Below are 41,755 nucleotides of genomic sequence, written 5' to 3'. Positions count from 1 at the left end.
GACACCGCTGGCACCGCAGCCCCCCGAGCAGCCCCTCGTACAGAACGACAACGGAAGCGTCGTCCAGGCCGCGCTCTACCGCGACGGCCGCCGGGTCTCGACCCCCGCCTCGCTCGCCGACACCTTCCGCCAGCTGCGCGAACACCCGGACGGCATGGCCTGGATCGGCCTGCACCGCCCGTCCGAACGCGAACTCCTCTCCCTGGCCGCCGAGTTCAACCTCCACCCGCTAGCCGTCGAGGATGCCCTGGAGGCCCATCAGCGCCCCAAGCTGGAGCGTTACGGCGACACGCTCTTCGTCGTACTGCGCGCGGCCCGCTACCTGGACGCCCAGGAGGAGGTCGACTTCGGCGAGTTGCATGTCTTCGTCGGCAAGGACTTCCTGATCACGGTCCGCCACGGCGCCGCCCCGGACCTCTCCGCCGTACGCAAGCGGATGGAGGAGACCCCGGAACTGCTCGGCCTGGGCCCGGAGGCGGCGCTGTACGCGATCCTCGACGCGGTGGTCGACGGGTACGCGCCGGTGGTGACGGGCGTACAGATCGACGTCGACGAGATCGAGACCGAGGTCTTCAGCGGCGACCCCGAGGTCTCCCGCCGTATCTACGAACTCTCCCGCGAAATGGTGGAGTTCCAGCGCGCGACCCGCCCTCTGGTGGGGATGCTGCACGCGCTGATGGCGGGCTTCGCCAAGTACGGCACGGACGAGGAACTGCAGCGCTATCTGCGCGACGTCGCCGACCACGTCACGCACACCAGCGAACGCGTGGACGGCTTCCGCCAGGCCCTCACCGAGATCCTCACGGTCAACGCCACGCTCGTCACGCAGCAGCAGAACGCGGAGATGCGGGCGCTCGCGGAGGCCGGTTTCCAGCAGAACGAGGAGATCAAGAAGATCTCGTCGTGGGCGGCCATCCTCTTCGCACCCACACTGGTGGGAACGATCTACGGCATGAACTTCGAGAGCATGCCCGAGCTGAACTGGGCGTTCGGCTACCCGTTCGCGATCGGCCTGATGGGGATCGTCTGCGTGAGTCTGTACGTCATCTTCAAACGGCGGGACTGGCTGTAGCGACGACCTTGACGACCTTGATCAATTTCACTCAAGCAAACGTTGCTCATGGTCCATTTTGACCCCTTGGGGAGAATCTGGGGAGAATGCGCGGCATGGGGGGAAAGCCAGTCATTGCCACCGACACGACTCGTTTGACGCTTCACAGGCGACTCGCCCCGCCTTCCCCTTCCACTGCAAATTGTCACCACCAGTAGCCCTCTCCCCACGGGCGACAGACCACCGAAGCTGTTGACTCGCGCCGGCGGCCCCGGGGACGGATGTGTTCGCTGCGCGTGTGCCTCAAGATCGTCACTGCCAACTCGGGCGGGACGGACCATCAGCAAGCCAGCACAGCGCAACGGGTGGCACAGCGTGCGCTGTGCCACCCGTTCTCTCAGGCGCCGGCGAGGTTCTCCGGCATGTACTCGGGAACCAGACCGAGTAGGACGTCGATAGCCGTGCGTCCCTTCCCACCCGCCTCCGGCATGAAGTGGGCGTAGTGGTCGAGGCGAAGGTATGCCGGAGAACGTGGAACCCGTCCTTGCGGGACGCCTTCCAGCGTTGCCCCTTCTCCCGCTCCGGCCCGCCCCATGGCAGTTCGACCTCGGCAGCCGGGTATTGCAGGAAGTACTCGGCCAGCTCGGCTGCGACCGGACCTGGCATGTCGACGATGCGCGTCTTCCCGCCTTTGGGCAGGGTGAAGTACAAACGGCCGCTGAGCAGCCGGACCTGCCTACGCACCCGGATAACCCCGCGCCGGAAGTCGACGTCCTGACTTCCTGCTGGTCGTCCGGGGCCTTGGGCCAGCGCACTGATTTGGCGCGCATCGGGTTGCGTACCAGGCGTCTGTCGTCGATGGCCGTTTCGAAGATGTTCGAGAGCGAGGTGAGAATCTGACGGGCGTACCGCGGCGCGCACTCGCTTTCGAGAGTGGCGATGTAGCCCCGAAGGACGGTCGCCGATTCGTCCCTCAGCGGCACAGCGCCGACGTGAGGACCCGCTCCACGGTGCGCTCCGGGGTGGAGGGCACGGTCAACGAGTTCGCCCACGGCCATGGCATGCGCCGCTGTCGCCACCGAGGGCAGAGCAAGGGCCACCTCCAGCACGTTTTGACTGCCATCGCCATCAACATCGAGCGCCTCAGCGGACTGCCGCCGACTGGGGAAGCGCCCACGCCCCGACAGCCGACCGCCTTCCAGGACTATCTCGATCAGCACAAGATCCCCCGGCCGAAGTCCTGGCGAACCCTCGGCAGTTGACCTCGCTCACTCCAAGATCCCCAACAGAGTCAAGCTCAGGTCCCATGTGATCCTGCTCGCCGGCAGTACGGGGTCACAGCCAGCGCTGCACGGAACCCGCCCAGCTCATCCCCGCGCCGACAGCGGCGTGCAGGACGGTGCTCTGCGGCTTGAGCCGCCCTTGGGACCGTGCCGCATGCAGGGCCATGGGGATCGAAGCCGCCCCCGTGTTGCCGAACGTATCGGCGGTGACCACGAGTTGCGACGTGGAGATGCCCAGCTCGGCGCCAAGGGTGCGGAGCATGCGCGGGTTGGCCTGATGCGGGATGACCAGGTCGATCTGATCCAGGTTCAGGCCGGACAGCTGAGTGAGCCTCGCGACGACCTGCGGGAAGATCTCGTGGAAGTAGGCCGTGACGGCTTTCCCGTTCATGTGCAGGTAGTGCCCGCCTTCAGTGACAGTGAGCTCGCTGGCCGGACGGGCACTGCCCCCGGCGCGGATCCCGACGATGTCGGCCAGTCCACCGTCCGTTCCCTGGGTGCTGCAGAGGATTCCCCTCCCCGCGGGCGCCGGACCCACGACGACCGCGCCGGCGCCGTCGGCGAACAGCACCCCGGTGGAGCGGTCGCCGGGGTTCTGGAACTTGGAGAACACCTCGGCGCCGATGACCAGCGCCCGGCCCCCGGGACAGGACGCCGCCAGGACGTCGTGGGCCAGCTTCAGGGCGTAGAGGAATCCCGCGCATGCTCCGCCGACATCCGTGGCCCAGGCCCGGTCCGCGCCGAGCTGGTGCTGCACCCGGCAGGCCGTGGCGACCGCGAGCTGGTCGGGTGTACTCGTGGCCAGCAGGATGACGTCGATGTCCCGGGCGGACAGCTGGGCATCCGCGAGCGCCTGCTCGGCGGCCGCCAGCGCGAGGTCGGACGTGGCCTGAGCGGGCTCCGCACAGTGGCGCTGGGTGATGCCGGTCATGCGCTCGATCCACGCGGGCTCCACCCCGTACTGCTCGGCGATCTCCGCGTTGCCGACGCAGCGGTCCGGGATGTGCACGCCCAGCCCGTGAATGCCCCATGCGGTGGGTGGCGCCTGGCCGCTCATGGGCGGACCGCCTGGACGAGCGCCTCCTCCACCGCCCGGGCACACCCCGCCACGGTGGTCTCCGGCTCGGCGAGCAGCGAATCGTCGACGGGTGCCTGGAACAGCTCCTCGGCCCGGACCGCGATCTCCACGACCTGGAGCGAGTCCAGGTCCAGGTCCTCGACGAGTCGGCTCTCGGGCGCGAGTCCGTCGACCGGGAGCTCGGCGACGGCTGCGACGATGGCGGTCACCCGGGTCAGAATGTCAGTGGCTGTGGTCATGAGGGAGTTCCTTGCTCGGGGCCGGGAGGACGTTGCCTCCGCGGCGACAGTCAGTTGTTGCCCGCGGCCGGGTGGTGCGAGCGTGTTCCGGTCGGCGGCGGTGAGGACTTCCAGGTCGGTGTAGAAGCGTCCGGACGGGCGGGGCTGGCCGAGCAGGATGCGGCGGCCGGCCTCGGCGGTCAGTGCCCCGCCGAGCGCCACGCCCGAGGCGAGCTGCGGCCAACTGCTGAGGGTGGTGCCGATCTGGGTGATGGAAGCGGTCAGTTCCGGGCTGATGCGTTCCCGGTCGACCATGGTGAGGATGACGTCGACCATCTCCTGTTGGGTGAGGTCCGCCAGGTCGGCGGAGGTGGTCCCGCCGAGCAGTCCGTGCAGGAGGGGCCTGTCGGGTTCGAGGTCGAACCGCTCGACGTCGAGCAGGCCCCGGTCGTTCGCGTCCATCACGACAGGGATGCCGAGCGCCCGGGCCCGCTCACGGGCGGCGAGCTTCACATACGGGGTGTCGCACTCCTCGACGAGGAGGTCGATGGGACCGGCACCACCGGAGAAGAACCGTTCCATCGTCTCGTCCGTCAGGCCGCCCTGGTAGATCTCGATGTCCAGCCAGGGATCGAGTTCCAGCATCTGACGGGCCGCGAGCACGCACTTGTTCAGGCCGAGATGGTGCACGCCGGCCCGCAGCCGGTTCAGGTTGGAGACGCTGAGGGAATCGAAGTCGGCGAGCTTGAAGGATCCCCCGATGCCCTCCATCGCGAAGGTCAGGGCGGCACTGCTGCCGACCGAGAGGCCGATGATGCCCACCCGGCGCCCCAGCAGCCGGCGCTGCTGGGCGCGGTCGATCCGTCCACGGTTGCGGTCGGTGCGCACCAGCCGGAACTCATCGCGCGGCAGCAGATGCACCAGTCGTCCCGACCACGGGTACCAGGCCCAAGTTCCGTACTCGTCCCGGCCGGCCCCGCCCAGCTGCTCGGCCACGGCCCGCTCCACGGCCTCCGGCGAGGAACGCAGCCGGGGCTCACGGCTGGTGACCAGTTCTTTCAGCTGGTCCCCGATGGTGTCCATGACCTCGCGCACCTCACCCGAATCGAGCAGGTCCTGCACACCGGGCCGGTCCTGCTCGCGCGCCAGGTCGAAGAGCACGGGCTGCCAGCTCTCACGGGCAGCGGCGTCACCACGCCTGGCTGCGACCCTGAGCGCAACGGCAGGAGGACGGGCACCCTCCCGCTCCGGCCGGTCCACCCTGAGGTCACTGTCGAGTCCGGCCTGCTCCGCGGAGACGGTGGCGGCCGGGAAGGCGTCCTCCAGGTGCTCGACCAGCCCGGCGTACTCGCCCGCCGGGAGGGCGGATTGATAGAGCATGATCACCACGTCCTCGGTATACCGCTCGACGTAGCGGCGCGTGCCCGGGACGGGACGGAAGCCGAACCGCTCATGGAACCGGTCCTGCCCGTCGGCAGTACCCGAGGTCCCGATCATCGCCTTGGCGCCCAGGCAGCGTGCGGCCGCGATGGCGAAGGCGTTCAGATGGATCCCCAGGCCCAGCTTGCGCGCCTGGTGCTCCACCACCAGACGGCTGTGCTCAAACGTTTTCGCAGTGCCGAGGCCGTACTCCCGCAGGCACTCCTCGTAGCGCTCCGCACCCAGGTAGGCCCGGGTCTGGAACAGCTCACCCGTCTCGGGCGTGGACAGCCTCACGTACCCCAGCGGCGGGCCTCCCGCCTCCCGATGAAGTGCCAGGCGCCGAAGTCCAGGTCCTGATCGTCGGCGTACCCGCCGTCGGACGTCCGGAAGCCGGGACGACGACCACGGTCGAACAGGATCCTCGCCCTCAGCTCACGAACCCTGCCGACCAGCTCTGCCTCAGCCGACTCCGCACCCCCGAGGCGGAACGCGGACACGTGCCACGGCACGCCCTGAGTCATCGGAACGCTCTTCATGACCAGCAACCCTCTTCGGCTAACGCACATCGCCGGGCAGTGTTCCGGCAGGGCGCATCCAGCGCCCACAAGATCACAACGAGCGCCCCCTTGATCGGTTGCGCGCCGCAATGCCAAACGGGGAGCACCCGCCTGAAGCGGCAGCACCGTGACTGCAACATGACGACAGACGAAGCCGGCGCCGCCATGGAACCAAAAATTGGGGGCCTCCGCCTGGAAGCGGAAACCCGGCATCCGCCCCGGAGACGACACCAGGAGACCTCCCCGTCTGCTCCCCCCGGCAACGGCGCAAGAGACCCCTTCTTGCGCCGAAAGGAACAATGCACGCCTACGCCTGGAGCCTCCACGCGCGGTGTGCCGAGTTGGCGACTTGTGCGCTCATAAGGTCCCGACGGACAGTTCGGCAAGCGCGGGCAAGGAGAATTCCATGGTCAAGGAGCGCACGTCCCTCGCAGACCAGACCTACTTGCGAACATGCACGCGTTTCCATCGGCTGTCGGTCGAGCTCCAGGATCGGACCGCGATCTGGTGCCGGTGGAGTCCGCGAGAACCTGCGGTATGGGATGGATTCCCGTGCCCTTCATGAAATGCGGGGAGTGGTCGCGCGGCCTCCACGACCGCTCCGGCCCCGGTGCGACAACCGTTGATCAGCCTTGGCGGCCGGGGTGTCGGCCTGGCTGATCAGGAGCAGGGTGACGTCGTCGGCGTAGGGGGCGGCGTCGGGCAGCAGCGCCTGCAGGACGCGGTCGGCCACGTGTTCCAGTTCGCGGGTGGTGGCGAAGGCGGTCCGCAGGGTGTCGGTCAGGTGCAGGAGCCGGTCGTCGAGGTCGGTGCGCGGTGTCTCGATCAGGCCATCCGTGTAGAGCGCGAGGGTCGAGCAGGTCGGCAGGGGCAGGAGGACCTGATGGTGCGCGATCTGGCCCACGCCGAGGGGGACGCTGACCGGTACTGGCAGTGTGTCGACCCTTCCGTCGGGTGTGACCAGCAGGATCGGCAGGTGGCCGGCCGAGCAGGCCGTCAGCTCGCCGCGGGCGGGGTCGAGCCGCAGGTAGGCGCAGGTGACGAGTTGCTCGGGCAAGCCGGTGGTGAACGCGTCCAGGGCCCGCATCAGTTCGCTTGGTTCCAGCCCTGCCAAGGCCAGGGCCCGGGCGGCGGAGCGCAGTTGGCCCATGACCACGGCCGCGTCCAGGCCACGTCCCATCACGTCGCCGATGATCACGCCGACCCGTCCGGCTCCCAGCGGGACCAGGTCGAACCAGTCCCCGCCCACCCCGTGGCCCCGGGTCGAGGGCAGGTAGCGGCTCGCGACGCGGGTTCCGGGAATCGCCGAGGGGGTTCTCATCAGGGCGTTCTGCAGGGTCAGTGCGATGTGCCGCTGGTCCTGGTGGAGTCCCGCGCGCAGAGCGTCCTCGCGCATGCGGTCCGCGACGTCGCGCACGATCGAGTAGGCGCCGGTGATAGTGCCGGCCCGGTTGCGGATCGGCCACACGCTCTCGTCGACGTTCAGCAGGCGTCCGTCGCTGGCCGTCCGAACGGTCTCCAGGTGCTTGATCCGCTGTCCCCGGTCGATCCGGTGCTGCAGGCCGGCCACCTCGTCCCTGCGTTCGGGCGGGGTCAGCATCGAGACATGGCGACCGATCATCTCCTGCGCGGTATAGCCGTACAGTCGCTCCGCCGCCGCGTTACAGAAGGTGATGATCCCCTGCGCGGTGCGGGTGATGATTGCGTCCTGGCAGGTCTCGACCAACAGGGCCAGTTCGCTGGTCCGGTCCTCTGCGACCGTGCGGCCACCGGGACTTCGCGGCGCGGCCTGCGAGCCGGGGCGCTCCCGGCGCGGGAGGCGCCCGATCGAGACGTCACCCGGGGAGTCAATCGGCATCCGGCACCCCGGTGTCCTGGTAGGACTCCAGGTCAGCAGGGGTAGCCAACCACTCCATCCCACTACTGCACGGTCGTACGAACACCTTCTGGGAGACGACCGAGCCGCTCTCGCGGGACCGGTACGCCAACTGGCCCCTGATCACACCGGTCTGACCGGTAGTACGGTGTCGGACCGATACGCCTGCGTAGTGGTGCTGCCGGAATTCGTCAAACATGGTGCGCGGCCTGCTTCAGGTCATGGTTCACTCCGGACCAGATCGGTGTCCTGCGCCGGTTGGCGCTTCGGTCGCCCCGACCCTATGAGGGAACCGCCCCGCCGAACACGATGCCCCCTTGGGGTCACCCGTACGAGTGCGGGTCTGAGTAGTTTCGGCCAGGTGTGACTGGAGGGCCTGGCTGGATGGATCGGGCCTGCGCGCCGGTGCTCGGTCTCGATGGCGAGGTGTCGGGCACGTACTCTGCAAAGGGGATCGCAACCAGGCGGCTACGCTTTGCTGATGCCCGGTCCTCTCTCCAATTCCGAGCAGGGCGGGCCGTCGCCGGCCATTGTGCGGTGCGGCCGGAGCTCGTCTCGGCCCTACAGTCCCAAGGCGCCTATGGGCAGCGGGCGTTGAGCCTGCTATGGGACGCCGTGCACATCCTCAACTGTCCCAGCGTGTTTCGGGCCCCTTATGAAGTGGCCCGGTGCGGGGAGAAGACTGGGGGCAGGAGCCGGCTTCGGCGTCCCCCAGCGCGTCCTTGACCTGCACGCCCGCACCTACCGAGGCGAACCCCTCAGTGCGGACGAGTACATGCTCTCCAGCGACGAGAAGACCTCGATCCAGGCCCGCTGCCGCTGCCACCCGACCCTGGCACCCGCGCCGGGCCAGGGCGATGCGCGTCAACCACGAGTACGGACGCGGCGGAGCCCTGGACTACCTGGCCGCCTACGACGTCCACCAAGCCAACTGCGGTCCACACCCCGGTCCACACCTCATGGGTGAACCAGATCGGGTCCACACCGGGTGGTGTCGCTGCTAACGAGAGAAGCCGTTGAGGACCTGCGTCTGGAGATCGGGGACCAGGTCACGGCCCGCGTGAAGTCCACGGACCTCTTCATCGACATCCCATGAACCCCAGGCCACCTCTCGTCATACCGGCTCCTTCGGCATGGGGCGGGTGGCTTCCACTGCCCCACGTAAATTTCTCAGCGTAAGTGCGAGTTGCTGCCTGAGCCTGAGATTCTCCTCGGCCAGCAGCCGGTACTCGTCGGCCAGCTGGCGAGCACATTCGTGCGCCGCCTGGACCCGTTCCCGGTCACGCGGGGAGGGAAGGAGACGGGGCTTCTGGTCCACCGACACCTCACAGCAGCAGTCGCGACCGCAACCGTCCCTCCTCGTGCGGGCACTCGGCAACTCCCTGCTCGCCATCGGCTGCCGTGCTCAGCTGTGGGGAACGACGGCCACGGGACATTGCGCGTGATGGATGACCGCGTGGGTGACCGGCCCGGTGTGCGGGCCCAGGTGCGTGGCGCGACGGCGCCGGCCCACCACCAACAGCTCCGCACCGTGCGCCGTGCGGAGCAGCTGTTCTGCAGCGTTGCCGCCGACGACCATTTCAGTGACCGGGAAGTCCGGCCACTTCTCCCGCCAGGGCTGCACCAGTTCTGCCAGTTCGCGCTGGTTGTCCGCCACCAGGTCGGCATCGGTCAAGGGCATGAACTCGGTCGAGTCGAATCCATAGGACTGTGGAATGCGGTAGGTGTGCACCACGTGCAGCACCGCTTTCCTGATCCGTGCCTCCTCGAAGGCGAACTCGATCACTTCATGGGACGAGCGGCCCAGTTCCACCCCCACGACGACTTCACGATGCGGGTCCTGTGCGGTGCCCCGGTCGACGCCGCCGGGCTCCGGGCTGCCGTCCGGCACGACGGCACGCACCAGTACGACCGGCCGCTCTGCCGTCGCCAGGACGGACTGGGCGACTGCGCCTGTGAGGAATCCGGTCAGGCCGCTGAGGCCGCGGGATCCGAGCGCGAGCAGCTCGGACGTTCGCGCCGCGTCGAGCAGTGCGGCCGTCGGTGGCTCGGGCACCTGCGTCACGGTGACGTCCAGCCCGGGATGCACCCTGTCGACGCGCTCCTGTGCTTCGCGCAGCAGTCGTCCCGCCCAGTGTCGCTCCGCTGTGTTCGCCGCAGCGGACGCCGAGGGAGGGGGCTGCCAGGGCCAGGAGTGCAGCAGGTGGAGTGGGACACCGCGCAGGTGCGCCTCTTGTGCCGCCCAGTCGAGGGCCGCCAGGCTTTCGGGGGATCCATCGACTCCCACAGTGACGGGTCGGATCATGACGTGTGCCTCTCTCACTGACGATTGGGTTCAGCCGGTCCAGGTCCAGTCGGCGACCTCGGGGAGGTCGGTGCCGTGTTCGCGGATCCAGTCGTGGTGGCGCAGGCGGGTGTCCGACAGGTCCTGGCGGATCGTGGCGGCGCGTTCGGCGAGGCCGGGGACGCGGTCGATGACGTCCATGGCCAGGCGGTAGCGGTCGAGGTCGTTGCGTACGACCATGTCGAAGGGCGTCGTCGTGGTGCCCTCCTCCTTGTAGCCGCGGACATGCAGGTGCTCGTGGCCGGTACGGCGGTAGGCGAGGCGGTGGATGAGCCACGGATAGCCGTGGTACGCGAAGACCACCGGCCGGTCAGCGGTGAACAGGGCGTCGTACTCGGCATCGGGCATGCCGTGCGGGTGCTCCGCCGAGGGCAGAAGGCGGGCCAGATCCACCACGTTCACCACACGCACCGCCAGTTCGGGCAGATGGCGGCGCAGCAGCTGGGCTGCGGCCAGCACCTCCAGCGTGGGAACGTCACCGGCGCATGCCAGGACCACGTCCGGGTCACGGATGCCGTTTTCCGTGCTCGCCCAGTCCCAGATCCCGGCGCCGCGGGCGCAGTGGCCGCGGGCCTCCTCCAGGGTCAGCCAGTCGAAGCAGGGCTGCTTGCCCGCGACGACGACATTGACGTAGTCGCGGGAGCGCAGGACGTGGTCGGCCACAGCCAGCAGGGTGTTGGCGTCTGGCGGCAGGTAGACCCGTACGACCTCGGGCGACTTGTTGAGGACGTGATCGATGAATCCCGGGTCCTGGTGCGAGAAGCCGTTGCTGTCCTGGCGCCAGACATGCGAGGTCAGCAGGTAGTTCAGGGAGGCGACAGGACGGCGCCAGGGCAGGCGGCGCGCGGTCCGAAGCCACTTGATGTGCTGGTTGACCATGGAGTCGACGATGTGGACGAACGCCTCGTAGCAGGAGAACATCCCGTGCCGGCCGGTGAGCAGATAGCCCTCCAGCCAGCCCTGGCAGGTGTGTTCGGACAGAATTTCCATGACGCGGCCGTGCGGGTCCAGGTTCTCGTCCACCGGCAGGGTCTGCGCCTGCCACGCCTTGCCGGTGGCCCGGTATACGGATTCCAGCCGGTTGGAGGCGGTCTCGTCCGGGCCCACCAGCCGGAAGTCGCGCCGCTCGGCGGTGTTCTCCAGGACGGTCTCCAGGAGATCGCCCAGTACCCGGGTGGGTTCGTGCATCGTGGCGCCGGGCTTGTCGACCTGTACCGCGTAGTGCTCCAGCGGCGGCAGCGGCAGGGCACGCACCAGGAGTCCGCCGTTCGCGTGCTCGCTCGCGCCGAGCCGCCGAACCCCTTTGGGCACGCACTCAAGTACCTGGGCAGAGGGCCTGCCGCGGTCGTCGAACAGCTCCTGCGGACGGTAGGAGCGCATCCACTGCTCCAGCTGCCGCAGGTGATCCGGATTTTCCCGTACTCCGGCCAGTGGGACCTGATGCGCGCGCCAGGTCCCTTCGACCGGGAGCCCGTCGACCTCCACGGGGCCGGTCCAGCCTTTGGGCGTACGGAGCACGATCATGGGCCAGCGACGCCGTTCGGTGACACCCTCCTCACGGGCGCCGCGCTGAATACTGCTGATCAGGTCCAGGGCCGTGTCCATGGCGTGCGCCATCGCGACGTGCACCTGGAGCGGGTCATCGCCCTCGACGTGGATCGGGTCGTGGCCCAACCCGCGCAGCAGGTCGTCGAGTTCGTACGCGGGAAGGCGGGCGAGCACGGCCGGGTTGGCGATCTTGTAGCCGTTGAGGTGCAGGATCGGCAGGACCGCACCGTCGTGGACCGGGTCGAGAAACTTGTTGGAGTGCCAGGAGGCCGCCAGCGGCCCGGTCTCGGCCTCGCCGTCGCCGATCACACAGGCGACCAGCAGTTCAGGGTTGTCGAAGGCGGCGCCATAGGCGTGCGACAGGGAGTAGCCGAGTTCGCCGCCCTCGTGGATCGAGCCCGGCGTCTGTGGGGCCACATGGCTGGGCACCCCACCGGGGAAGGAGAACTGGCGAAAGAGGCGGGCCATTCCCTCCGCATCCCTGCTCACGTCGGGATACGTCTCGGAGTACGTGCCCTCGATCCAGGAGTTGGCGAGTACCGCGGGCCCTCCATGACCGGGGCCCCAGATGCACAGAGTGTCCTTGCCGTGGTCCCTGATCACACGGTTGAGATGGGTGTGGACGAGGTTCAGCCCGGGCGAGGTCCCCCAGTGGCCGAGCAACCGGGGTTTGATGTGCTCGGGGCGCAGCGCCTCTTCGAGCAGCGGATTGGCCGTCAGATAGATCTGACCGACGGCAAGGTAGTTCGCTGCCCGCCAGTGCGCGTCGAGCGCGGCCAACTCCTGCGCGCTCAGGTAACTGGCTGATTCCTGATGGGTGTCGGGCATCACGCACTCCCTCCATAGACCGCCGAGCGGGCGTCATCGCCAGAACCGTCGCAGTGGTGTTCCCTGCGCGTTTAACAGCGCGTGTGGAGCACCCTGATCCACGGTGCCCTGCACGATGTGCCTCGCGGAGCGGAGTAAATGCCCGGCCGCTGGGGACCGGAGCCTCGTTTCCCAGCCTAGGAACCCTGCCCGAGCAAGCACAGGTGCCAGATGGCCCTATCCGTGGGGCTTGCAGGACAGGTTGGCGCGAGTTGAGCACTCTCACCCAGCGACCGTTCGGGCCCCGGCGTCCATGAGGTCTGTCCACAAGGGTCCACGGTTCCGAGCGCGCCCTTGATGTGCACCACCACGTCGCCGGAGGTTTCGTCCACAGTCGACAGGCCGGTAGCCCGCGTTCCTTCAGGCTGCCGTGTGCGGCGGTCGCTGCAGAGAGCCGAACGGCCCTACAGCGAGGGCTGACCGGGCCGCATTCAGGACTCGACCGGCCCTGTCCGGTCGCTCGGCCCGGGTCCAGGATCGAGTCGAGGACCCCTCGCTGAAGGAGCGGCCATGAGCGCACAACGTGTTGTCGTAGGAGTGGACGGGTCACCCCTGTCCTTCCTTGCGCTGGACGCCGCCGCCGAGGAGGCGCAGCTGCGTAACGCGGATCTCGAAGTGATCTACTGCGTGGCCGACCTGGACGGAGCCGGCCCCGTCCTTCGGGCCGCCGCGTCGCGGATCGCCGAGCACCACCCTGACCTCGCCGTGATCACGACTGCAGCTGTCGGCGACCCTGCCGAAGTGCTGGTGGGGCGGGGGCACGACGCGGCCCTCACCGTGGTCGGCAGTCGTGGGCTCGGCGGCTTCCTCGGGCTGATGGTGCACTCGGTGAGCCACCGGATGGCGGGCCGTACCAACGGTCCACTACTCGTATTGAGGGGTACTGGCCCCCGGGGCTCGGGTGAACGCCACGAGAGAGGCAGGGTGCTGCTCGGTCTGGACGGTGACGACGACGCGGACGCCGCGCTGTTCGCCTTCGAGGAGGCTGCACTGCGCCACGCCCGGCTGGGCATACTGCACGCCCGGACCTACCGGCACGCACCAGCAGAATTCCCGGATCCGTACCCCACCATGCCGGCGCGAGAGACGATCCCCCACCACACTCCAGCCACAGCCGCACCGCAAGGTGAGATCGTCGGCCCACGGCGCCTGACCCATCCGAGCCGTGAGGTCGGGCCCAAGTCGGTACGGTCCACACCTTGGCGCGCCCTCATCGCAGCCACCGCGGAGGCGGAATTGGTGGTGATCGCCGCCCGCCGGCGACGCCACCCAGGGGGCTTCCAACTGAGCTCGCTCACAAGGGTGCTGCTGCACCAAGCACATTGCCCGGTGGTAATCGTTCCGGTTCCGGTGGGTTAGGGCGGAGCGCCCGGCGAACGGACGAGCAGTCCCAAGGCGGCGGGCACCCGCGCTGCTCATTGTCCGACTCACAACAGGACTTTCACGCAGGGCCATTCGCCTCCACCACTCGCACCCTCGCCTCTGGGCAAATCGCACCCGCCAAGGGGGAAAGTGAAGTCCTCCCCCCCCCTTCAACCTGTACAGAGACCCTCACAGCTCGTTTCATCCCAGGGACTCTGAGCCGGCGTGACAAAGGTTTCCTCCGAGCCTCCTTGTCCCTGGCCCGGCCGGATCCCGGTGTTCCCAGTCACCTGTCGCTGTGCAAGACCGAACCCGGGGGCTACCGTGGGTTGTGCCGCCCAAGCCCCCGGCCGCGCCGCTTCCACCGCGACGTCGCACCGGCGCACTCCGCACCATCTGCCGCAGGGCCTGCATCTCGTCTCCTCTACACGGTGCCCTTCGGCAACCCGATGCGTCCTGCGGGGCATCACGTCCCCGCCCCGCCTCTCGATAGAGCATCGAAGCCTTGGCGGCACTCATGTATGTCCTGGTCCTTCCCGCTGTGCTCCCGCTGGCCCTGCTCGGGACGGTGATGGGGCTCTCCTGGTGGGAGGATCTTCTGTTCCCACCCCGCCGGCCCGAAGGAGCACCCGATCAGGCCGCCGCCCCCCTTCAGCCCCCTCCTCTCGCCGAGACGTCGGCCGATGGACACCCCGAGCTGATCGGGTCCGCAACAGGCCATCAGCCGGTCAGGCGCTCCACTTCGAAGCCACCTCGACGTGGGCGCACCCTCTCCCTCAACACAGCTCCCGCATCACCGGAGCACGCACCCGCTCCGGGAATCCGCCCGTCCGGGCGCGCTTTCGCACCCCGCCGTATCCGACAACACACCAGAGAGCAGCAGAAGTCATGAACTGTTACGACTGCCTCCAACTCGGCACCACCACCTCTGCCAGTGCCGTGTGCACGCGCTGCGGCGCCGGGACCTGCCAGGAACACACCAAGGCCGGCACCGAAGACATCCACCGCGAGGAGGGCACGGGCCTCACCACCCTCAAGGTCCCCGCCCGCCGCCTCACCTGCGTCACCTGCCACGACGCGGAGCACCAGTTCTAACCCGGCAGCGCCACCCCACCGGGCACCGGGAACAGCACGGTCCTGTGGGCCGTGCGAACGAGCGGAGGCCGCAGTGAACGCCGAGGAACCCGCACTGTCCGAGACGGTGCCACGGCTGCGCCTGGATGTACTGCTCGAAGAACTCCAGGCGCAGATCCGCGTGGTCCGCGACACCCGAGGGCGTCTCCACGGTCTGCTGGAGGCGGTCCTGTCGGTGGGACGCGAGCTCGATCTCTCGCAGGTACTGCGGCACATCACCGAGGCCGCCGTCGTGCTGGTCGATGCCCAATACGGCGCACTCGGGGTGATAGGGCCCGATCAGCGTCTCGCACAGTTCCTCACGGTGGGTGTCAGCGACGCCGAGCACGCGCAGATCGGGGCCCTGCCCGCCGGACACGGGCTGCTTGGCGAGCTGATCAGCCATCCACAACCTCTGCGGCTGAGAGAGCTGTCGGAGCACCCGGCCTCCTACGGTTTCCCCCCACACCATCCGCCGATGCGCTCCTTCCTGGGCGTGCCCGTGAGTGTGCGGGGCGTGGTGTTCGGCAATCTGTACCTCACGCAGAAGCGAGGGGGTGCGCAGTTCGACGCGGAGGACGAGGCCGTCCTGTCGACTCTGGCCGTAGCGGCCGGGGTGGCGATCGACAATGCCCGCCTGTACGCCGAGGTGCAGGTCAGGGAGCGCTGGCTGGCGGCCGGCGCCGAGCTCACCAGCGGCCTGCTGTCCGGCGCACCGGAGACGACGGTGCTGGAACTGATGCTGAACCGGGCACGGGACATCACCTCAGCTGATCTCGGCGTAGTTGACCTCCTGACCCCCGGAACGCAGGAGTTGCGCGGGGTACTTGCGCTCGGGGAGGGGGCCACGCTGCACCGTGGAGTGAGGCTGCCGCGCGAGGGGACCCTGACCGGGGCAGCCCTGGCCGCAGGACAGCTGATTGTCACCGCCGATGTGGCAAGTGACCCGCGGGTCACCTATCTTCCCGAGCGCTGGAAGGGGATGGGACCCGCGGTCGCTGTTCCTTTGAGTACCAGTGACGGCGCTCGTGGGGTACTCGTGCTCGCCCGCACCGCGGGGCGCACGCCGTTTGCGCCGGAGGAGATCGCACCGCTGCCCGGCTTCGCCGGACAGGCCGCCCTCGCGCTGGAACTCGCCGACCGGCGCAAGGCGGCCGAGCAGGTGAGCCTGCTGGAGGACCGCGACCGGATCGCGCGCGATCTCCACGACCTGGCCATCCAGCGGCTGTTCGCCACCGGAATGACCTTGCAGAGCGCCAAGCGCTTCGTCGAACATCCGGAAGCAACCGAGCGGATCAGCCGGGCGGTCGACGACCTCGACACCACCATAAAGATCATCCGCTCCACGATCTTCGGACTGCGGGCGCACGACGCGACCGCAGTCGGCCCTGGCCTGCGGGCCCACGCCTCCCAGACCGCCGAAGAAGCCATCCCCGCACTCGGTTTCACCCCGTCACTGCGCATGGAGGGACTGCTCGACACCGACGTCCCGCACACCATGGCGGACGAGGTGGTGGCCGTGCTGAGCGAGGCGCTGGCGAACGTTGCCCGTCACGCACACGCCTCGTCCGCGGAGATCGTACTCATCGTCCGCAAGGAGCGCCTCACTTTGACGATCACCGACGACGGCGTCGGGATCGGCGCGGGCGGACCTCGCAGCGGGCTGCGCAATCTCAGCGAACGCGCGCAGAACCTGGACGGTGACCTCACCCTGGCCGTACCGGCCGAGGGCGGGACTCTCCTCCGCTGGGCGGTACCGCTTCCCGATCGCCGTTGACGAGGGCCGGCAGAGCAGTCAGGCGTCCTGGTGGGGCGGAGAGTCCAGCCGGACCGCCAGGACTGCAGCCTGGACCCGGCGCTCGACCCCGAGTTTCGCCAGCAGTCGCGAGATGTGGTTCTTGACGGTCTTTTCCGACAGATAGAGCCGCTTCCCGATCTGTCGATTGGTAAGCCCCTCGCCGATCAGATCGAGAATCTCGCGTTCACGCACGCTCAAGGCATCCAACTGACCTGCCACTGAGGGAGGTTGTTCAGCGGGGCCACGGAGGCTGCTCATCAGTCGCCCGGTGGTCGCCGGGTCCAGCATCGACTGCCCCGACGCCACGGTCCGTACCGCCGCGACCAGATCGGAGCCCTTGATCTGCTTCAGGACGTAGCCGGCGGCCCCGGCCATGATCGCGTCCAGCAGGGCGTCGTCATCGTCGAACGACGTCAGCATCAGGCAGGCCAACCCCGGTACGCGGTCTCGAAGTTCACGGCAGACGGTGATGCCGTCGCTGTCCGGGAGGCGTATGTCCAGGATCGCGACATCGGGGCGCAGCGCCGGGCCACGAACCAGCGCCTGCGCGCTGGTCCCCGCATCACCGACCACCGTGATGTCTTCTTCAGAGTCGAGGAGGTCGTGCACCCCGCGTCGTACGACCTCGTGATCGTCGAGCAGGAAGACCCGGATCGGTGATTCCGGCGAGAAGACGCGTTCCTGGCTCACATTGCCCTCCGGGCGGTCGGGTGCCATCAGTGCTGTGGCCCGCTGCCGGCCGGCCCGTAGAGATCCAACAGGCGGATCCTGGCGGCGTGGAGCCGGTGGGCAAGTACCTGCGCAACCCACAACCCCACTGCCGCTTCCATTTCCGGGTCGCGTCGGCACGCATCCCGGACCCCAGCGGCGTCGAACTCCGCAGCGCCCACCTGCCGCAGGGTCGTTGCTCCCAGCTGCCACACGTGTGGAGCGAACAGCCACGACCATCCCACAAGTTGACCTGGTCCCAATGTCTCGATGACTGCCGCAGGCCGCCCGGGAACATGCATGTCGAGTGCGACTGAGCCGAACCGGACGACCCAGAACCGGTCGGCGTGCTGCCCTTCGCTGAACAGGCGGGTACGAGCGGGGAAGGAGACCTCCTGGGCGAGTTCCGCCATCCGCGCACGGTACTCCGTGGGAAGCCCGCTGAGGATGCTGGTCATGACAGACATGGATCGTTCCCTTCCTTTCCTTGCTTATGGACGTCTCAGGCGCGATGAGCCCACTGGGGTTCGGTATCGGCCCAGGCCCGGTCCCACTCGGTCAGCCGACGGCGAAAGCACATACGCCCGACCGACACCCGGATACCGAGGACCGAGAGGATGACACCCGCGATCGCGGCGAAACCCGCTCCCGCGGACCGCGCCGCGACGTCGGTGGAATCAAGTGGTGCCGATGTGACTCGATCGTGCCGGTCCACCCAGATCGTGGTCACCGTCCCGCTGGGGCTGCCCGCCGCCACTATGGCGATCCCGGTCCTCTCGCTGCCCTGGGTGCTCCAGCGGACAGCGGCCTTCCCTTTCGTACCGACGGCCCCGCGCTCGGCGTGAAGGTTCGCTGCGGGAGCACTCTCGATGAGTGTCGCCTGCACCGGATGCCGGGATTCTCGTTGATTGTCGGCAGTCGCCTGCCCCCGGTGGTAGGTGGTCTGCACCGCCATCACACAGGCGAGCGGCGCGGCGAGAAGGAGGAGAAGGGCCAGCAGGAGGCCGGTCCACGCCTCGACTGTGTCCGAGGTCCTGCGCAGCGGATTGCTCCGCCAACGCCACATCACGGCTCCGGTAGCCGTCATCGCAACTGTGCCTCTGCAGCGCTCTCTTGCGCGATGCCCGTGGCCCACGCGGCGATCCGGTCGAAGTCCCGGAAGTCCCCGCCGCGTCCGGACTCGACGATCATCCGTGCCATGCGGCCGCTCGCCCCGGCTTCGAGCCGGCCGCCGAACGTGACGTGCTGCCGGGCGTCGAGGCTCGCCTGCGCCCGGCGGGCGCCGCGCACCGGCGGGATGTCCCGCTCCGCCGCAGTGCTGTCGAGTGGTCCGCTGCTGAAGAGCCACACCGCCCGGTTCAGCAGCGCGGCACGGTGCCGGCGTGCGAAGCGCACCGCGTCCCTGTGCCAGCGTCCCTCGTACAAGGCGCCGCCGAGAACCACCATGTCGTAGGGGTCCACGTCCTCGACGTCGGATGCGGGATACACCTCGGCCTCGATCCCGTTGCTGCGCAAGGTGGTTCCGATGGCCTCGGCTATCTGCCGGGTCGAACCGTTCTTCGTTCCGTACGCAACGAGTGCTTGCCGTGGCATGACCGGTCTCCTCACCCTCAGAGTTTGTGGATCCAGGCGTCCGCAACGTCCTGGAGTTGCTCTTCAACGGCTTCGCCCACGCTGTCGTCGATACGCCAGGTCAGCTCGGAGACGACATCGATGACACCATCGATCTGCTGGGCCATCCGCTGGGCGACGGTGGCCTCGATGCGCCGCTCCACCTCGCCCTTGAGCATCACCACCCCGTCCTGGACGTCGACGGAGACGGCCGTCAGCGGCAGACGCAGCGCCCCGCCCAGAACCGATTCCACGACTTCGCGGTGCAGGTCCGCGTCGGGCCGCAGGAAGAGCTGCAGGAGGTCTCGCCGGGTCACGATGCCCACCAGGCGGTCTTCATCGTCGACGACCGGCAGCCGTTCGATGCCGTGCTGCGCCATCGTCCGCGCACCGACGGCGACGGTGTCGTCGGCGTGGATCGTCACGGCCGGCCTCGACATCAACTGACCGGCCGAGTGCTCCCGGACGCTGACGTTCCTGTCCCACTGGCTGCGTCCCTTGGGCAGGAGACGCAGACGGGGCCGCAGCGACGGCTGGGGGGAAAGCGCTGTGCGTGCCTGGTCGCGCATCAAGTCGGTTCCGGACACGACCCCCATCACCCGCTCGTCGCCGTCCACGACGGGCAGGCCGCTGATCTTGTGCTCGGCGAGGAGGCGGGCGACCTCCTTGAACGGAGTGCCGAACTCGGCGCACACGACGTCGCCCGTCATGACCGAGCCGATCTTGCTGTGTCGCATGAGGGGCGCCCTCTCAGCTCAGCCAGCGGTTGTCGCGCACGATCGCCGTGCGCTCCCAGCCACGGCCCAGGCCCCAGACGTGGCCGGCATGGCCGAGTGCGAGCGCGATGAGGATCGCGGCGTACAGGACGTGATAGTCGACCAAGGGGTTGGACGACATGCTCGGCTGACCGTTCGAGAGGTGCTGGGCCGGCGGCCATTCGGCAGCCCACATCAGCGCCATCATCACGGTGCCGGCCACCGCGGCGAACCGCAGCGCCACCCCTGACATCACAGCAACCCCGATGGCCAGCAGCCCCAGCATGAACAGCCAGTTCACCCAGGCGTCCCCGGCCATGCTGTGGAAGGTGGACTGGAACGGTCCTGCGGCAACGCCGCTGAGGAAGCCCTTGGTCGGCGAACCGCCGTCGATCCAGCCCTTGCCCGAAGGAGTCGCGTAGCCCCATCCGAACGCCTTGTCGAGGAAGGCCCAGAGGAAGACGAACCCGGTCAGGATCCGCACTCCCGCGAAGACCGTGGTGAACGCGGTCGACCGGGTGGTGTCACGCTCCGCGACCGATGTGGATGAGGCTGGTGCCCTGCGGCGCGAGGGGAACCGTAGTCCCGCTCGCCCCCTCGAATGATCGTGAACTGCCATGGCGATCCCGTCCTCCCGACACTGCCACTGCGAGTGCGGTGACTCCTTCAATGTGCCGCCCCGACCGTCGCCGCGCTGTGGGCCGAAGGTCCGCGCAGGGGGCCAACCGGCCCTAAAACGTGGCGCCATCAGGTTCCGGGCAGATGCGGCTGTTGCCGCGGACACCTGGGGTGGCACCATGCAGCATCTACCGCACTCCAACAGCCCTCTGAGGAAGCAGGCGCGTTCGGATGAGCGACCGAGAGGTCCCGCAGCAGCACCATCCCGTCGTTGCTGCCCACCGGTCCAAGCGCGCGGGCGACATCCAGTTGCGCATCGCTGATGCGATCACCAAGTTCGCCGGCTCCATGGTCTTCGTCTACCTCCATGCAGTGGGCTTCGTGCTCTGGATGCTGTTCGTGGAGTCCAACCCGTGGCCCATGCTGACCCTGGTCGTCTCCCTTGAGGCGATCTTCCTGTCGACCTTCGTCATGATCGGACAGAACCGGCAAGCAGAGTTTCAGCAGGCAAAAGCCGACCACGACTTCGTCGAACAAGAACTGGAGCTCAAGACGAACACCGAACTCACGCGGGCCATCCACACCATGACCACCGAACTCCACCGCAGGTTGATGGACAATCCGGACCAGCACTGACCAGAGAATCCCTGCACGACCGCGGAACGGCAGAGCCCAAGAATCCGACGAGGTGCCCGCCGGTCGTGCCGCGAAGGTCCTGTCGATGGCGAAACGGCTCGTGCCGAGTCGATCGAGCCTGCCTTCGCGCAGGTCCAGGTCCTGCACCTTCACAAGTTTGGATCAGCCCGGCGGTACTGCCCCCAAAGTGCGGGCACCGGTCCTGGCCCGCACACCCATTCCGGCACGGATTGACCGCCGGCCTTTCCACCGCAGCCCCGGCTGCAGGAGGGCCCCTTCGCCTTGCCGGCTCTCCCCCTCGTCGCGCCGCTACCGCCCGTATGTCTTCCTCCACTTGGACCGGTGACGCTTGTCGCCCTGGCCCGCACCATTCACGTGGACCAAGGACTCGAGCGAGGCGCCGTTGTTCCACAATCCGAAGTGGTCGCGGTGGATGGCGAGGATCCCGTGCTTCACCGCGAACTCCTCGGAGGGGCGGCTGAACCGCGTAGTCGCCACGAAGATCGCCACATCACCCTCGAAGTGCACCTTGGCTCCGAGCAGATCTCGCACTTCGCGGCTGGCAATCACCGCGCTCGGCGCGTACCGCTTGCACTGCACCACCATGGCCCGTCCGTCCGGCAGCCGCCCGAGCACGTCCGCACCGTTGTCGTGCGACCCACCCACGCGCCGCACCTCGGTGCACCCGTCTCTGCGGCACAGGTCGGCAACCAGGTCTTCGAACTCGGTGCCGGTCATCACGTCGACTTCTGCAAGGGTCCGGTGGCCGGCCTTCACTGCTTCCTGCTGTCGCCAGTTCAGGTCCCGGCTTCTCACGAGCCGGTCGGTGCGCCACAGCCACCACCCCAGGGCTCCCGTCCCGGCCACCACGACGAAACACACCACGTACAACCAGACCGTCGGCCAGAACACCGCCAGCAAGACGACCAGCAGTCCCCCACCACCGACCATCACCTTCAACCGCGCCTCGCGCCGCCTACGAGCAGCGGAGCGTCGTCTGCTCCGTACAGCCATTGCGCCCCCTCCCGACATCCCCTGCCATGCAGTCTGGACAAGGGTGGCCAGACCCGAAAGAGCGCTTGCCAGCCATGACCCAAAGTGGGCGACCCGCCGCTCGACACTCGATGGGCAAACTGCTGCCCGGGTCTGCACGAACATCCGAACAGTCCCTTCCTGGAAGTCATCAGGGCCGATAGGCCAGCCACGGCCGCCAACCGAGTTCCGCTCAGTCCCCGCGCACCGGCGTCGCTGCCCACTCGGCGTCCGACATGTCGGTGGGATACCGACGCTCGCGCGCCCCGTGGTCCCTGGCGTTCCCGAACCGGTGAGCCAGACAGTCACACGCGAGAGTGGCTGAAGTGGACCCCACTCCCGCGTTGCCGTAGAAATGCGACAACAGGGCCTCCTGGACCGCACGTTGGCTTCGACACGCTTCGAGCTGCCAAGAGGCCCTGCTCTCATGCACGGCAGTCGCGTCGCTTCTCGTGATCGCTGGGACGGACAAATTCGCACTGCCATCCAGGTAGACGGTCGGCTTGGTGACGCCCCGAGGCCGCCTCGCGGGTTTGAGCCCGGTGCCGCGACTGACGAACCTGGCGAAGAGTCGTGTCCTACCGGCTCGAGGCGCGGCCAACCGCCCCCGCTACGTCCTACTTCTCCTCCGGCTCCCAGGCGCGGAGCAGGTCGAGCAGCCCTGCGTCTCCGTCAACGTGCAAGGAGTCGGCCTGGATCCGGTCGTACAGGTAGAGGACCAGCTCACTGGCCGTGCCGTGGACGGAGGCGCCGGCTGCGTCCGAGTCTTCGCCGGTCGCGGCGGTGGGCGCGGGGATGCGGGTGGTGCGTGCGCCGTCGCCGTCGACGGTGAGGCGCTAGGAGCGGCCCTCGGCGGCGTGGAAGTCGAAGGCCGTGGGCTTGTGCGGCCAGGCACTCGGCGTTGCGCAGACGGTGAACAGGAACTCCTCCACACCGTCGAGTGCCAGCTCGACCGGCAGCGGCTGCGGGGCGCGCCCGGCGAGCTGGGCGTCGTAGGTGTGCACCGCGGTCTCCTGGACCCGGTGCCGGGCGGTGCCGCCGGCGGTCTGCGGTGACTGCGACGCGGGCCACCACGTCCAGCAACCGCCCTCCGGTCCCGCCGCACGCAGGGCGCCCAGCAGGAGCTGCGTCGACGCGTCCAGCCAGGCCAGCAGGGCCTCACGCTCCTGCGGCACTTCCAGCGCGGCGCGCGCGGCGACGGCCTCGGCCGGGGGAGCGTCGGCAGACCCCGCGCCGACGATGGCGGCCCAGAAGCGGTCTCCCCCACCCAGGTGCTTCACCAGATCGAACAGCGTCCACCCGGGGCAGGTCGGCACCTGCGCGTCGAGACCGGGCGCGGCGGCGACCACGGCGCGGAAGTCGGTCGACCGTTCATCGATCAGTCGCAACAGGTCAGGGAACTCAAGATTCTTTTCCACGCCGATGTCTATCACCGTGCTCCGGTGTTCGGACAGCGATTTTCAGGAGTTCCGTACGCACCGGCTCGATCTGCGGAGGGAGAACTTCTTCGTCCGGGCTGCCATCGTCCTGGAGCCCACTGGGAGGAGGCACGAGGGCGACCCCCGCTGCCGGCCGAGGGTGTGATCGAGTGGGCTGATTCCTCCTACCGCGGTCGCGCAGGAGACCGGGGCGGATATGCCGGGCCGAGACCTCTGGGCGTACGGGGCGGGGATCGACCCAGGGCCCCCCAGCACGCCGCATCCGAGTACGCGCGCAACTACAAGAGAGCCGTCGCCTCGCGGCTCGCCGACACCGCCCGCGAAGCCGGCGATGACCGGCGACGGGTGTAGCTCTTCCAGAGCGAGATCGGCGTGGTGGGCTGTTGCTGCCACGGATCGGTTGCCGGATCGTCGTGACCGGGATTTCGGGACCGGGAGACGACAGGGGGCGGGCCCCGGACGGCAGGCCCCGCCCCGCCTTTACGCCTTCGGCCTCGCTACTGCTTCGGGCAGAACTCCGCCTCGGCGACCGCCTCGCTGTCGCCCGACCAGTCACCGTTGAAGTTGAGGGCGAGTGAGTGACGTCCGTCGGCCGTGGTCAGCGCCAGGGACGAGGAGCCGTGGATGCCGCCGTCGTGGCCCCAGACCTCGCTGCCGCAGGACAGCTCGTTGCGCATCAGGCCGAGGCCGTAACCCACGTTCGGCGCGCCCTCGATCGGCACCGTGTCCTTCATCTCCTTGAGCTGGGCGGGCGGCAGCAGCTTTCCGCGCAGGAGGGCGCTGTAGAAGTGGTTCAGATCACCGGAGTCGGAGACCAGCTCGCCGGCCGACGAGGCCAGCGACGGGTTCAGCTCGGTGACGTCGTACGTCCTGTCCGTCGGCTTCGGCTCCTGGACGAGCTTCGAGTACGCGCGTGAACTCGGCCCCGGCATCGAGGCGTCGGTGCCGGGCAGGCTGGTGGCGCGCAGGCCGAGAGGTTCGATGATGCGCCGCTCGATCTCGTCCGCGTAGCCATGGCCCGAGACCTTCTTGATGATCATTCCGGCGAGTACGTAGTTGGTGTTGGAGTAGCTCCAGGAGGTGCCCGGCTCGAAGGTGGGCCGGTGCCCCATGGCGATCCTCACCAACTGCGAGGGCGTCCAGGTGTCGTAACGGTGCCTCAGGAACTCCTTGCTGAACACCCGCTCCCCGAAGGCGTCGTCCGTGGTGTAGTCGAAGATGCCACTGGTGTGGTTGAGCAGCTGCCGGACGCTGATTCTGCTGCCGTCGTGGCCCTGGCCGTGGACGACCCCGGGCAGCCACTGCTCGACCTTGTCGTCCAGATCGAGCTTCCCCTCGGCCTCCAGCTGGAGCAGCACCGTGGAGACGAACGTTTTGGTGATGGAGCCGACCCGGTAGCGGTCGTGGGCGCTGCGCGGCTGGCCCGTCTTCAGACTGCCGACGCCCGATGTGCCGTTCCAGCGCCCGTACTTGTCGACGGACTGCCCGGCGACGCCCGGCACTCCGTCCTTCACGGCAGCGTCCATCGCAGCCTGGGTTCCGGCGTGGTCCGATCGCCCGTCCGCACTTTTGTCCGCGGCCTGCGCGGGTGCCGCGAATCCGGTCGCGGCCAGCGCGCCCGCCACCGCGATGCCGATCAGGCCGGCGCGTACTGCACGTACTGCCATATGAGATCTCCTCAGACTGATGGTGGTCAGCGGGCAGGACCACGACCTGGTACGCGAGGGTTGACCGGGACGCCGGGGTTGATCGATTTCCAGCCCTTTAGCAGCGAGACCGTGAGGTGGTAGACCTGCCGGCCGGTGTGTGCGGGACGCGGTGGGTCTGGGCTGCGCCGTGAGGGCAGCAGTCCCGGGCCCCACATGCGAGGCAAGTACGAGTGCGTCCACCGGACCCGCTACCAGCACAGATACGGCCTCCCCGCTTGATCAGCCGAGTGCCAAGGAGGTCTCCACATATACGACCCCGCATCGTTCACGGACTGTGAGAACTGGTCCGGAGGGGCCCGTTGTGGCAGCCTCCGAGAGGCATATCCGGCTTCCCCGTCTCCCTCCGCATGCAGGTCGTCCTCGTGCACGGCGCGCACCGAACCGTCCAGGCGAACGACGAATATGTACTGACCGGGGCGGAAGCAGTCTCCCGCAAAGACACCGAGGTCTGCCGGAATCGGGTCCTGTTCCGAGTGGTCCGCCCCTGGCCGGAAGGGCACCCCTATGTACGGACCGCACTCTCATCCGTCCTGCACGCCCGGACCAGCCGGGGCGCGAGATTCCGAGCGGTGTGCAGGGTCTTCGCGCGTTGGCGCACCGCCAACGCCCGCCATCCCGATGTCCTGGCCGCCCAGAGACGTGAACGCGGCGTGATCCAACAATCCGGCGGGCTAGTCCACCGGGCTCGTACAGGCGCTGGCGATCATCTGGGTGTCCCAGTAGAAGGGGTTCACTTCCGTGATGCGTCCATCCTCGACGGTGATCGTCTGCAACATCGGAAAATCGAGATTCCGACCCGTGGCGCGGGCACGTGCGTGGACCTGAGTCAGCACCACGAGAGTGCCCTCCGTAGCCAGAAACTTCTGCTCCACCATCTCGAATGACTCCCACGCCCGGCTCATGGTCACGAAGAAACGCTCCATGCCATCGTGACCACGCCACACGCCGCCATAGGGCAGCGACTCCGCTTGGTGCAACACCACATCGGCGGCGAAGAACCGCGCGAGCGGCTCAAAGGTCGCGATGCCAGGCCCGCCAGCGGCCAAATACCGGGCCTCGGCCGCATACATGCCTTCAAGTACAGCCATACCGTCTGTTCCCGATGCCGTCGTCATGACAACACCCTGACTTTCCAGGACGGCCCATGCTGGCAGGTATCGGACATGGAGGTTCGTGCTGCCGTGCTGCTCCTCAGGCCGGCATGCACAGATAAAGGCCGTCTCGCCGACCCCGTGGACCATATCGGTCAGAGAACTAGCGTCGGATAGCCGCCCCGTGGTCCGTTCCCGTCGTGCGCTCGACAAGTTTCCCCGTCGGCACGCGGAAGTGACTGGCGGCCGAATACCCACCTGCCGGGCCCTGCCCCCCCTCAACCATCCCCTTCGGCCCGCCATCCCTCCGCGCAACACAGGTTGCCGCAGCGGGCGTTGACCACACGACTCCCGCATCATCCTCGGCGCAACTTATTGCACCTTGAGTGCAACGAGGCCATACTCCTGCCGCAGCCCAGCTTTTTGCACGGCGGGTGCTGATAGTTGCCCCGTCTCGCCCTTGCTCGACTCCCCTCCCCCGTACGGCACCGAGGAAGTAAGGAAGGCGAACAGAAGCATGCTTGTGATGACAAAGAAGTCGGTCACTGCTCTGGCGGCAGCCGTCGCGGCCACCCTCACCCTGGCCCTGGCCGGGCCGGGAGCCGCATCGCCCCCACAGCGAAAGGCAGTGCCTGCCGCGCAGGCCGGTACACCGGTGTCGACCGACTGGCCGTCGTTCGGTCATGACCTCGCCAACACGCGGAGCGCCGACGAGTGGCTCCTGAGCACCGCGAACGTCGCTCGGCTCAACGAAAAATGGAGCGCGGCGGGGGCGGCGGTGACCAGTACTCCAGCCGTCGTCGACGATGTCGTCTACTACTCCGACTTCGCGGGCAACCTCACGGCACGCAAGGCCGGATCAGGTGCCACGGTGTGGCAGACGAAGCTGAATCCGGCGCAACTGCCGGGCTCACCCGCGGTGGTGGGCGACACCGTCTACATCGCCGGCTACGGCGGCATGGTCTACGCCGTGGACAAGAAGACCGGCGCCAAGAAGTGGGGAGCGGGCATCGAGTCCACGCCGAACGCCCTGGTCTGGTCCTCGCCTGTCATCGCCGGCGACACTCTCGTCATCGGCAGCGCCTCCTTCCAGGTGTTCACACCGGCCAGCCCCCCGTTCCAGGGCAGCGTGGTCGGCCTCGACATCGCGACGGGCCGCGTGAAGTGGCGAACGCCCGTCTGTACCGCGGACTGCACCGGCGTGTCGGTGTGGTCGTCGGCGGCGGTCGACACGAGCCTGGGCCTGGCCTACATCGGCACGGGGCAGTCCTACAGCGCGCCCGCCGGTCCGATGTCGGACTCGCTGGTCGCGCTCGACTACCGCACCGGGAAAATCGCCTGGCATCACCAGTACACCGCCGATGACGTCTTCTCCGACGCCTCGCCGTACGGCAAGGACGCCGACCTGGGCGCCGCGCCGAACCTGTTCAACGTCAACGGCCGCCGGGTGGTCGGCTCCGGGGACAAGGGCGGCAGCTACAAGGCGTTCGACGCCAGGACCGGCGCCCCGGTGTGGTCCAGGAACCTCGTCAAGGGGACCCAGCTCGGCGGAATCGAGCACACCACCGCCTACGCCGACGGCACGATCTACGCGGTCGGCAACACCGAGGCCACGGCGACCAGCCGCGCCGACGCCCGCCCCACCGCCGCCACGCTGTTCGCCCTGAACGCCACGACGGGAGCCACCAAGTGGCAGGCCGACCTGCCGGAGGGCGGCTTCGGCGGCGTCGCGATCGCCAACGGGGTGCTGTACTTCACCACCTGGGAAGGCACCCTGCGCGCCCACAGCGCCGCCACCGGACGGACCCTGTTCACCAAGTACATCGGCACCCCGGACGGCGCCACGGCCATCGAGAAGGGTGCGGCCGGCGGCCCCACCGTCTCGGGCGGGCGGGTGTACGTCGGCTACGGCTGGACCTGGGGAGCGATCGCCCCCGGCGGCATCCGTTCGCTCGGCCTGTACTGACTCGTCCCCCGGCTCTCCCTGCAACGGCCCGCCTCGCGGCCGGAGCCACCTGCGGAGAAGCAGGCGGCCCCGGCCTCCCTCCCCCTTGGCAAGGAGCCCACCACCTCATGACCACTGCCCGGCCCCACATCACCCCGACGGCCTTCATGTCCCTGCAGCCCTTCGCCCGCGGTTTCCACTTCCCCACCGGCATCGCCTTCGACGAGCAGGGGCGCCTGTACGTCGCCGAGTCCGGCCTCCCGTTCGCCGGCGCACCGGCCGGAGGCCGCGTCTGGCGGGTCGACGAGAGCAACCGTGAGCTGCTGGCCGACGGGCTGCGCTCTCCAGTGACAGGACTGACCTGCCACGACGGGGCCCTGTACATCTCCGAGGGCGGCCAGCCGGGGCGGATCCTGCGACTCGCTCTCGAAGGCGGCCCGGTGGAAACGGTCCTGGACGACCTGCCGGGCGGCGGAAACTACCACACCAACATGACCGTCTTCGGCCCCGACGGCCGGCTGTACTTCAGCCAGGGGGCGGCCACCAACACCTCGATCATCGGTCTGGATGCCCTCGACATCGCCTGGCTCAAGCAGATTCCGCACCCGGTCGACATCCCCGGCCACGACATCGAACTCACCGGAGTACGCGCCCGAACGGACAACCCACTGGAGGCGGGAACGACGGCGACGACCGGCCCGTTCGCCCAGTTCGGCCGCGCACACCCGGTGGGCACGCGTCTTGCCGCGCAACTTCCCTGTACCTCAGCGGTGATGAGCTGCGCACCGGACGGCAGTGATCTGCGGCTGGTGGCGTGGGGGCTGCGCAACGCCTTCGGCCTGCTGTTCCTGCCCGACGGACGGCTGCTGGCCACCGACCAGGGCGCCGACGACCGCGGCAGCCGCCCGGTCGGCGAGGTCCCCGAACTGCTCTACGAGGTGCGACAGGGTGCCTGGTACGGATGGCCCGACTACATCGGCGCCGTGCCGGTCGACGCCCCCCGCTTCGCCCCTGACGGAGGTGAGGCCCCCGCCTTCGTGCTGGCCAATCACGACGAACTCCCCGCCCCTGAGACGCCCTTGGTGGCCTTCGAGCCTCATGTGTCGGCGGTGAAGATGGACGCTTCTCCGGACGGGCGGATCGTGGTAGCCCTGTTCGGTGACGAGATACCGATGACCGCACCGCGTGGGCCGCGCGTCGGCAGGTGTTTCGCCGTCGTGGACCCGCGCGACTGGAGCACCACCACCGTCTCCTCACCCCTCAAGCGCCCCATCGACGTCAAGTTCGGCCCGGACGGTCACCTCTATGCGCTGGACTTCGGCCATTTCGAGCCGGGCAAGGGCACCATGGACGCGGCCGCGGGCAATGGCGCGGTGTGGCGGATGTCCTGGTGACCGCGGAGCTCACGGCCCGCTTCACCGTCACCTACCGCTACGGCGTGCACTTCACCACCGACGCCCTCCACCCCGACGATCCGACCCTCGCCGGGGTACTGCGCGACGGCGGCAGCCGGGTCCTCGCCGTACTGGATGCCGGGCTGCTCGCCGCACAGCCCGCCCTGCCCGACCGGCTGGCCGCCTACGGCAAACGGCACTCCGAACACCTGGAGTTCGCCGGCGAACCGATCGTCCTGCCCGCGGGTGAGCGTGCCAAGGACGGCATGTGGCACGGATCCGCGCTCCGCGGGGCCGTCGCGGAGCGTCATCTGGACCGGCATGCGTACGTATTGGCCATCGGCGGAGGCGCGATCCTGGATGCCGCGGGATTCGCCGCGGCGACCGCGCACCGCGGGATACGACTGATCCGCATGCCGAGTACGGTCCTCGCGCAGGCGGACGCCGGGATCGGGGTGAAGAACGGTGTCAACGCCTGCGGTCAGAAGAATTTCATCGGCACCTTCACCCCGCCGAGGGCCGTCATCAACGACACGAGCCTGCTGTCGACGCTCTCGGACCGGGACTGGCGCTCGGGCACGAGCGAGGCGGTGAAGATCGCCGCACTGAAGGACGCGGAGTTCTTCGACCGCATCGAGGCCGACGCGCCCGCGTTGGCCGCCCGGGACAGTGCGGCGATGCACCGGCTCATCCGGCGCTGCGCACAGCTGCATCTGGAGCACATCACCGGCGCCGGGGACCCCTTCGAGACAGGATCGGGCCGGCCACTGGACTTCGGCCACTGGGCGGCCCACAAACTGGAGCAGCTCAGCGGATTCAGGCTGCGCCACGGTGAGGCGGTCGCCCTCGGCGTCGCCATCGACACCACCTACGCCCACCGCACCGGGCTGCTGCCCAAGTCCGCCTGGCGGCGCGTGATGTCGCTGCTCGCGGCGCTCGGCTTCCAGGCGTACGTTCCCGAGCTCGCCGATCCCCGTCTCCCGGACGGACTGGGCGAGTTCGCGGAGCACATCGGCGGGCCGCTCACCCTTACCACCCTCACCGCACTCGGCCGGGGCATCGATGTGCGTGACATCGATCTCGCGGCGATGACCGCAAGCATCCACCACGTCAACCGCTGGGCCCAGGCAACACGGTGAGGCCCCATCCCCGGACCAGCGCCCGGCACGGACAGAAAGCAGGATGGGCAATGTCGATCCATCACGAGTTGAATCTGGCCCTGCTCCCCGAGGCCGCGTACGAACGACACGGAGACCACGACGCATTGGTGTACGACGGGCAGGTCCACCGGTTCGGGGAGCTGCAGGAGCGAGCCGCGAGGATCGGCGGCGCGCTGAGCCGACTCGGCATCCGGCCGGGGGACCGGGTCGTCGTACTGATGGCGAACCGGCCCGAGGTGTCCGTCGCGTACAACGCCATCTGGCGGTCCGGCGCTGTGGTCACCCCGGTGATGTTCCTGGTGACCCCGGGCGAACTCGCCCACATCCTGACCGACTCCGGAGCCCGCGCGATCATCACCGCCTCGGGCCTGCTCGCCACCGTCGCCGCGGCCGCGGCCGATGCGCCCGATCTGCAGCACCTGCTCCTGGTGGACGAGCTCCCTGAGGAGGCGGCAGCCGGCCTGCCGGGAACCCTGACCGTCTCCACCTTCACCGACCTCGAAGCCGCCGACGCCGATGCCGACGCCACGGGAATCGTCACCCGCGGGAACGAAGAGCTGGCCGCCCTGCTCTACACCGGCGGCACCACCGGCCGCGCCAAGGGGGTCATGCTCAGCCACCGCAACCTGCACACGTGCTCACTCGCCGCGTACCAGGCAGGGGAGGAACCCGGACTGACCGACACCATCAACCGCACCCTCGTCCCGCTGCCCCTGTCCCATGCTTACGGACTGATCGTGACGCTGGCCGGCTGGCAGGCCCCCAAGCCTCAACTCGCCGTACTGCAACGCTGGTTCGACCCGGCCGAATGGCTCACCCTCGCTCACGAGCACCGCATCCAGCGCACCACCCTGGTCCCCAGCATGATCCAGATGCTGCTCGGCCAGCCCCTGGAGAACGCCGACCTGTCCGAACTGCGCCTGGTCAACAGCGGCGGCGCTCCACTCCCCTACGAAACCCGGCTCGCCTGGCAGGAGCGCCTGCCCCACAGCCGCATCCTGGAGGGCTACGGCCTGACGGAATCCGGCTCGGTCGTCTCCGCCACCCGGCCCGGCCACATCCGCCCCGACTCCGTCGGCCGGCCGCTGCCCGGATACGCCGTCGAGATCCGCGACGACACGGACCGCGCCCTGCCCGCCGGCAGCGACGGCGAGATCTGCGTACGCTCCGCCGGGGTGATGAGCGGCTACTGGCACGCCCCCACCCTGACCGCCCGGACACTGCGCGACGGCTGGCTGTACACCGGCGACATCGGCCACCTCGACACCGACGGCTTCCTCTACATCGTCGACCGCAAGAAGGACCTCATCCTGCGCGGCGGCTTCAACATTTTTCCCCGCGACATCGAAGACACCCTCATCACCCACCCGAGCGTCGCCCAAGCCGGTGTGGTCGGCCGCCCCGACCCCCGCCTCGGCGAAGAGGTCGTGGCATTCGTCGCACTGCATCCCGGCTGCCGGACGGATCCCGCGGAGTTGATCGCGTACGCGCGCGACCATCTGGCGGCCCACAAATATCCGCGCGAGATCCGTGTGATCGACCGACTCCCCCTGACCAGTGTCGGAAAGCTCGACCGCAAGGCGCTCCGCGCCTACGCCGAGCAGGACCGCGCACCACAGGATGGTTCCGCCGTGCAGCAGCCTGCCGAGGGCTCGTGACGTGCCCCCGCCGTCTCGCTCAGCCACAGCGCACACCCACGATCGCCCCGAATCGTGCACCCCACCTGCCGCACGGCCACAGCATGGGAGCCGCCCCGACATGACGAAGCGACCAACCGCCCCGCACCACACGCCCCAAGACGCGGACAACAGCAAGAATCCAGCGGACGGCCGCGCGGCACGCTCCCAGCGCACCCGGCTGGCCATCATCGACGCCATTCGCGCCCTGAACGACGAGGGCGACCTGCGGCCGACCGCGCCCCGGATCGCCAAGCAGGCCGGCGTGTCCCTGCGCACCGTATGGATGCACTTCGAGGATATGGAGAGCCTGCTCGCCCACGCCGGCCGGCGGGACGTGGAGATCCTGCTGTCCCTGCTCGAACCGATCCCGCCCCAGAGCCCACTGGCCGAAAGGATCGAGGCGTTCGTCGCGCAGCGGGCACACGTGCTGGAGACCATGGCGCCGAGTTGGCGAGCCGCCCGCATTCATGAACCGTTCTCGGCGGAACTGCGGCTGATCAAGCAGGAGACGCTCGCCCTGGCCCGCGCCGATGTGGAATCGGTCTTTGACACGGAACTCGCCCGACTGCCCGCACCCGCTCGCGAAGTACTCCTGGACGCTCTGCTCGCCACCAGCGTCTGGCCGTACTGGGAGACGCTGCGCACCGACCTGCATCTGAGCGAGGAGCAGGCACGCACCACACTCGACCTCACCATCAGGGGTCTCCTCAGCCGCACCGAGCTGCACTGACCTCGACCAGGAGCGAGAGTGGGCAAGGAAGAACGCGACACCGAACCGATGGGGACGAGTCCGCAGGCATCAGGGCCGCCGGGGGTGGATCCGGTCGCTCTGCGGGCCCATCTCGACCGTGCCCTGCCGGGACACGTGGTGGGCGAGATCAGAGTCCGGCGCATCGAGGGCGGGCGGTCGAACCTCACGTATCTGCTGACCGACGACATCCACCGCTGCGTCCTGCGCCGCCCACCGCTGGGCCAACTGCCGGACACCGCACACGACATGGGACGCGAATACCGGGTGCTGTCCGCCCTGGCGGACTCGGCGGTGCCGGTCCCCACCCCAGTGCTCCTCTGCCCGGACCCGGTGGTGATCGGGGCGCCCTTCTACGTCATGGATCATGTGGACGGCACGGTCTACCGGAGCGCCGAGGACCTCGCCCCGCTCGGGGCGCGGCGCAGTGGAGCCATCGTTCGCGACCTCCTGGACCACCTGGCCCGGATCCACGCGCTCGACCCCGCCGCGGTGGGCCTGGCCGACTTCGGACGCCCCGCAGGATTTCTCGCCCGCCAACCACGCCGCTGGAAAACCCAGCTCGCGACGGCCACCGGATCACGGGCGCTGCCCGAGGCAGAGCAGCTGCACAGTCGCCTGGCCGCACAGGTACCCGCGGGTGCACCCGCCTGCCTGATCCACGGCGACTACCGGCTGGACAACGTATTGATCGACGCGGATGACCGGGTGGCAGCCGTACTCGACTGGGAACTCGCCACCGTCGGCGACCCGCTCACCGACGTGGCGCTCTTCCTCGTCTACTACGCATCGCTGAACGGCGCGATGCCCACCGACGTGGACGTACTCGCGGCACCGCATCCGGACCTTCCCACCGGAGCATCCCTGCTGGCCCGCTACCAACACCACCGACCGCTCGACCTGGACCGCCTCGACTGGTACCTCGCGCTGGCCTTCTTCAAGCTGGCCGTCCTCACCGAGCACCTGCAGGCCCAGCACCACAGCGCTATGACCGTGTCTCTCCTGCGGGCCGGACTGACCGCCCTGGCCCGCGATCCCGGCCCGACGAACATTCCACCAGGAGAAGTCGTATGACCGACACCACCGCGCCCCGAACAGCCGCCGCCGACGACGACGCTCAGGCAATCAGCGAACTGCGGCGGCTGCACGCCACACAGCGCCGGGCGTTCCTCACCGACCCGTATCCGAGCGTGAGTGAACGCAAGTCCCATCTCGCCGCCCTGGCGCACATGGTGCTCAGCCACCGGGACGAGATACGGGCGGCCATGAGCGCCGACTTCGGAGTCCATCCACCGCTGTTCACCGACCTCGTCGAGGTCCTCGGCTTCGCCGGCCGCGCGCAGTACGCGGCAAAGGAACTCGACGTGTGGATGGCCGACGGCGAACGCCACGCCGACCCCACCCTGTTCGGCACGGCGACGGCCACGGTCCGCTACCAGCCCAAGGGCGTCATCGGACTCATCGTCCCCTGGAACTTCCCCTTCGACCTGGCACTCGGCCCGCTCACCGAGATGCTCGCCGCAGGCAACCGAGTGGTGATCAAACCGTCCGAGGAGGCCCCCGCCTGCGCCGAATTGCTGCACCGCATGGTGACCGGGGCATTCGACGAGGACCGGGTGGCCGTCAGCGTCGGCGGAGTCGGGCTCGCCCGGCATTTCCCGGCCGTGGCCTGGGACCATCTGCTGTTCACCGGCAGCCCACGGATCGGGCGTGAGGTGGCGCGAGCGGCGGCCACGAACCTGACACCCCTCACCCTGGAACTCGGCGGCAAATGCCCCGCCCTGCTGGACACGGACAGCGTGGACGCGGACACCGTGCGCCAAGTGATCGGCACCAAGCTCGTCAAGAACGGCCAGATGTGCATCTCCGTCGACCACGTCCTCGTTCCTCGTACGCTCCTCGACGCGTTCGTCGCCCACGCACAGGCCCATATCGCCAAGGCGCTGCCCGACTACGCCTCCGGCCCCGACTGCACCGGGCTCATCACCGGACGCCATCTGCGGCGGATCACCGCCATGGTCGAACAGGCCCGGGACGCCGGGGCACGGATTCTCACCCTCGGCGGCCCCGGGGACCCCGCGACCAGGCGCCTTCCGCTCACCTTGGTGATCGACCCGCCTGCCGGACTGCGCCTCATGGAAGAGGAGATCTTCGGGCCCGTCCTGCCCGTCATCGGGTACGACGACCTCACCGACGCCCTGACCGAACTCAACGCCGGACCCCGACCGCTGGCCCTGTACGTCTTCAGCAAGAACCCCGCCGTGGCCGAACACGTACTGCGGCACACCACGTCCGGCGGCGCCTGCGTCAACGTCTGCGCCGTCCACGGAGCACTGCCCGCCCTCGCCTTCGGCGGCGTCGGACACAGCGGTTACGGCCGCCACCACGGCGTCGAGGGATTCCGCGAGTTCTCCAACCCGCGAGGCGTGGTGGTACGCGGCACGGGCGATCTGACGGAGGTGTTCCTGCCCCCGTACACATCCGCGGCGCAGTCCGTGGTGCAGGCCGCATTCCACCCCGCAGGACCGGAGCGGGACGCACCGGCGCCCTGACAGGACACTCGGCTCACGCGACGGTCGACAGCGCGTTCAGTTCGCGGTCGACCGCCGCCTGGTGTGCCTCGGCGTCCTCACGCGCGCCGCGCGGACTCCAGCGGCCCTTCATCACGAAGACGAAGGGCAGGAACACAATCTGTCCCCCCATGCAGACGAGCCACCAGGTGCGCCACTCCCCCGGCCCGTCCTTCGCGGCCTTCGCCACCTCTTTCCCGTGCTCCTGCAGGACCTTCAGCTGTGGCTGTGCCTTCTGTACGACCGCGAGATCGGCGAGCCCCACTTCCTGCGCCGCCCTGGCCTGGAGTTCGCCGGGAGCCTTGCCCGGCGGGTACTTGGCGAGTTCGGTGAAGAGCGGCTGGTGTGCGGAGACGACGGCCAGCGCCGGGCCGGCCGCGACCTGCGCACTCCGTACCTCATTCCCGTGCTCGGCTATCGGCGTCACCGAGGCCACCACGACCGGCAGGAACGCCGCAGAGACGGCGACGACGACACGCAGGATCCAGCCCCAGACAGCGAGTCCGGTGGCGGTCGCGGCCGGGTTGCGGCGCTCGACGGTCTCGGTGAGGCCGGCCATCCACGGCGCGTACGTCAGCCCGCTGAAGACGCCCATGCCGACGAAGAGCCACGCGAAGGTGTAGTACCCGGTGTCCCGGTGCGTGGCGAGAGCGGCGAACACCGCGGTTCCGGCCACCGATCCGACCCCGCCCACGAGCATCAGGGGCTTGCGTACCCCCAGCCGGTCGGAAAGGACACCCGCCGAGATCAGCGAGACGGCGGTCGCCGCCCAGTACCAGTTGGCCAGGGCATTGGCACGCTGCTCGCTGTAGCCGAACGTGGCGGAGTAATAGATGACGAGGTTGCCGACCGCCGCGTAGTAGAAGAGCAGGAAGACGCTGATGGCGAAGGCGGGCCCGATGACGTCAAGGCGCATCATCTGGCGCCAGTGGCCGCCGGTCCGGGCGCTGTCCTCGATGCCGCGGGCGCGTGCTTCGACCAGGGCGCGGTCGCGCAGGCTGACCATGACCTGGTCGCGCAGCCGTGGCGAGAGTTCCTTGAGGCCGAGCAGGGCGATGACGAAGACGACCAGCGCGCTGACACCGGCGTAGCGGAGTTCGTCCTGCCAGCTGGAGGTGTCGAGCGTCGCGCTGGTCACCGAGGTGACGACGAGGCTGCCGATGACGGGGCCCATGGTCCACGAGCCCATGGCCGTCGCGCGGCCGACCTGGGGTGAGAAGTCGCGGATCAGCGCGGGTGTGGCCACCAGGACGATGCCCTCGATGAAGTAGAGCGCGGAGAACAGAACGAGGTAGGCCGTCTTGTTCTGTGCGCTCGGCAGGAACAGGACGAGCACGGCGGCCAGGAGGAGCCCGTACACGACCATGTTCGCGCGGCCCCAGCGGTCGGCGAGACCGGCGATCAGGGAGGCGAAGGCGCCGATCGCGTTGCCCAGGACGGACAGGAGGATGAAGTATCCGAAGGTCATGTCGTAGTGCGCGATGATCGAGGTGGCGACCGCGTACTGCACGTAGAGCAGGTAGTAGAGAACGATCGTCGTGGCGATCACGATGCCCAGGCACGCGTAGCGGCGGGCGGGATCCGGGTACGAGGCGAGGTCCCGGCGCCACAGCCGGGAGAGCGCACCGGGCGGGGCGTCGTCGGTGACGAACGATGAGACGGACACGCGGCGGCTCCTGTTGATGACGGGATGCCCGATCGCTGATGCGGTCCGGGCACATGCGCTGTGCACAGGGCGATGTGGCAAGCAGTATGCGAGCAGCCGCAGGCGCGCACAAGATTCTGGAACGCTCGCGTTCTTGATTCTTTACGAACCGCTCCGCACCGGCCGGGCTATGGTCGTCGCGCCGGCACAGGGCACTGCGGCGAACAGGTCCGCGGCACGAGGGGGAACACGAAGTGGGCGAGCAGGTGCAGGGCACAACCTCGCGCAGCGGGACGTACGGCGGCCAGTCGCGCGAGGAGCGTGCGGCCGACCGGCGCGGCCGCATCATGCAGGCGGCACTGGAGCTCTTCGCCGCGCGCTCGTACGACGAGGTCACCGTCGCCGAGGTGTGCGCCCGCGCCAAGGTGTCCAAACGGTACTTCTACGAGGACTTCACCGACCGCGAGAGCCTGTTGAGGGCCGTCCACCACGAGCGCAACGACTGGCTCCTGGCCGGAATCGCCGCGGCCGCCCCAAAGGAGCCTGAGGACCTCGAAGCCCTTTACCGGCCCATGATGACGACACTGGTCCAGATGCTCGTCGAGCACCCCGAATCGGCGCGGGTCATCTACATCAACGCGCCGCGCATGGAGCTCCGCCGCCGTGGACTGCTGCGCAAGAACGCCGAGTTGTTCGGCCGGCTGACCCGGCGTGCGATCACGCGCCCCCGCGACAAGCAAGGCTACGAACGCATGTTGCTCGCCCTGGTGGCGGGCGTCACCGAGGTGATCATCGACTGGCTGGAGCGGGGCATGACGGACGACGCCGAGGCGCTGGTCACGCATCTGACCTGGTTCGCCACAACCCTGCTCACCAGCCTCAGGTGAGGAACATCCGCACATCGCCCATCAGGTACGCCAACGTTCCTGATGGGGCGCCCGCCGCCCCACAGGACCGATCGCCCGGTCACAGCACAGCCGGCTCCTCCGCGACCTTCCGCAGAGCCGCAGGGGAGAGCACCCCGTATGGGAGTTGCGGGCATTCGCCATAGCGCCCCTCGCTCCGGCCGGGACACGCGAGGCGACGGCCAGGAGCGAGGCAGCTGCCCTCGGCCTGCTCTCCCTCGCTGCGACGCGTCGCAAGTGCCACCGTCCGCTTCACCACCCTGCTCCGGCGGCCCGCGCGACGCCACCCGGAAAGCGGGCCGAATGGCCCCGTCCGCCACCCGGAACGAGCGCCGGTCGCATGAAAGTTCTGTTCGACCCCTTCTCCGTACCGACTGGTCGGTACTACCCTCGCGCCGACGAGCACGCACTGCGGCGTGCCGTTGACCAGCCATGGGAGGCAAGGTGTCGATTTCGCCACCGGCGACGACGGAGCCGCGTACGACCAGGACGGCGCCCACGGTGCTGCGGGGCCTGGGCTCGCGACGGCTCGACGGGTACCCCGAACGCGGCGCGCGGTACTGGTACTTGGGGATCGTCGTGCTGGTCACGATCGTTCTCTACTACCAGCTGTACATCCAGTACGCGGTGTCGACCGCCATCATCGGCCAGTACCACATGACGTTCCTGTACTTCGTGTACATATCGGTCGCCGCCAACGCGGTAGGAGCCTTCTCCTCACTGGTGGCCGGTCTCGCCGATCGCTGGGGCCGGGCCAACATCGTGGTCTACGGCCTTCTGGCGGTCGGCCTGCTCACCACGTTCGCGCTGCCCGAAGCGCCGGGGAAGGTGAGCTATCTGCTCATCTACTCCGCCATCGCGTTCGTCGAGGGCATGATCCTGGTGGCCACCCCCGCGCTCATCCGTGACTTCTCACCGCAGCTGGGCCGCGCCTCGGCCATGGGCTACTGGACGATGGGCCCGATCATCGGCAGCCTCGTCGTCACCGCCGTCACCTCGCGCACCTACGGCGGGGACACCACTTGGCACGACGAGATCCGCTTCGCCGGTATCAGCGGTCTGGTCCTGTTCGTCGTCGCCCTGTTCGGCCTGCGCGAGCTCGCCCCGGCGTTGCGCGACCAGATCATGGTGAGTCTGCGGGACCGGGCGCTGATCGAGGCCCGCGCCAAGGGCATCGACACCAACTCCTCGTCGCACGGCCAGTGGCGTCAGATGCTGCGCCTCGACGTCATCGGGTCGGCCGTGGCCATCAGCCTCTATCTGCTCCTGTACTACGCCGCCGTCGGCAACTTCGTCCTCTACTTCGCGACGGCCTTCGGCTACTCCGCGCAGCGCGCGAACGCCCTCCTGAACTGGTACTGGGGAGCGAACGCCGTCGCGCTCGTCGTGGCGGGCCTCGTCTCCGACCGGCTGCGCGTGCGCAAGCCGTTCATGCTGCTGGGCGGGATCGGGTCCATCGGTTTCACCTTGTGGTTCACCCTGCGCGCCACGGCAGCGCACACCGACTACTACACGTTCGCCCTGATCGTGGCGGGCATCGGCGTGACCAGCGGCATCGCCTACTCCCCGTGGATGGCGAGCTTCACCGAGACCGTGGAACGGCACAATCCGGCCGCCACCGCGACGGGGCTCGCCATCTGGGGCTGGACCGTACGCATCACGGTCGCCCTGTCCGCCGCCTTCGTACCGCTCGTGGTGAACACCGTGACCCCGCTGATCGAGCACGGTCCCGCGGTCGCGCAGGCCTCGGTCCAGGCCGGCCCGGCGCTGGCGGTGACCGAGGCGCATCCCAAGCTCTTCGCGGAACTCGGCGCGTACGCACCGGACAAGGTCCCCGCCTCGCTGCTCGCCCGCGCACAGAAGGAGGTCGGCACGGAGGGGCTGCTGACGGTACAGAAGGCGGCGCCGCAGCTGAAGATCCTTCGCGAGCACGGCGCCGAGGTGCAGAAGGCCAGTGCCGACAACCCGGGCAAGTGGCAGACCTGGTGGTGGGTGTGCCTGGGCGGGCAGGTGCTGTTCCTGCCGTTCGTTTTCGTGATGACCGGCCGATGGCGGCCGCGTGACGCCCGGCGCGACCTCGAACTGCACGAGGAAGCCGTGGCCAGGCAGGTCGCCGAGATGAAGGCAGGCACCCAGGAAGGACACACCGTATGACCGCCCCGACGCGCCTGCATGAACTCACCGCGCTCGAACAGGCCGCCGCCGTGAGGAAGGGCGAGGTGGGCCCGCTGGATCTCGTACGCCACCATCTCGATCGCGCGGAGGAGTACGACGAGCGCTTCGGTGTCTTCCTGGCGCGTACCCCCGAAGCGGCACTCTCCGAGGCGGCGGCGCTCCAGAAGCGCCGGACCGGGGACCCTTCGGCGCTGTTCGGCGTGCCGACCGCGGTCAAGGACCTTGTCGACACGGCCGGGATCCCGACCACGTACGGGTCGAAGGCCTTCGCCGGTCATGTCCCCACCGAGGACGCCCACAGCGTGACCCGGATGCGCGCGGCCGGGACCATCAGCCTCGGGAAGACCAACACCCCTGAGTTCGGGTGCTGTTGTTATACGGACAACGATCTCGCGGGCCCTGCCCTGAACCCCTGGGACCCGGAGCTCTCCGCCGGGGGATCGAGCGGCGGGGCCGCGGTGGCCGTGGCGCTCGGCCTGGTCCCCGTCGCGCACGCCAGTGACGGCGGCGGTTCCATCAGGATCCCGGCGAGCATCTGCGGTCTGTTCGGCATCAAACCCTCGCGCGGGCGCGTCAGTTCGGGCCCTTCGGGCTCCGAGGTCACCGGTCTTGCCGTACAAGGTCCGCTGGCGCGGTCGGTGCGTGACGCGGCGGCCCTGCTCGATGTGCTGGCCGGGCCAGAACCCGGCGACCCGCACTGGGCGCCGCCGCTGCCGGACGGCGAGACGTTTCTCGGCCACGCCGAGAGGCCTCCCGGGCGGCTGCGCATCGGCCGGTACGCGACACCGGCCGCCGAGGGCATCACGGTGGACCCGGCGTGCCTGGCCGCCTGGGAACAGGCCTCCCGCCTGCTGGAGAGCCTCGGGCACACCGTGGAGGACATGCCCACGCCCTTCGGCCCCGAGATCTCCGGCCACTTCGCGACCGCGTGGAGTGTGCAGTCCCTCGGGCGCCGGCTGGACGCCGAGCGGGAGGCGCTGCTGCGGCCGGTGACTCGGGCCTGGCGGGAGTACGGGCGCGGGATCTCGGGCGAGCAGTTCGCCGCGGCCGTCACCGGGATGCACAGTGCGGCGCGCGGTGCGATCCGTGCGACACAGCAGTACGACGTCGTACTCACCCCGACCCTCGCGACGCTCCCGCAGAGCGTCGGGTTCTTCGACGAGTCCGGCGACCCGCTGCTGAACCTGCGCCGGCAGAGCGCGTTCAGCGCGTTCACCAGTCCGTACAACATCACGGGTCAGCCGGCCGTGAGCCTTCCGCTGTACTGGACCGACGGGGACCGGATTCCCGTCGGCGTCCAGCTCGTGGGCCGCCCCGCCGACGAGGCCACACTGATCGCGCTGAGTGCCCAGGTCGAGGAGGCGAGTCCCTGGCGTGACCGGTACGCACGTCTGCTGTCGTGAGGGCGCGGGGGTGAG

At 68.8% G+C, this 41,755-nt stretch carries 34 protein-coding genes and 2 pseudogenes; 18 read left to right on the top strand and 18 right to left on the bottom strand.

Going from position 1 to position 41,755, the window contains the following annotated elements; all coding sequences use genetic code 11:
• Window positions 1–7: 7 nt before the first annotated feature.
• The 3 genes from J0695_RS16105 (at window position 8) to J0695_RS16095 (ending at window position 2,313) form a co-directional block, all read left to right on the top strand.
• Window positions 8–1,072, top strand: a complete 1,065-nt coding sequence (locus J0695_RS16105) for a magnesium and cobalt transport protein CorA (protein WP_206962739.1) — start codon at window positions 8–10, stop codon at window positions 1,070–1,072.
• A gap of 498 nt (window positions 1,073–1,570) precedes the next feature.
• Window positions 1,571–1,951: a hypothetical protein gene (locus J0695_RS16100; RefSeq protein WP_206962736.1), complete on the top strand. Its 381-nt coding sequence runs from the start codon at window positions 1,571–1,573 to the stop codon at window positions 1,949–1,951.
• Window positions 1,952–2,043: 92 nt separating this feature from the next.
• Window positions 2,044–2,313: a transposase gene (locus J0695_RS16095; RefSeq protein ID WP_307798650.1), complete on the top strand. Its 270-nt coding sequence runs from the start codon at window positions 2,044–2,046 to the stop codon at window positions 2,311–2,313.
• Between the two features lie 73 nt (window positions 2,314–2,386).
• Here J0695_RS16095 and J0695_RS16090 read toward each other — a convergent pair whose 3' ends face one another.
• The 4 genes from J0695_RS16090 to J0695_RS16075 all read right to left on the bottom strand — a co-directional run bounded on the left by J0695_RS16090 (window position 2,387) and on the right by J0695_RS16075 (window position 7,467).
• Window positions 2,387–3,391 (bottom strand): 3-oxoacyl-ACP synthase III family protein, encoded by a 1,005-nt coding sequence (locus tag J0695_RS16090; RefSeq protein WP_206962735.1) that lies wholly within the window; start codon window positions 3,389–3,391, stop codon window positions 2,387–2,389.
• A complete protein-coding gene (locus tag J0695_RS16085) occupies window positions 3,388–5,346 on the bottom strand; it encodes a ThiF family adenylyltransferase (protein WP_206962734.1) in 1,959 nt (652 codons plus the stop codon). The genes J0695_RS16090 and J0695_RS16085 overlap by 4 nt, the downstream gene beginning before the upstream one ends.
• Window positions 5,343–5,573, bottom strand: a complete 231-nt coding sequence (locus J0695_RS16080; protein WP_206962733.1) for a hypothetical protein — start codon at window positions 5,571–5,573, stop codon at window positions 5,343–5,345. The genes J0695_RS16085 and J0695_RS16080 overlap by 4 nt, the downstream gene beginning before the upstream one ends.
• A gap of 595 nt (window positions 5,574–6,168) precedes the next feature.
• Window positions 6,169–7,467 (bottom strand): PP2C family protein-serine/threonine phosphatase, encoded by a 1,299-nt coding sequence (locus J0695_RS16075; RefSeq protein ID WP_206962732.1) that lies wholly within the window; start codon window positions 7,465–7,467, stop codon window positions 6,169–6,171.
• A gap of 988 nt (window positions 7,468–8,455) precedes the next feature.
• Here J0695_RS16075 and J0695_RS16070 point away from each other — a divergent pair.
• Window positions 8,456–8,581, top strand: a pseudogene (locus J0695_RS16070) (TOBE domain-containing protein); the annotation flags it as partial.
• A 309-nt stretch (window positions 8,582–8,890) separates the two neighbouring features.
• Here J0695_RS16070 and J0695_RS16065 read toward each other — a convergent pair.
• Together J0695_RS16065 and J0695_RS16060 are read right to left on the bottom strand one after the other, a co-directional pair.
• Window positions 8,891–9,790: a universal stress protein gene (locus J0695_RS16065; protein ID WP_206962730.1), complete on the bottom strand. Its 900-nt coding sequence runs from the start codon at window positions 9,788–9,790 to the stop codon at window positions 8,891–8,893.
• Window positions 9,791–9,820: 30 nt separating this feature from the next.
• Entirely contained in the window at window positions 9,821–12,205 is a 2,385-nt protein-coding gene (locus J0695_RS16060) for a phosphoketolase family protein (protein ID WP_206962729.1), read from the bottom strand.
• Between the two features lie 549 nt (window positions 12,206–12,754).
• Between J0695_RS16060 and J0695_RS16055 the strand changes: the two genes are divergently transcribed.
• Window positions 12,755–13,603, top strand: coding sequence for a universal stress protein (locus tag J0695_RS16055; RefSeq protein WP_206962728.1), 849 nt, complete (start codon window positions 12,755–12,757; stop codon window positions 13,601–13,603).
• A 204-nt stretch (window positions 13,604–13,807) separates the two neighbouring features.
• On the opposite strand, the gene J0695_RS45660 is transcribed toward J0695_RS16055, so the two are convergent.
• The gene (locus tag J0695_RS45660) at window positions 13,808–14,002 is read right to left on the bottom strand and encodes a GLUG motif-containing protein (protein WP_372445776.1); all 195 of its coding nucleotides are present in this window, start codon (window positions 14,000–14,002) and stop codon (window positions 13,808–13,810) included.
• 492 nt (window positions 14,003–14,494) lie between these two features.
• Here J0695_RS45660 and J0695_RS16045 point away from each other — a divergent pair, with 492 nt between their 5' ends.
• Both J0695_RS16045 and J0695_RS16040 read left to right on the top strand, forming a co-directional pair.
• Window positions 14,495–14,701 (top strand): DUF2180 family protein, encoded by a 207-nt coding sequence (locus tag J0695_RS16045; protein ID WP_206962726.1) that lies wholly within the window; start codon window positions 14,495–14,497, stop codon window positions 14,699–14,701.
• Window positions 14,702–14,774: 73 nt separating this feature from the next.
• Complete coding sequence (locus J0695_RS16040; protein ID WP_206962725.1) at window positions 14,775–16,496, top strand: sensor histidine kinase; 1,722 nt, start codon at window positions 14,775–14,777, stop codon at window positions 16,494–16,496.
• Between the two features lie 18 nt (window positions 16,497–16,514).
• Here J0695_RS16040 and J0695_RS16035 read toward each other — a convergent pair whose 3' ends face one another.
• Genes J0695_RS16035 through J0695_RS16010 form a run of 6 tightly spaced genes read right to left on the bottom strand, consistent with a single transcriptional unit; the run spans window position 16,515 to window position 20,210 of the window.
• Window positions 16,515–17,234: a response regulator gene (locus tag J0695_RS16035; protein WP_206962724.1), complete on the bottom strand. Its 720-nt coding sequence runs from the start codon at window positions 17,232–17,234 to the stop codon at window positions 16,515–16,517.
• Window positions 17,234–17,692 (bottom strand): Crp/Fnr family transcriptional regulator, encoded by a 459-nt coding sequence (locus J0695_RS16030; protein WP_206962723.1) that lies wholly within the window; start codon window positions 17,690–17,692, stop codon window positions 17,234–17,236. Before J0695_RS16030 ends, J0695_RS16035 begins: the two co-directional genes overlap by 1 nt.
• 35 nt (window positions 17,693–17,727) lie before the next feature.
• A complete protein-coding gene (locus J0695_RS16025) occupies window positions 17,728–18,312 on the bottom strand; it encodes an Rv1733c family protein (RefSeq protein WP_206962722.1) in 585 nt (194 codons plus the stop codon).
• On the bottom strand, window positions 18,309–18,818 hold the full coding sequence (locus J0695_RS16020; protein WP_206962721.1) for a flavodoxin domain-containing protein: 510 nt from the start codon (window positions 18,816–18,818) through the stop codon (window positions 18,309–18,311). The genes J0695_RS16025 and J0695_RS16020 overlap by 4 nt, the downstream gene beginning before the upstream one ends.
• Window positions 18,819–18,835: 17 nt before the next feature.
• Window positions 18,836–19,573, bottom strand: coding sequence for a CBS domain-containing protein (locus tag J0695_RS16015; RefSeq protein ID WP_206962720.1), 738 nt, complete (start codon window positions 19,571–19,573; stop codon window positions 18,836–18,838).
• Between the two features lie 13 nt (window positions 19,574–19,586).
• The gene (locus J0695_RS16010; RefSeq protein ID WP_206962719.1) at window positions 19,587–20,210 is read right to left on the bottom strand and encodes a hypothetical protein; all 624 of its coding nucleotides are present in this window, start codon (window positions 20,208–20,210) and stop codon (window positions 19,587–19,589) included.
• A 230-nt stretch (window positions 20,211–20,440) separates the two neighbouring features.
• Here J0695_RS16010 and J0695_RS16005 point away from each other — a divergent pair, with 230 nt between their 5' ends.
• Window positions 20,441–20,845: a DUF1003 domain-containing protein gene (locus J0695_RS16005; protein ID WP_206962718.1), complete on the top strand. Its 405-nt coding sequence runs from the start codon at window positions 20,441–20,443 to the stop codon at window positions 20,843–20,845.
• Between the two features lie 309 nt (window positions 20,846–21,154).
• Here J0695_RS16005 and J0695_RS16000 read toward each other — a convergent pair whose 3' ends face one another.
• The 4 genes and pseudogenes from J0695_RS16000 to J0695_RS15985 form a co-directional block, all read right to left on the bottom strand.
• Complete coding sequence (locus tag J0695_RS16000; RefSeq protein ID WP_206962738.1) at window positions 21,155–21,796, bottom strand: restriction endonuclease; 642 nt, start codon at window positions 21,794–21,796, stop codon at window positions 21,155–21,157.
• Between the two features lie 698 nt (window positions 21,797–22,494).
• Window positions 22,495–23,295: pseudogene (locus J0695_RS15995) on the bottom strand (maleylpyruvate isomerase family mycothiol-dependent enzyme).
• 518 nt (window positions 23,296–23,813) lie between these two features.
• Window positions 23,814–24,983, bottom strand: a complete 1,170-nt coding sequence (locus tag J0695_RS15990) for a serine hydrolase domain-containing protein (RefSeq protein WP_206962717.1) — start codon at window positions 24,981–24,983, stop codon at window positions 23,814–23,816.
• Between the two features lie 713 nt (window positions 24,984–25,696).
• Window positions 25,697–26,140 (bottom strand): nuclear transport factor 2 family protein, encoded by a 444-nt coding sequence (locus J0695_RS15985; protein WP_206962716.1) that lies wholly within the window; start codon window positions 26,138–26,140, stop codon window positions 25,697–25,699.
• Window positions 26,141–26,642: 502 nt separating this feature from the next.
• Here J0695_RS15985 and J0695_RS15980 point away from each other — a divergent pair.
• From J0695_RS15980 to J0695_RS15950, 7 genes are all read left to right on the top strand, one after another.
• A complete protein-coding gene (locus J0695_RS15980) occupies window positions 26,643–28,082 on the top strand; it encodes an outer membrane protein assembly factor BamB family protein (protein WP_206962715.1) in 1,440 nt (479 codons plus the stop codon).
• 107 nt (window positions 28,083–28,189) lie between these two features.
• A complete protein-coding gene (locus J0695_RS15975) occupies window positions 28,190–29,455 on the top strand; it encodes a PQQ-dependent sugar dehydrogenase (protein WP_206962714.1) in 1,266 nt (421 codons plus the stop codon).
• Window positions 29,452–30,594, top strand: a complete 1,143-nt coding sequence (locus J0695_RS15970) for a 3-dehydroquinate synthase (protein WP_206962713.1) — start codon at window positions 29,452–29,454, stop codon at window positions 30,592–30,594. The genes J0695_RS15975 and J0695_RS15970 overlap by 4 nt, the downstream gene beginning before the upstream one ends.
• Before the next feature lie 50 nt (window positions 30,595–30,644).
• Window positions 30,645–32,273, top strand: a complete 1,629-nt coding sequence (locus J0695_RS15965) for a class I adenylate-forming enzyme family protein (RefSeq protein WP_206962712.1) — start codon at window positions 30,645–30,647, stop codon at window positions 32,271–32,273.
• A gap of 100 nt (window positions 32,274–32,373) precedes the next feature.
• Window positions 32,374–33,024, top strand: a complete 651-nt coding sequence (locus J0695_RS15960; protein WP_206962711.1) for a TetR/AcrR family transcriptional regulator — start codon at window positions 32,374–32,376, stop codon at window positions 33,022–33,024.
• A gap of 18 nt (window positions 33,025–33,042) precedes the next feature.
• Window positions 33,043–34,116: a phosphotransferase family protein gene (locus J0695_RS15955; RefSeq protein ID WP_206962710.1), complete on the top strand. Its 1,074-nt coding sequence runs from the start codon at window positions 33,043–33,045 to the stop codon at window positions 34,114–34,116.
• Window positions 34,113–35,594: an aldehyde dehydrogenase family protein gene (locus J0695_RS15950; protein WP_206962709.1), complete on the top strand. Its 1,482-nt coding sequence runs from the start codon at window positions 34,113–34,115 to the stop codon at window positions 35,592–35,594. Before J0695_RS15955 ends, J0695_RS15950 begins: the two co-directional genes overlap by 4 nt.
• A gap of 13 nt (window positions 35,595–35,607) precedes the next feature.
• On the opposite strand, the gene J0695_RS15945 is transcribed toward J0695_RS15950, so the two are convergent.
• A complete protein-coding gene (locus J0695_RS15945) occupies window positions 35,608–37,278 on the bottom strand; it encodes an MFS transporter (protein ID WP_307798648.1) in 1,671 nt (556 codons plus the stop codon).
• 233 nt (window positions 37,279–37,511) lie between these two features.
• Between J0695_RS15945 and J0695_RS15940 the strand changes: the two genes are divergently transcribed.
• The 3 genes from J0695_RS15940 (at window position 37,512) to J0695_RS15930 (ending at window position 41,740) form a co-directional block, all read left to right on the top strand.
• Window positions 37,512–38,144: a TetR/AcrR family transcriptional regulator gene (locus J0695_RS15940; RefSeq protein WP_206962708.1), complete on the top strand. Its 633-nt coding sequence runs from the start codon at window positions 37,512–37,514 to the stop codon at window positions 38,142–38,144.
• Window positions 38,145–38,606: 462 nt separating this feature from the next.
• Window positions 38,607–40,316 (top strand): MFS transporter, encoded by a 1,710-nt coding sequence (locus J0695_RS15935; protein ID WP_307798647.1) that lies wholly within the window; start codon window positions 38,607–38,609, stop codon window positions 40,314–40,316.
• Window positions 40,313–41,740, top strand: coding sequence for an amidase (locus J0695_RS15930; RefSeq protein ID WP_206962706.1), 1,428 nt, complete (start codon window positions 40,313–40,315; stop codon window positions 41,738–41,740). The genes J0695_RS15935 and J0695_RS15930 overlap by 4 nt, the downstream gene beginning before the upstream one ends.
• Window positions 41,741–41,755: the final 15 nt, after the last annotated feature.

Source organism: Streptomyces beijiangensis, from assembly GCF_017315755.1.
GTDB lineage: Bacteria > Actinomycetota > Actinomycetes > Streptomycetales > Streptomycetaceae > Streptomyces > Streptomyces beijiangensis.
This window is presented reverse-complemented; position numbering and strand designations above follow the sequence as displayed.

Excerpts from the sequence above, each read along its gene's own strand:
- J0695_RS16100 (WP_206962736.1), top strand. The coding sequence starts at position 1,571 with ATGCCGGAGAACGTGGAACCCGTCCTTGCGGGACGCCTTCCAGCGTTG.
- J0695_RS16090 (WP_206962735.1), bottom strand. The coding sequence starts at position 3,391 with ATGAGCGGCCAGGCGCCACCCACCGCATGGGGCATTCACGGGCTGGGC.
- J0695_RS16080 (WP_206962733.1), bottom strand. The coding sequence starts at position 5,573 with ATGACTCAGGGCGTGCCGTGGCACGTGTCCGCGTTCCGCCTCGGGGGT.
- J0695_RS16075 (WP_206962732.1), bottom strand. The coding sequence starts at position 7,467 with ATGCCGATTGACTCCCCGGGTGACGTCTCGATCGGGCGCCTCCCGCGC.
- J0695_RS16065 (WP_206962730.1), bottom strand. The coding sequence starts at position 9,790 with ATGATCCGACCCGTCACTGTGGGAGTCGATGGATCCCCCGAAAGCCTG.
- J0695_RS16060 (WP_206962729.1), bottom strand. The coding sequence starts at position 12,205 with ATGCCCGACACCCATCAGGAATCAGCCAGTTACCTGAGCGCGCAGGAG.
- J0695_RS16055 (WP_206962728.1), top strand. The coding sequence starts at position 12,755 with ATGAGCGCACAACGTGTTGTCGTAGGAGTGGACGGGTCACCCCTGTCC.
- J0695_RS45660 (WP_372445776.1), bottom strand. The coding sequence starts at position 14,002 with ATGGTGCGGAGTGCGCCGGTGCGACGTCGCGGTGGAAGCGGCGCGGCC.
- J0695_RS16045 (WP_206962726.1), top strand. The coding sequence starts at position 14,495 with ATGAACTGTTACGACTGCCTCCAACTCGGCACCACCACCTCTGCCAGT.
- J0695_RS16035 (WP_206962724.1), bottom strand. The coding sequence starts at position 17,234 with ATGGCACCCGACCGCCCGGAGGGCAATGTGAGCCAGGAACGCGTCTTC.
- J0695_RS16030 (WP_206962723.1), bottom strand. The coding sequence starts at position 17,692 with ATGTCTGTCATGACCAGCATCCTCAGCGGGCTTCCCACGGAGTACCGT.
- J0695_RS16025 (WP_206962722.1), bottom strand. The coding sequence starts at position 18,312 with ATGACGGCTACCGGAGCCGTGATGTGGCGTTGGCGGAGCAATCCGCTG.
- J0695_RS16020 (WP_206962721.1), bottom strand. The coding sequence starts at position 18,818 with ATGCCACGGCAAGCACTCGTTGCGTACGGAACGAAGAACGGTTCGACC.
- J0695_RS16015 (WP_206962720.1), bottom strand. The coding sequence starts at position 19,573 with ATGCGACACAGCAAGATCGGCTCGGTCATGACGGGCGACGTCGTGTGC.
- J0695_RS16010 (WP_206962719.1), bottom strand. The coding sequence starts at position 20,210 with ATGGCAGTTCACGATCATTCGAGGGGGCGAGCGGGACTACGGTTCCCC.
- J0695_RS16005 (WP_206962718.1), top strand. The coding sequence starts at position 20,441 with ATGAGCGACCGAGAGGTCCCGCAGCAGCACCATCCCGTCGTTGCTGCC.
- J0695_RS16000 (WP_206962738.1), bottom strand. The coding sequence starts at position 21,796 with ATGGTCGGTGGTGGGGGACTGCTGGTCGTCTTGCTGGCGGTGTTCTGG.
- J0695_RS15990 (WP_206962717.1), bottom strand. The coding sequence starts at position 24,983 with ATGGCAGTACGTGCAGTACGCGCCGGCCTGATCGGCATCGCGGTGGCG.
- J0695_RS15985 (WP_206962716.1), bottom strand. The coding sequence starts at position 26,140 with ATGACGACGGCATCGGGAACAGACGGTATGGCTGTACTTGAAGGCATG.
- J0695_RS15980 (WP_206962715.1), top strand. The coding sequence starts at position 26,643 with ATGACAAAGAAGTCGGTCACTGCTCTGGCGGCAGCCGTCGCGGCCACC.
- J0695_RS15975 (WP_206962714.1), top strand. The coding sequence starts at position 28,190 with ATGACCACTGCCCGGCCCCACATCACCCCGACGGCCTTCATGTCCCTG.
- J0695_RS15965 (WP_206962712.1), top strand. The coding sequence starts at position 30,645 with ATGTCGATCCATCACGAGTTGAATCTGGCCCTGCTCCCCGAGGCCGCG.
- J0695_RS15960 (WP_206962711.1), top strand. The coding sequence starts at position 32,374 with ATGACGAAGCGACCAACCGCCCCGCACCACACGCCCCAAGACGCGGAC.
- J0695_RS15950 (WP_206962709.1), top strand. The coding sequence starts at position 34,113 with ATGACCGACACCACCGCGCCCCGAACAGCCGCCGCCGACGACGACGCT.
- J0695_RS15930 (WP_206962706.1), top strand. The coding sequence starts at position 40,313 with ATGACCGCCCCGACGCGCCTGCATGAACTCACCGCGCTCGAACAGGCC.